Annotated in this window: 45 protein-coding genes and 1 pseudogene; 21 read left to right on the top strand and 25 right to left on the bottom strand. The window is 73.7% G+C overall.

The annotated features are described in order from the left end of the window. Positions 1–203 precede the first annotated feature (203 nt). Both ACW62_RS29850 and ACW62_RS29845 read right to left on the bottom strand, forming a co-directional pair. Complete coding sequence (locus tag ACW62_RS29850) at positions 204–1,151, bottom strand: inorganic phosphate transporter (protein ID WP_083460331.1); 948 nt, start codon at positions 1,149–1,151, stop codon at positions 204–206. A gap of 11 nt (positions 1,152–1,162) precedes the next feature. After that, positions 1,163–1,876, bottom strand: a complete 714-nt coding sequence (locus ACW62_RS29845; RefSeq protein WP_205629691.1) for a DUF47 domain-containing protein — start codon at positions 1,874–1,876, stop codon at positions 1,163–1,165. A gap of 72 nt (positions 1,877–1,948) precedes the next feature. On the opposite strand from ACW62_RS29845, the gene ACW62_RS29840 reads away from it, so the two are divergent. The 8 genes from ACW62_RS29840 (at position 1,949) to ACW62_RS29805 (ending at position 11,086) form a co-directional block, all read left to right on the top strand. Beyond that, entirely contained in the window at positions 1,949–3,556 is a 1,608-nt protein-coding gene (locus tag ACW62_RS29840) for a metallophosphoesterase family protein (protein WP_053207769.1), read from the top strand. Positions 3,557–3,659: 103 nt separating this feature from the next. Beyond that, positions 3,660–4,469: a DeoR/GlpR family DNA-binding transcription regulator gene (locus ACW62_RS29835; protein WP_053207768.1), complete on the top strand. Its 810-nt coding sequence runs from the start codon at positions 3,660–3,662 to the stop codon at positions 4,467–4,469. A 329-nt stretch (positions 4,470–4,798) separates the two neighbouring features. Further along, complete coding sequence (locus ACW62_RS29830) at positions 4,799–6,151, top strand: ABC transporter substrate-binding protein (RefSeq protein ID WP_083460330.1); 1,353 nt, start codon at positions 4,799–4,801, stop codon at positions 6,149–6,151. 18 nt (positions 6,152–6,169) lie between these two features. After that, positions 6,170–6,838: a glycerophosphodiester phosphodiesterase gene (locus tag ACW62_RS29825; protein WP_053207766.1), complete on the top strand. Its 669-nt coding sequence runs from the start codon at positions 6,170–6,172 to the stop codon at positions 6,836–6,838. Beyond that, positions 6,835–7,743, top strand: coding sequence for an inositol monophosphatase family protein (locus ACW62_RS29820; RefSeq protein ID WP_053207765.1), 909 nt, complete (start codon positions 6,835–6,837; stop codon positions 7,741–7,743). The genes ACW62_RS29825 and ACW62_RS29820 overlap by 4 nt, the downstream gene beginning before the upstream one ends. Continuing rightward, entirely contained in the window at positions 7,740–8,693 is a 954-nt protein-coding gene (locus ACW62_RS29815) for a carbohydrate ABC transporter permease (protein WP_053207764.1), read from the top strand. Before ACW62_RS29820 ends, ACW62_RS29815 begins: the two co-directional genes overlap by 4 nt. Further along, the gene (locus ACW62_RS29810) at positions 8,690–9,505 is read left to right on the top strand and encodes a carbohydrate ABC transporter permease (protein WP_053207763.1); all 816 of its coding nucleotides are present in this window, start codon (positions 8,690–8,692) and stop codon (positions 9,503–9,505) included. The genes ACW62_RS29815 and ACW62_RS29810 overlap by 4 nt, the downstream gene beginning before the upstream one ends. Before the next feature lie 24 nt (positions 9,506–9,529). After that, positions 9,530–11,086, top strand: coding sequence for a right-handed parallel beta-helix repeat-containing protein (locus tag ACW62_RS29805; RefSeq protein ID WP_053207762.1), 1,557 nt, complete (start codon positions 9,530–9,532; stop codon positions 11,084–11,086). A gap of 29 nt (positions 11,087–11,115) precedes the next feature. Here ACW62_RS29805 and ACW62_RS29800 read toward each other — a convergent pair whose 3' ends face one another. Genes ACW62_RS29800 through ACW62_RS29780 form a run of 5 tightly spaced genes read right to left on the bottom strand, consistent with a single transcriptional unit; the run spans position 11,116 to position 17,509 of the window. Then, positions 11,116–13,644, bottom strand: coding sequence for a GH116 family glycosyl hydrolase (locus ACW62_RS29800; RefSeq protein WP_053207761.1), 2,529 nt, complete (start codon positions 13,642–13,644; stop codon positions 11,116–11,118). A gap of 13 nt (positions 13,645–13,657) precedes the next feature. Then, a complete protein-coding gene (locus ACW62_RS29795) occupies positions 13,658–14,356 on the bottom strand; it encodes a hypothetical protein (RefSeq protein ID WP_157575071.1) in 699 nt (232 codons plus the stop codon). After that, the gene (locus tag ACW62_RS29790; protein WP_053207759.1) at positions 14,353–15,237 is read right to left on the bottom strand and encodes a carbohydrate ABC transporter permease; all 885 of its coding nucleotides are present in this window, start codon (positions 15,235–15,237) and stop codon (positions 14,353–14,355) included. The genes ACW62_RS29795 and ACW62_RS29790 overlap by 4 nt, the downstream gene beginning before the upstream one ends. Next, complete coding sequence (locus tag ACW62_RS29785; protein ID WP_083460329.1) at positions 15,234–16,169, bottom strand: carbohydrate ABC transporter permease; 936 nt, start codon at positions 16,167–16,169, stop codon at positions 15,234–15,236. Before ACW62_RS29785 ends, ACW62_RS29790 begins: the two co-directional genes overlap by 4 nt. Continuing rightward, positions 16,166–17,509, bottom strand: a complete 1,344-nt coding sequence (locus ACW62_RS29780; protein WP_205629690.1) for an ABC transporter substrate-binding protein — start codon at positions 17,507–17,509, stop codon at positions 16,166–16,168. Before ACW62_RS29780 ends, ACW62_RS29785 begins: the two co-directional genes overlap by 4 nt. 256 nt (positions 17,510–17,765) lie before the next feature. Between ACW62_RS29780 and ACW62_RS29775 the strand changes: the two genes are divergently transcribed. Both ACW62_RS29775 and ACW62_RS29770 read left to right on the top strand, forming a co-directional pair. Continuing rightward, on the top strand, positions 17,766–18,191 hold the full coding sequence (locus tag ACW62_RS29775) for a pyridoxamine 5'-phosphate oxidase family protein (RefSeq protein WP_053207758.1): 426 nt from the start codon (positions 17,766–17,768) through the stop codon (positions 18,189–18,191). Positions 18,192–18,284: 93 nt separating this feature from the next. Next, a complete protein-coding gene (locus ACW62_RS29770) occupies positions 18,285–19,205 on the top strand; it encodes a phosphotransferase (RefSeq protein ID WP_053207757.1) in 921 nt (306 codons plus the stop codon). 209 nt (positions 19,206–19,414) lie between these two features. On the opposite strand, the gene ACW62_RS29765 is transcribed toward ACW62_RS29770, so the two are convergent. The 10 genes from ACW62_RS29765 to ACW62_RS29720 all read right to left on the bottom strand — a co-directional run bounded on the left by ACW62_RS29765 (position 19,415) and on the right by ACW62_RS29720 (position 34,453). Continuing rightward, complete coding sequence (locus tag ACW62_RS29765) at positions 19,415–20,590, bottom strand: serine hydrolase domain-containing protein (protein ID WP_053207756.1); 1,176 nt, start codon at positions 20,588–20,590, stop codon at positions 19,415–19,417. Beyond that, on the bottom strand, positions 20,587–22,173 hold the full coding sequence (dacB, locus tag ACW62_RS29760) for a D-alanyl-D-alanine carboxypeptidase/D-alanyl-D-alanine endopeptidase (protein WP_083460328.1): 1,587 nt from the start codon (positions 22,171–22,173) through the stop codon (positions 20,587–20,589). The genes ACW62_RS29765 and dacB overlap by 4 nt, the downstream gene beginning before the upstream one ends. A 65-nt stretch (positions 22,174–22,238) precedes the next feature. Further along, positions 22,239–23,237 (bottom strand): YdcF family protein, encoded by a 999-nt coding sequence (locus tag ACW62_RS29755; RefSeq protein ID WP_053207754.1) that lies wholly within the window; start codon positions 23,235–23,237, stop codon positions 22,239–22,241. A 68-nt stretch (positions 23,238–23,305) separates the two neighbouring features. Continuing rightward, positions 23,306–24,658: a sulfatase-like hydrolase/transferase gene (locus tag ACW62_RS29750; protein ID WP_053207753.1), complete on the bottom strand. Its 1,353-nt coding sequence runs from the start codon at positions 24,656–24,658 to the stop codon at positions 23,306–23,308. Continuing rightward, positions 24,655–26,472 carry a DUF2264 domain-containing protein gene (locus ACW62_RS29745; RefSeq protein WP_053207752.1) on the bottom strand — a complete coding sequence of 606 codons (1,818 nt, stop codon included), beginning with the start codon at positions 26,470–26,472 and terminating at the stop codon, positions 24,655–24,657. Before ACW62_RS29745 ends, ACW62_RS29750 begins: the two co-directional genes overlap by 4 nt. Further along, positions 26,469–28,142 (bottom strand): alkaline phosphatase D family protein, encoded by a 1,674-nt coding sequence (locus ACW62_RS29740; RefSeq protein ID WP_053207751.1) that lies wholly within the window; start codon positions 28,140–28,142, stop codon positions 26,469–26,471. The genes ACW62_RS29745 and ACW62_RS29740 overlap by 4 nt, the downstream gene beginning before the upstream one ends. Before the next feature lie 31 nt (positions 28,143–28,173). Beyond that, a complete protein-coding gene (locus ACW62_RS29735; RefSeq protein WP_083460327.1) occupies positions 28,174–30,312 on the bottom strand; it encodes an ABC transporter ATP-binding protein in 2,139 nt (712 codons plus the stop codon). Positions 30,313–30,328: 16 nt separating this feature from the next. Continuing rightward, the gene (locus ACW62_RS29730) at positions 30,329–31,456 is read right to left on the bottom strand and encodes an ABC transporter permease (protein WP_053207750.1); all 1,128 of its coding nucleotides are present in this window, start codon (positions 31,454–31,456) and stop codon (positions 30,329–30,331) included. A gap of 9 nt (positions 31,457–31,465) precedes the next feature. Continuing rightward, entirely contained in the window at positions 31,466–32,461 is a 996-nt protein-coding gene (locus ACW62_RS29725) for an ABC transporter permease (protein WP_157575070.1), read from the bottom strand. A 9-nt stretch (positions 32,462–32,470) separates the two neighbouring features. After that, on the bottom strand, positions 32,471–34,453 hold the full coding sequence (locus tag ACW62_RS29720; RefSeq protein ID WP_053207749.1) for an ABC transporter substrate-binding protein: 1,983 nt from the start codon (positions 34,451–34,453) through the stop codon (positions 32,471–32,473). Between the two features lie 287 nt (positions 34,454–34,740). Here ACW62_RS29720 and ACW62_RS29715 point away from each other — a divergent pair, with 287 nt between their 5' ends. Then, entirely contained in the window at positions 34,741–35,835 is a 1,095-nt protein-coding gene (locus ACW62_RS29715; protein WP_053207748.1) for a LacI family DNA-binding transcriptional regulator, read from the top strand. Between the two features lie 347 nt (positions 35,836–36,182). Further along, positions 36,183–36,743, top strand: coding sequence for a DinB family protein (locus ACW62_RS29710; RefSeq protein ID WP_053207747.1), 561 nt, complete (start codon positions 36,183–36,185; stop codon positions 36,741–36,743). 1 nt (position 36,744) lies between these two features. Here the strand turns inward: ACW62_RS29710 and ACW62_RS36320 are convergent, their stop codons facing one another. After that, positions 36,745–37,047, bottom strand: a complete 303-nt coding sequence (locus tag ACW62_RS36320; protein ID WP_053207746.1) for a TraR/DksA family transcriptional regulator — start codon at positions 37,045–37,047, stop codon at positions 36,745–36,747. Positions 37,048–37,125: 78 nt separating this feature from the next. Continuing rightward, positions 37,126–37,617 (bottom strand): hypothetical protein, encoded by a 492-nt coding sequence (locus ACW62_RS35470; RefSeq protein WP_205629689.1) that lies wholly within the window; start codon positions 37,615–37,617, stop codon positions 37,126–37,128. A 98-nt stretch (positions 37,618–37,715) separates the two neighbouring features. On the opposite strand from ACW62_RS35470, the gene ACW62_RS29695 reads away from it, so the two are divergent. After that, on the top strand, positions 37,716–38,135 hold the full coding sequence (locus tag ACW62_RS29695; RefSeq protein ID WP_053207744.1) for a hypothetical protein: 420 nt from the start codon (positions 37,716–37,718) through the stop codon (positions 38,133–38,135). On the opposite strand, the gene ACW62_RS29690 is transcribed toward ACW62_RS29695, so the two are convergent. From ACW62_RS29690 to ACW62_RS29675, 4 genes are all read right to left on the bottom strand, one after another. Continuing rightward, positions 38,132–38,815 (bottom strand): response regulator, encoded by a 684-nt coding sequence (locus ACW62_RS29690; protein WP_205629688.1) that lies wholly within the window; start codon positions 38,813–38,815, stop codon positions 38,132–38,134. The genes ACW62_RS29695 and ACW62_RS29690 overlap by 4 nt on opposite strands. Further along, a complete protein-coding gene (locus ACW62_RS29685) occupies positions 38,812–39,984 on the bottom strand; it encodes a sensor histidine kinase (RefSeq protein WP_053207743.1) in 1,173 nt (390 codons plus the stop codon). The genes ACW62_RS29690 and ACW62_RS29685 overlap by 4 nt, the downstream gene beginning before the upstream one ends. Positions 39,985–40,038: 54 nt before the next feature. Then, complete coding sequence (locus tag ACW62_RS29680; RefSeq protein WP_083460326.1) at positions 40,039–42,141, bottom strand: MMPL family transporter; 2,103 nt, start codon at positions 42,139–42,141, stop codon at positions 40,039–40,041. A 108-nt stretch (positions 42,142–42,249) separates the two neighbouring features. Further along, complete coding sequence (locus tag ACW62_RS29675; RefSeq protein WP_053207742.1) at positions 42,250–43,098, bottom strand: universal stress protein; 849 nt, start codon at positions 43,096–43,098, stop codon at positions 42,250–42,252. 142 nt (positions 43,099–43,240) lie between these two features. On the opposite strand from ACW62_RS29675, the gene ACW62_RS29670 reads away from it, so the two are divergent. From ACW62_RS29670 to ACW62_RS29655, 4 genes are read left to right on the top strand one after another with little or no spacing between them, the layout of a single operon-like run. Further along, a complete protein-coding gene (locus ACW62_RS29670; RefSeq protein ID WP_053207741.1) occupies positions 43,241–44,263 on the top strand; it encodes a zinc-dependent alcohol dehydrogenase family protein in 1,023 nt (340 codons plus the stop codon). Between the two features lie 25 nt (positions 44,264–44,288). Further along, complete coding sequence (locus tag ACW62_RS29665; protein WP_053207740.1) at positions 44,289–44,939, top strand: GntR family transcriptional regulator; 651 nt, start codon at positions 44,289–44,291, stop codon at positions 44,937–44,939. Between the two features lie 2 nt (positions 44,940–44,941). Next, a complete protein-coding gene (locus tag ACW62_RS29660) occupies positions 44,942–45,964 on the top strand; it encodes a 1-aminocyclopropane-1-carboxylate deaminase (protein WP_053207739.1) in 1,023 nt (340 codons plus the stop codon). Positions 45,965–46,011: 47 nt separating this feature from the next. Then, positions 46,012–47,703, top strand: coding sequence for a bifunctional 3'-5' exonuclease/DNA polymerase (locus ACW62_RS29655; RefSeq protein ID WP_083460324.1), 1,692 nt, complete (start codon positions 46,012–46,014; stop codon positions 47,701–47,703). Here the strand turns inward: ACW62_RS29655 and ACW62_RS29650 are convergent. After that, complete coding sequence (locus tag ACW62_RS29650; protein ID WP_053207738.1) at positions 47,685–48,293, bottom strand: TIGR03086 family metal-binding protein; 609 nt, start codon at positions 48,291–48,293, stop codon at positions 47,685–47,687. The two genes, ACW62_RS29655 and ACW62_RS29650, sit on opposite strands and share 19 nt — an antisense overlap. An 84-nt stretch (positions 48,294–48,377) precedes the next feature. Here ACW62_RS29650 and ACW62_RS29645 point away from each other — a divergent pair, with 84 nt between their 5' ends. Next, on the top strand, positions 48,378–48,827 hold the full coding sequence (locus ACW62_RS29645) for a MarR family winged helix-turn-helix transcriptional regulator (RefSeq protein WP_053207771.1): 450 nt from the start codon (positions 48,378–48,380) through the stop codon (positions 48,825–48,827). Here ACW62_RS29645 and ACW62_RS29640 read toward each other — a convergent pair. Further along, complete coding sequence (locus tag ACW62_RS29640) at positions 48,799–49,419, bottom strand: LysE family translocator (RefSeq protein ID WP_053207737.1); 621 nt, start codon at positions 49,417–49,419, stop codon at positions 48,799–48,801. The two genes, ACW62_RS29645 and ACW62_RS29640, sit on opposite strands and share 29 nt — an antisense overlap. Before the next feature lie 74 nt (positions 49,420–49,493). Between ACW62_RS29640 and ACW62_RS29635 the strand changes: the two genes are divergently transcribed. The 3 genes and pseudogenes from ACW62_RS29635 to ACW62_RS29625 form a co-directional block, all read left to right on the top strand. After that, on the top strand, positions 49,494–50,447 hold the full coding sequence (locus tag ACW62_RS29635; RefSeq protein WP_083460323.1) for a LysR family transcriptional regulator: 954 nt from the start codon (positions 49,494–49,496) through the stop codon (positions 50,445–50,447). A 4-nt stretch (positions 50,448–50,451) separates the two neighbouring features. Beyond that, entirely contained in the window at positions 50,452–50,886 is a 435-nt protein-coding gene (locus tag ACW62_RS29630; protein WP_053207736.1) for a lipopolysaccharide assembly protein LapA domain-containing protein, read from the top strand. An 84-nt stretch (positions 50,887–50,970) separates the two neighbouring features. After that, positions 50,971–51,281: pseudogene (locus ACW62_RS29625) on the top strand (bacteriocin fulvocin C-related protein); the annotation flags it as partial.

The following is a 51,281-nucleotide window of genomic DNA, read 5'->3' as shown; positions in this document are numbered from 1 at the left end:
GAACACCTTCGGCATCGGACAACACCTTCCACCAGGCGTTGCTACGACCGATGGAATCCGCCCGGGCATTTCGCCCCGCAACTCCGCCGCTACTCCAAGATCAACCCCGTGCTGGCGCCGTGACGGTGAGGGGAGCGCGCCGCCGTGGTGCAGGCGGACGTCGTCGGCGCGGCCGGCGCCGTCCGTGAGCCGCAGGTCGCCGGTCAGGACGTCAGAGCGTGGACGACGAGCGCGGCGGCGCCGGCCAGGGCGAAGGCGGCCGGCAGCGTGACCGCCCAGGCGAGGCCGAGGTTGGCGACCACGCGCCAGCGCACCCGCCGGTAGCTGTCGTGGACGCCGGCGCCGAGCAGCCCGCCGGTCAGCGCCTGCGTCATGCTGACCGGCGCGCCCGCCGCGGCGCTGCCCAGCACGGCGGCGGCGGAGGCGAACTCGGCGGTGACGGCCTGCGGCGCGCGGGTGCTGATGATGCCGGTGCCGACGGTTCGGGCGACCCGCGGGAGGCCGATCACGGCGCCGATGGCGAACAGCCCGCCGACCACCGGGTACGCCCACCACTGCGGCGCCGCCTCGCCGCCGGCCGCCACGCTCGCGGCGATGAACAGGACGAACGCCTTCTGCCCGTCGTTCGCGCCGTAGGCGACGCACTGCGCGAGATACGCCGTCACGTGCGTGCGCCGGACGGTGGCCAGGTAGCGCGCGCTGCGAGCGGCCCGCCAGGCGGCGGCGCCGGCCAGCGCCAGCAGCAGCCCGGCGACGGGCGCGGCCAGGCCGATCGCGAGGACCCGCAGCACGGCCGGCCACTCGACGGCCAGCCCGGCGCCGACGCCGGCACCGGCGACGCCGCCGATGACCGCCAGCGTGAGGCTGGTCGGGAGCCCGCGCCGGGCCAGCCCGCCGGCGACGACGATCGCCACGACGAACCCGATCGCCAGCGGCGCCGGGTCGGCCGGCACGATCGAGCCGGCCAGCGTCTGCGCCACCGCGGTCGTCACCAGCAACGGGACGGCGACGACGGCGGCGACCAGCAGGCCCAGTCCGGCCGCGACCGGCATCCCCGGGATCCGCAGCCCGGGCGCCATCAGGGCGCCGCCATCGTTCGCGCCGGTCACCAGGGCGAACACCACTGCTACCGCGATCATCAGGTCGGGCACGCGGCGGCTCGTCAGTAGCCGCGCTTGAGCGCACCGTCGGTGAGGACGTCGGCCGCCTCGCTGATGCGCGCGCCCACGCCGTCGAGGCGTTTGATCAGCTCACGGTGCTTGAGCGCGTCGGGCGACATGTCGCCGTCGACGATGCGGGCGAACTCCTGCTGGTACTCGCGGCTGATGCTGCGGGCGGCCTTCTTCGCGTCGAGCGCCTTGAGCGGGACGTCGTGCGGCGCGCTCCACAGCGTGCCGACGGCCTCGTCGAGGGAGTCGACGGCGGCGACCACGTGATCGAGGAACGGACGGTAGGTCTTGCGCCGCTGGATCTGGTAGAGGTCGGCCTCGCGGAGGAACTCGCGGATGGTGTCGAGGACGTCGTCGATGGAGCGCGACAGCCGGAACAGGTCCTCCCGGTCCAGCGGCGCGACCAGCGTGCGGGACAGCCGGTCGACCAGCACCGCGCGCATCTCGTCGCCGCGGTGCTCGATGTCGGCGATGCGCTCGCGTGCCTGTGCCGGCGACACCTTCTTGTTGACCATCGCCCGGGCCAGGGCGGCGCCGTCGCGGGCGGCGTGCACCTGACCGCTCAGCGCCTCGGACATGTGCTGCCGGCCGCCGCGGAACCGGCGCGGCCAGCGCGGCCGCAACCTGGCGGCCTTCATCGTCGCGTCCACCACCTTGTCGAGGGCACCCGGGCCGGTGCTCTGCGCCCGGCGACCTGGATGTATCACGAACAGTGGTTAATCTATCATGCAAAGATGTGTTTTTAACATCAATCGTTGAGGTGAGTGAGGGGATGCGGCGTGCGCACCACCTGGGATCGGGTCCTGATCGCCGGCGACGCCGTCGCGGCCGGCACCGAGACGGCGTACCGCGCGGTGTCCGCGGCGCCCGGTGAGGCGCACGGGGTCCGCGCCGACCTCTGCGAGACGCACCCGGGCGGCATCGAGCCGGGGGAGCCGATACTGCGGCTCGGCCACCTCACCGACCTGCACCTGGCCGACACCCAGTCGCCGCTGCGGCTCGACTTCGCCATGCAGGTGGGCGAGCGCAGCCCGGGCTGGGGCGGCGCCGTCACCTACACGTTCCGCCCGCACGAGCTGCTCACGGCGCACGCGGCCGACGCGATGCTGCGCACGCTGCGCGGGCTCGGCCTCGACCTGTGCGTCGTCACCGGCGACAGCACCGACAACGCGCAGGCGAACGAGCTGGCCATGTTCCTGGCCCTGATGGACGGCGGCGACGTCGCCCCGGTCTCGGCCGGCGGCGTCTACCGCGGCCCGCAGAGCGCCGAGTGGGGCGACCCCTGGTACTGGGTGCCGGAGGTGCCCGGCGATCGTTATCAGCATCGGTGGGGATATCCCCACGTCCCAGGGTTGCCGGCCGCGGCCGCCGCGCCGTTCCGGGCGGCCGGCGCGGGCGTGCCCTGGATCGGCTGCCTGGGGAACCACGACGTGCTGGTCGGCGGCACCACGGCGGTCAGCGACGAGCTCGACGCGATCGCCGTCGGCGGCCGCAAGGCGGTGCGGCTCCCGGCCGACCTCGGCGACGAGCGCGAGCTGGAGCTGTACCTGCGCGATCCCGTGCGGCTGTTCTCCGGCCCCGGCGTGCCGGTGACCGCCGACCCCGAGCGCCGGTTGCTGCGCACGCGCGACATCGTCCGGGCCCATCTCGGCGGTGGGAGCGTGGGCACGGACGCGGGCGGTGGTGGCGCCGGCCCGGCCGGTCACGGCTACACCGACGCCAACCTGCGGGACGGCACGGCGTACTACCGGTACGACCCGTTCCCGGGCGTGCGCGTGCTGGTGCTCGACACCAACCACCGGCGCGGCATGTGGGACGGCAACGTCGACCGCGTCCAGCTGGAGTGGCTGGCCGACGAACTGCGCGGGCTGCGCGGCGATGACGACCCGCTCGTCGTCATCGCGTCGCACCACGCCACGCCGTCGCTGGGCAACGGCTACGGCGTCTGCCCCGACGACGACGCGGCGGTGGCGTTCGCCGGCGAGCTGCTGGAGGTCGCGCTCGGCTGTCCCAACGTGGTGCTGTGGCTCAACGGGCATCACCACGCGAACCGGGTGGTGGCGCACCACCGTCCGAGCGGCGGCGGCCTGTTCGAGGTGACGACGGCGTCGATGGTCGACTGGCCGACGCAGGCGCGGGTGATCGAGCTGGTCAGGCAGCCCGGCGGGATGCTGCGGATGACCTCGACCATCGTCGATCACGACGCGCCGCTGGACCCGGGCCCGCGGCCGCGGACGCCCGGCGAGCTGGCGTCGCTGCACCGCCAGCTGGCCGCCAACGACGTCTGGCGCGGGGGAGCGCGGCAGGGTCTCACCGGCACGCCGCCGGACCGCAACGTCCACCTGCTGGTCCCGCTCGGCGGGCGAGCGCGCCGAGGACCGTTGTGATGAGTTCTGATAAAAATCGCGTCGCCGGTGTTATTCTCCGGTATCGGCCGGGTGCGGGCCTGACGTTCCGCTGTCCCGGCGATGCGCGAGGAGACGAGCCCGGATGACACCTCCCGAGGCGCCGCGCGGTGCGTCGCCGAAGCGGGCGCAGGCACGAGAGGCTCGGCAGCAGCTGATCATCGACCACGTCGTCGCGAACGGCGTCGCGACGGCGGCCGAGCTGAGCACGCTCACCGGGGCGAGCCTGATGACCGTCCACCGCGACCTCGACGAGCTGGCCCGCCGGTCGCTGGTGCGCAAGTTCCACGGCGGGGTGTCGGCGCAGCCGTCGACGGCGTTCGAGAGCAGCTCCGCGTATCGCATCCGGGTCCAGGGGCGGGAGAAGGAGGCGCTGGCCAGGACCGCTCTGGAGCTGATCGAGCCGGGCATGTCGATCATGCTCGACACGTCGACGACCAACCTGTTCCTGGCCCGGCTGCTGGGCGGGCACGACCACGGCCCGCTGACCGTCGTCTCGAACTACCTGCCGATCATGCAGACGCTGCGGGCGGTCCCCGACGTGCACCTGATCGGGGTCGGCGGCGACTACAACCCCACGCACGACGCGTTCCTGGGGATGTCGGCGATCGAGACCATCCAGGCCCTCAGCGTGGACGTCGCCTTCCTCAGCACGTCCGCCATGACCGCCGACACCGCCTACCACCAGGAGCCGGACATCGTCATGGTCAAGCGGGCGATGATGGCGGCCGGCCAGCGCAAGGTGCTGCTGATGGACCGGACGAAGCTCGGGCGGACGGCCCTGCACCGGCTCGCCGCGACCGCCGAGTTCGACCGCCTGATCATCGACGGCGAGGGCGGTTCCGCCGACGAGGTGGACCGCATCCGCGAACACGTCGACGTCACGCTCGCCTGACCCTCGCCGCTTGCCGCTTGCCGCTCGTCCGCTTGCCGCTCGTCGCTCGTCCTCCGGCATGGCTGGGCCGCTGCCGGCTGGGCTGGCTGGCGCCGGTGTCGCTGCGGCCGACTCGGCTGGCCGCCTGACGCGGCCCGCTGCCGGCTGAGTCGCCCGGCTGACGCCGCTCCCTGCCTGCCGCCCGCCAGGCACGCCCCGCACGGCACCCGCCCGCCCTGCCGCACCCGCCGTCGTGGTCTCTTCGCGTTAACTCTACCGAAACTCGCGTTAATTCTGTTACGGTCCTCACACCAAATCGGGCATGACCTAACAGAGCAGCGGAGGATCACATGCAGCGCAGAGTGTTCACCGCCGCCGGCGCCGTCCTGACCGCGCTGGCGCTCACGACCGCCTGCAGCGCCGGTGACGACGGTGGCGCGGCCGGCGGCAGCGGCGGCGGCGACTTCGACGGGACCATCACGTTCTGGTACGCGATGGCCGGCCGCAACGGGGAGGCGATCACCGAGCTGGTCGATCGCTACAACGACCAGAACGACGCCGGCGTGACGGTCGAGGCGATCTACCAGGGCAACTACAACGACACGCTGACGAAGCTGCGGGCGTCGGCGCAGTCGGGCGACCTGCCGAGCATGGTGCAGGTCAACGAGCTGAGCACCCGGTTCATGTACGACTCCGGGCTGGCCACGCCGGTGCAGGAGCTGGCCGAACAGGCCGGCTACTCCTTCGACGACCTCAACGACCGGGTGGTCGGCTACTACACCGTCGACGGCGTGGTGCAGTCGATGCCGTTCAACGTGTCGGCGCCGACGCTCTACTACAACAAGGACGCGTTCGCCGCCGCCGGGCTGGACCCGGAGGCGCCGCCGCGGACGCTCGACGACGTGCGGTCGGCGGCCGAGCAGCTGCGCGGCGGTAGCACCGAGTACGGCTTCGTGTCGTCCATCGACGGCTACCTGGTCGAGCAGTACCTGGCCGTCGCCGACGCGCCGTACTGCGACGCCGGGAACGGGCGCGAGGGCCTGGCCACGACGGTCGAATGGGACGGCGACGTCACCGAGTCGATCCTCACGTGGTGGACCGGCATGGTCGACGACGGGCTGGCGATCAACATCGGGCGCGACGCCAACAACGCGTCGGCGGCGTTCCAGGCGGGCAACGCGGCCATGATGACGTTCACGTCGGCCAACCTGCGCGACATCGTCGACGGCGCGGACTTCGAGGTGGGCGTCGCGCCCTACCCGATGCCGCGGGCCGGCGACGCCGGCGGGCCGATCCTCGGCGGCGGCTCCCTGTGGGCGCTGGCCGGGCAGCCCGACGCCGCGAAGGAGGCCGTCTTCGACTTCATGGCGTTCATGATGTCGCCGGAGAGCCAGGCCATGTGGTCCACCCGCACCGGCTACGTCCCGGTCAACACCAAGGCCGCCGAACTGCCCGAGTACAGCGAGGTGCTCGACCAGTACCCGGGCCTGTCGCTGGCCGGCGAGCAGCTCTCCGCCACCCCGGACGGCCTGAACACCACCGGCTGCCTCATGGGGGTCATGCCGCAGGCGCGGGACAAGATGAACGACGCCATCGAGGCGTCGCTGCTCGGAGTGAAGGAGCCCCGGCAGGCGCTCGTCGACGGCGCGGCCGCTCTGACCTCGGTCATCGAGCAGTACAACGACTCCGTCGGTGCGAACTGACGAAAGCGAGGCCACACGTTGCTCACCCTGATCGCCCACCGCGGCACGCCCCGCGAACACCCGGAGAACACGCTCGACTCGCTGCGGCACGCGCAGACGCTCGGCGCCGACGCCGTCGAGTTCGACGTGCGGACCACCCGTGACGGCGTCCCCGTCCTGCTGCACGACACCGACCTCGTCCGCATCTGGGGCCGGCCGGACGTGCTCGCGGAGACCGACCACGCCGACGTCGCGGAAGTGCTCCCGGCGCTGGCCGACGTCGCCGCGGACATCGCCATCACGCTGATCGTCGACTGCAAGGGCGCCGGGACGGTCGCCCGCGCGGTGCCCGTCCTGCGGGCCGCCGGTGCGCTGCCGCGGTGCGTGTTCATCGGCCAGGCCGACGTGCTGCGAGAGGTGCGGGCGGAGCTGCCCGACGCGCGGCTCGCGCTCTCGTGGTCCGGCGCCAGCACGCCGCCGCCGAAGCTGCTGGCGCAGCTGCGGCCGGAGATCATGAACGTGCGCTGGGCCGACCTCGCCGAGGCCAGCCTCGACACCTATCGGGCCGCCCGGCTGACCACCTGGTGGACGTACACCATCGACGACGTCGATGCGTTGCGGCGGGCGCTGGCGCTGGGCATCACCGGCATCATCACGAACGACCTGCCGCTGATCGGCGCGGCCGCGGCGACGGCGGCGGGCCGATGACGGGGCGGGACCTCGGCGCGGTGCTGGCGGTCGCCGAGGAGGCGGCGCGGTGGGCGCAGCGGCACATCACGTCGCGGCGGCCCGGACCCGGCGACCCGGAGGAGAAGGCCGGCCCGGGCGACTGGGTGACGTCGGTGGACCGCGAGGTCGAGGAGCACATCCGGGCGGCGCTGCTGGCGGCGTTCCCCGGCGACGTGGTGATCGGCGAGGAGGCCGGCCGGTCGGTGGGCGCCGGGCAGGCCGCCGCCGGCGCCGCGGCCGCGGCGGGCCTCGCGCAGGCCGGCGACGGCGGGCTGACGTGGTACATCGACCCGATCGACGGCACGACGAACTTCGTGCACGGGTTGCCGGGGGTGTCGGTCAGCATCGCCGCGGTCGACGCCGCCGGGGTGGCCGTCGGCGTGGTGCACGACGTGTACCGGGACGAGGCGTTCAGCGCGATCCGCGGCCGGGGCGCCCGCGTCGACGGCGTCACGGTGGCGGTGGGCGACGAGGGGGAGCGGGTCGGGCTGCGCGGCGGCCTGCTGCTCACCGAGTGGTCCGGGCTGCTGCCGTGGCCCGGCATGTACGGCCTGATCACGGACCTGCAGGGGCAGTTCACCGCCACCCGCGTCCTCGGCTCCTGCGCGCTGAGCCTGGCCTCGGTCGGCGCGGGACGGGCGACCGGAGCGGTCCTCGGCGGCCGCTACAACCCGTGGGACGTGCTGGCCGGCGCGCTCATCGCGGCCGAGGCGGGCTGCGTGGTGTTCGACGCCGACGGGGTCGCGGGCGACGTCCCGATGGGCGGTCTCGGGGTGGCCCGCCCGGACGTGGCCGACGCGATCCGGACGGCGTGGCAGGACGCCCGCGCCCGCGCCGCCGCGGCCGGCCAGGTCACCACGGGCGGGGCGGGGCGGGCATCATGAGCGTCGCGGTGAAGGCGGGCCCGTCGACCGGCGGCGGGCCGGCGTCCGCCCCGGCGCCGAAGCGCCGCCGCTACGACCGGCGCGAGGTGACGGCGGCGGCCCTGCTGCTGCTCCCGTCGATGGCCATCTTCGCGGTGTTCGCCTTCTACCCGCTGGTCCGCACGTTCTGGCTGAGCGTGCACGCCAACGACCTGCTCGGGCTGCCGACGCGGTTCGTGGGGCTGGACCAGTACGTCGAGTTCTTCTCCAACTCGGAGCTGCGCCGCATCACGCTGACGACGGGGATCTTCGTGCTGCTGACGGCGCTGCCGAGCGTCGTCATCGGGGTGTTCCTGGCGTTGACGCTGCAGGCGCGCATCCGCGGCATCAACGTGTTTCGGACGCTGATGTCGACGCCGTTCGGGTTCTCGGCGGCGGCGACGGCCGTGGTGTTCGCGGTGTTCTTCAACCCGGCGGTCGGGGTCTTCAACGGCATCCTGAAGATGGTCGGCCTGGACAGCGTGAACTGGCTGACCGACCCGACGTACGCGCTGCCGAGCCTGGCGATGGTGTGCGTGTGGAGCAACGTCGGCTACACGCTGCTGGTCGCGTCGGCCGGCCTGCAGGGCATCCCCGACGAGCTGTACGAGGCGGCCCGCATCGACGGCGCGGGGCGGTGGACGGTGGTGCGCAAGATCGTGCTGCCGCTGCTGACGCCGACGATGTTCTTCCTGGTCGTGATCATGACGATCAACTCGTTGCAGACGTTCGGCGAGATCCACATCCTCACCGGCGGCGGCCCGAACGGCTCGACGACGACGCTGGTGTACGGCATCTACCAGAGCGCGTTCGCCTACGGCGGCAGCAACTACGGGCTGGCGTCGGTGCAGGCGGTGGTGCTGCTGCTGGTGGTGACGGCCGCGACGGTGGCGCAGTTCCGCGTCCTCCAGCGCAAGGTGTTCTACGGATGAGCGGCCTGCGGCGCGCCCTGACCTACGCGGGCCTGACGGCGCTGACGGCGGTCATCGTCTTCCCCCTCTACTACGCGGTGGCCGGGTCGCTGATGACCGACCGGGAGCTGACGACGTTCCCGCCGGCGCTGTTCCCCAGCGGCGTCACCCTGCAGAACTACGTGGACGTGCTCGACGCGATCCCGCTGGTGCGGCAGTACGCGAACAGCATCGGCGTGGCCCTGGTGGTCGTCGCCGGGGTGCTGGTGACGTCACTGCTGTCGGCGTACGCGTTCGTGTTCCTGCGCTTCCCGTTCAAGCGGACGCTGTTCGCGCTGTTCCTGCTGACGATCATGGTGCCGGGGGAGTCGCTGATCATCCCCAACTACCTGACCGTCTCGAACCTGGGGCTGCTGGACACGTTCCCCGCGCTGACGCTGCCGTTCCTCGCGATGGGGTTCGGGACGTTCCTGCTGCGGCAGTTCTTCGCGGCGTTCCCGCGGGAGATCTACGAGGCGGCCCGGATGGACGGCTGCACGCACCTGCGGTTCATGTTCTCGATCCTGACGCCGTTGTCGCGGCCGGCCCTGGCGGCGCTGGCCATCTACGCGTTCATCGCCACCTACAACAAGTACTTCTGGCCGCTGCTGGTGACCCGGACGCCGGAGATGCAGACGCTGCAGATCGGGCTGAGCCAGCTGCGGTCGCTGGAGGCGCGCGAGCCGGGGCTGATCCTGGCCGGCGTCACGCTCGCGATCATCCCGATGCTGATCCTCATCTACTTCTTCCAGCGCAACATCATCCGTGGCCTCACCACGGGTTCCGGCAAGTAACTCCTACTGCGAGGAGAACTCACCGTGACGACACCTCACCATCCTGCCCGCAGGAACCTGCTGCGCGTCGCCGCCGCGGGCGCGGTCTCGGCGGCCGGCCTCGCCACCGCGGCGCCGGCCTGGGGGCGGACCGCGGCGTCACCGCCGTCGCCGCCGCCCGGGTCGTCCGACCCGGTGCAGCGCGGCGACCTCGTGGTCGACGTGCGCGACCACGGCGCCGTGGGCGACGGCGTCGCCGACGACACCGCGGCGATCCAGGCGGCGCTCGACGCCGGCCGCGGCCGGACGGTGTACCTGCCGCCCGGCACGTACCCGGTCTCGACCATGCTGACGGTGTTCGGCGGCACCACCGTGCTGGCCACCGCGACCAGCGTGATCCGCCGGACGGACGGGCCGAGCATCGTCGGTAACGGCGTGCTCGGCGACATGACCGCCACCGGCGTCGACGGCGAGTCGGACATCGTCATCCAGGGCGGCGTCTGGGACGTCAACGCCTCGAACGTGGCGCTCAACGGCAACGGCTTCTCGTTCAGCCACGGCCGCAACATCCGGGTGTACGACGTCCGGGTGCGCGACGTGCAGGGCTGGCACGCCATGGAGCTGAACGCCGTCGAGACGGTCCGGGTGGTGAACTGCCGGTTCGAGGGGTTCTCCGACCCGCAGGGCAACCGGCAGTACTCCGAGGCCGTGCACATGGACTACGCCGGCGGCCCCGGCCACTTCACCCTGTTCGGCGCGCCGGACTTCTACGGCTGCAAGGACGTCGAGGTCAGCGGCTGCTACGCGGGCCCGTCGGCGGACTTCCCGTCGTACCCGCGGCTGGTCGGCTCGCACGGCGGCCCGGACGGCCACCAGCACACCGGCCTGCGCGTGGTCGGCAACTACGCCGACCAGTGCACCGAGTGGGCGGTCCGGCTCTACGACTGGCTCGACGGCGTCGTGCAGGGCAACCAGATCGTCGGCGGCGGTGGCGGCATCCAGATCGGCCCGGCCGGGGTGCAGACCGGCGGCAACGTCGTCGTCGCCGGGAACACCCTGCGCGGGCTGGCCGGGGTGCAGGAGGCGGCCGGCCGGCCACCGGACGCCGCGATCTGCGTCGGCCGGCTGAACAACGCGCGGACGCACCGGCTGACCGTCGCGGACAACGTGGTCGAGGGCGTCGCGATGGAGGGCATCTCGGTCTACCGCACCGACGGCTGCGTCGTCAGCGGGAACGTGGTCGAGGACTGCGAGGGCGCCGGCATCCGGCTGCACGACGCGCCGCGGGCGGTGGTCACGTCGAACGCGGTGGCCCGCACGGGCGCGGAGTCCATCGTCGTCGCGGACGCCAGCAACGCCGCGCTGGTGGCGCAGAACCGGGCCGACGACCCGACGGCGGCGGGCGTGCGCGTCACCGGCACCGTCGCCGAGGTGGTCGTGCGCGGCAACGTGGTGCGCGGCGACGCGGCGTACGGCATCGCGATCGGTGTGGGCGCCACCGGCACCTGGCACACCGGCAACGACCTGCGCGGCGGCTACACGACCGGCCCGGTCGACGACCAGGGCAGCGGCTCGCTGACCGACCCGGCGGGCGTCGCCTGACGAGCGCCCGGCCGAGCCGCCCGGGCGGCTCAGCCGGGCAACCGCATGACCAGCGGCGCCGACGACGCCGCGAGGTCCGTCCCCGCGGCGGACGCGACGATCTCGCCGGACGGCGCCAGCAGCTCGCAGCGTCGCACCGCCGGCGCGCCGTGCAGCAGGTCGAGCACGACGGCGGAGCCGGTCCGCGACACCCGGCCCCACGCCGTGCCCAGCGTGACCGGCCAGCTCGCGCCGTCGTCCGGCACGCGCAGCCGCAGCGTCCCGTCGACGGCGTTCCAGCGCGCGCCGGTCAGCGCGGGCAGCACCGACCAGCCGGCCATCGCGCGGACGTAGTGGTCGCCGCACTCGATCTCGTTGTACGGGTTGCGCCGCCGCCCGTCGTAGCGGCCCCAGACGCCGCGCAGCACCGCCCAGCCCTCGTCGGCCAGCCCTTCGGCCAGGCACGCGGCCGCGAGCTGGTACTCCGAGCCGGTCCACACCTCGTCGCAGTAGCGGGTCGGCACGGCCGGGCGTCCGCCGCGCGGCCACGTGCACATGAGCACGCCGATGTCGTCGCCGTCGGCGAAGACGCGGTACGGATGGTCGAAGCCGTCGAACCCGTGCCGCAGGTTGTGCCGGACGATCGAGCGCAGCGCGGTGACGACGTGCTCGCGCGGCAGGACGTGGCCGAGGTCGAGCTGGTGCGCCCACCACTGCCCGAGCAGCTGGTCGGTGAGGCAGCCGGTCTCCCACTGGAAGGTGGGGTCGTCGCCGGGCTCGAGCAGCTGCTGGTAGTACTCGCCGTTCCACAACAGCTGGTCGTAGGCGGCGGACCCGCGCTCGAACAGCTCGCGGTGCTCGCGCGCGTACTCCGGCTCGTCCACCAGCAGCGCCAGTTCCTCCAGCGCCCGCAGCGCGGCCAGCCACAGCGACCCCATGAACGGGTTGACGCCGCTCAGGTCGATGTCGTGGGTGCTGGGCTGGACGCCGCGCAGCACGCCCGACGCGGACGGGTCCCAGCGGCCGCGGACGTGCCCGGCCAGCCGGCGCAGCCGCGGCCAGTACCGTCGCAGCCAGTCGAGGTCGCCGGTCGCGCGCACCTCGCGGTAGGTCTTGAGGACGGTCCCGAGCATGCCGTCCAGCGCCGGCTCGTCCGGCCCGCCGATCGGCACGTCCCACAGCTGCGGCAGGTACGTGGGGACGATGACGCGGTGCGGGATCGCCCCGTCCGGCGCCTGCATGACGTCGAACTCGGTCTCGCGCATCGACCGCTCCAGGCCGGGGAACAGCGCGGCGACCGCCTGCGCGTACGTCCACACGTGGGTGCAGTTCAGCGGGCACGACCCGCCGGTGTCGCCGGCGTGGCCGAGGGTGGAGGCGCCGTTCACCCCCTCGAAGCCGAAGAACCGGCCGTCGGCGGCGCGGAAGCAGGACGGGCTGCGCAGGAACGCCGCCTGCGCCGCCAGGTGCTCGACGGCGTCGGCGGGCAGCGCGCTCGTGGCCAGCAGGCCGGTCCAGGCCGACGTCCGCTCGACCAGCTCGTCCCACCGCGACTCCACCGAGTGGGCGACGTCGACGGCGTCGGCGTGCGCGAGCGCGTAGTGGTTGCCGAGCCAGAACCGGGTCGGGCCCCACTCCGGCCGCGGCGGGCCGAACTGGTTGAAGTCGACGTAGCGGTTCGGGAAGTGCCAGGCGACGAGGACGCGCAGCCGCGTGGTCGCGCCCGGCTCCAGGTGGAACGGCGCGGCGATGCCGCCGTTCCAGGTCGCGCCGGGCAGGCTGGCGCCGGGCACGCCGCCCTGCGCGCCGGCCCGGCTGAGGCCGCGGCGGCGCAGGAACGCCAGGAACTCCTCCGGCCGGCGCCACTGCGTGAGCACGGCCGCGCCTGGATCATCGACGGCGAGCACCAGCTGCCCGGCGCCGGGGTGCTCGGCGGCCAGCGTGTGGTTCTCCATGACGACGCGGGTCCAGCCGCCGCCGCGCGTGACCCGGTTGGTGTTGCCGCCGTACCCGGCGCCCTGCACGCCGTCGATCGGCGACACCCCGTCGTGGCCGACGGCGTTCTGCAGCGCGGCGCCGAGCTGCCCGTGCACGGGGTACTCGCCGGTGTTGCGCAGCGTGATCGTCAGCATGACGACCGGCAGCGACGACGCGTCCTCGTCCATCGGCGCCAGCGGGTTGAGCGCCTCGAGCGTGACGTCCAGCGGCACCGCGGCGTCGGCCAGCTCGACCCGCGCCGACGGATAGGTCGCGCTGAACCCGGCGGTCTCGAAGCCGTACCGCGTCGCCAGCTCGGCCTGCCAGTCCGGTACGACGTCGTCGGTGACCAGCGGCGTCGGCGCGTGCGGGCCCGGGACCGGCCGCGCCTGCAGGACGCGCAACTCGTCCAGCGGCGGCTCCCACTGGGTGGCCCGCAGCGCCAGGAACGAGCCGGGCAGATCGCCGCGGTGGTTGCCGGTGTTGTGCAACTGCCACTGGCGCAGCCCGCCGTCGGCGCCGAGGGCCACCGTGCCGGTGCCGATGCCGCCCAGCGGCAGCGCGACGTGCCGTCCGTCGGCGTGGGGGATCGTGCGGGGCATCGATGTCCTTCCGTCAGTCCTGGGAGGTGTGGCGCGACGGCATGACGCCGAGCCCGCCGAGCGCCGTCCACGCGGCGCTGACCAGCACGACCGCGGCGACGCCCGGCACCACCAGCAGCAGCGCCTGCAGTTGCAGCGCCAGCCGGCCCAGCAGCGCCGCGGCCACCCAGCCGCCGAGCACCGGCACCGGCCGTCGGGCGGCGGCGAGCAGCGCCACGACCCAGACGTGCCGCCATGGCGCCCGCGGCCGGTCCAGGACCAGCGCCACGGCGGACGGCGCGAGCGCGACGGCGTGCGCGGCGACGACGCACCCCGCCAGCGCCGGGACCAGGGCCGCCGCCGACCCCGTCCGGCCGTACACCTCGAACGCGGCCAGCGTCAGCGCGACCGCCGCCGTGGCCGTCCACAGCACCGCGACGGCGCCGGCCCACCCGGGCACGCGCAGGTCACGAGCCCGCACCTCGCCGTCGAGCACCAGCCGCTGCGCGACGATCGCCAGCGCCACCAGGAACGGCGCCCCGGCGAACCCGGCCACCGGCGCCGCGACCAGCAGCCGCCCGCCGCTCAGCCAGCCGGCCATCACGGCGACGGCGAGCACCGGCGCCGACGCGGCCAGCACCCACGGCGCCCGCGACCACAGCGACCGGGCGCCGCGGCGCAGCCAGTCCTCCTCCACGGCGGCGGCCGCGGGCGCGAACGTCCGCATCGTCACCCCCGCAGCCCGGCCGTCGCCACCGACGCGACGAAGTTGCGCTGGAACGCCAGGAACAGAACGAGCACCGGCGCCACCACCATCGCGATGGCCGCGAACACGACCGCCGCCGGCGCGCCGCCCTGCCCGCTCTGCAACGTCACCAGCCCCAGCGGCAACGTCATCTTCTCCGGGCTGGAGATGAAGATCAGCGGGCCGAAGTAGTTGTTCCACGACGCCTGGAAACCGAGGATCGCCAGCGCCGACAGCGCCGGCCCGGACAGCGGCACCAGCATCCGGAACAGGATCCACAGGTGCCCGGCGCCGTCGATGCGGGCCGCCTCGTCCAGCTCACGCGGGATCGAGTTGAAGTACTGCCGCAGGAAGAAGATCGCGAACACGTTGATCAGCGCCGGCAGCCACAGCGACGTCAGCGTGTCGACCAGGTTCAGGTTCCGCATCAGCACGAACACCGGGATGATCGTCAGCTGCGCCGGCACCATCAGCGCGCTCAGCAGCACCACCAGCACCTGGTTGCGCCCGGTGAACGCCAGCCGCGAGAACGCGTACGCCGCCAGCACGGCGACCAGCAGCGACCCTCCGACGCTGATGACGGCCACGATCAGGCTGTTCAGCGCCATCCGCCCGAACGGCATCAGCTCCAGCACCCGCGAGTAGTTCTCCGTCGAGAACGGCGTGGGCAGCCATTTCGGCGGCAGCGTGAACGCCTCGCCCGGCTCGGTGGCGCTGGCGGCGAACAGCCAGATCAGCGGCGCGGCCATCAGCAGCCCGATCACGAGGATCAGGACGTCGAAGGCGATCGCGCCGGGACGGCGCCGCCGCCGCTTGCGCTCGCGCGGCCGGAGCAGCTCGTTGGCGTCAACGTCGACGCGCAGGCTCATCGCTCGTACACCCACTTCCGCGCGACCAGGAACTGCAGGCCGGTCACCGCCATGATCACGACGAAGACGAGGATCGCGATGGCCGACGCGTAGCCGATCTGGAAGGCCTGGAATCCGGTCTGGTACAGGAACATGACGATCGTCATCGTGGCGTCGTCGGGACCGCCCCCGGTGATGATCTGGATCGGGTCGAAGATCTGGAACGCGCCGATGAACGTGATGATCACGGCGAAGAACAGCACCGGCGACATCATCGGGACGGTCACGTGCCAGAAGACCTGCCACCGGTTGGCGCCGTCGGTGCGGGCCGCCTCGACCAGCTCCGACGGCACCGTCTGCAGGCCCGCGAGCATGATCACGAAGGTGAACCCGATGGTGTACCAGAAGTCGATGCCGATGATCGCCGCCAGCGACCACGACGGGTCGACGAACCAGTTCGGCGCGTCGATGCCGATCTTGTCGAGGTAGTACGCCACCAGCCCGAACGTCGGGTCGAGGACGTACTTCCAGAGCAGCGCGACCGCCGCCCACGACAGCAGGTACGGGAAGAACACCGCGCTGCGGGTGAAGTACGAGACGAACCGGTTCATCGGCCGGTTCACCGCCAGCGCCAGCAGCAGCGCGCCGAACACGTGCGTCACCACCGAGGCGAGCGCGAACAGGAACGTGTTCAGCAGCGCCTTGGGCAGCAGCGGGTCGGAGAACAGCTGCCGGAAGTTCGCCAGCCCGACGTACTCGCGCGGCGTCAGCAGGTCCCACGAGTGCACGCTGAGGAAGATCGCGAACGCGAACGGCCCCGCGACGAAGAGCAGGAACAGCACCAGCGCCGGGCTGAGGAACGCCCAGCCGGCCAACGTCTGACGGCGCTTGGCGCGGCGCCGCGGGGGAGCGGCGGCGCCGACACCGGCCGGTGCGGCGAGGCCGGTCGTCATAGCAGGCCGGCCAGTTCCTCGTTCGCCTGCGCGAGCGCCGCCTCCGGCGACTCGTTGCCGCTGAGCGCCTTGTCCCAGGCGTTGATCATCGCCGTCTGCACCTCGGCGCCGCGGTCCGGCGACGGCACCGGCGTCGCGTACGAGATGGCCTCCGCCAGCGCCGTCGTCCCCTCGGGCGCGTTGTCGGTGAACGCGGGGCTGTTCGCGACGGAGAGCCGGGCCGGGACGATGGTGCCGCCGATCGAGGCGTAGTACTCGCCGGCCTCCTTCGACATCATGAACTTGATGAAGGTCCAGGCGGCGTCCTTCTTCTCCGACGCCTTGGTGATCGGCCAGGCGTCCCAGCCGACCGGCGAGCCGGGCCCGGCCTGCTGCGGCATCGGCACGATGGCCATCTTGTCGACCAACTCCAGCCGGCGCATGTCGATGACCGGCCAGCGGCCGCCCGCTATCGCGGCCAGCGTGCCCTTCGTCAGCGCCTCGCCGGCGTCGAACGCGCCGCCCGGCTCGGGCGCGTAGCCGTTGGCGATGAGATCGCGGCAGAACTGCAGCGACTCGATCGACTGGGGCGTGTCGAACGTCGGGGTGGCCCAGTCCTCGTCCAGCGGCGAGCCGCCGTTGGTGAGCATCCACGGCATGATCGCGGTGAACGGGTCGGAGCCGATCGGCAGGATGTACACCCCGGCCGCCTTCAGCTGCTCGGCCGCGACCAGGAAGTCGTCCCACGTCCAGCCGGGTGCGGGCGGGGTGGCGCCGGCGGCGGCCCAGGTCTCGGTGTTGTACCAGAAGCAGACCGTGTTGTAGCCGCCCGGGATGTAGTACGTCTTGCCGTCGTGCGACGCGTACTTCGTGTTCCACTCGACCAGGTTCGGGTCGATGTCGGCGAAGTAGTCGTCGACGACGTCCTTGTCGCGCTCCAGGTACGGCTCGAGCGGTTCGAGCAGGTCCTTCGACGCGAAGATCCGCTGCCCCTCGGTGGCGATCTGGATGATGTCCGGCACCTGCCCGCCCGCGATCCGCGTCGCCACCGTGTTGGAGAAGTCGCCCCAGGTGTCCGCGGCGATGCCCTGCGCCTTCAGCTTGATGTCCGGCTCGACCTTGTTGAACTCGGCGAACAGCTGCTTGAACGCCTCCTGCTGGTTGGCGTCGCCGCGGTACACGAACGTCAGCGTGTCACTCCCGCCGCCGCCTCCGCCTCCGCCGCTGGTGGAGCCGGGGCTCTCGCAGCCGGTGGCCGAGCCGAGCACCGGGACCGCCGCCGCGGCGCCCATGAGCTGCAGCAGCCGGCGACGCGTCAGGGGTCCGGCACCGACGGCCGGATGGTCTGGGGTGAAGGGCACCGGATCCTCCTTGATCGACGCCTCGGAAATCGATTTCTACGGGACGATAGAGGTCAACCGATCACGCGTCAATAGCCGCCGTCCCGGAGTCGACCGTGATCATCAACCTTTCCGGTCGGCACGGCAGCTCAAAAGGTTGATGATCATGGCTGGTGCTAGTGTGCGGTGGAAGGCAATCGATTTCCTCGCTGCGGCGGACGCCCGCCCCCTCTGGCGGCCTTGCCAGGCGCGGCGGGATCATGGTCGCGTGGACCCCATGGGCGATGCCGATTCCGCGGGACTCGAGCGGCTGGACCGGAGCACGTGCTACGCACTGCTCGCCGGCGTGCCGATCGGGCGCATCGTGTTCACCGAGGGTGCACTGCCGGCGATCCAGCCGGTGAACTTCGTCCTCGACGGCGACGACGTGATCATCCGGACCGGGATGGGCTCGAAGCTGGCCGCCGCCACCCGGTCCGCCGTCGTCGCGTTCGAGGCCGACCAGTACGACGAGGACGCGTTGGCCGGGTGGTCGGTGGTGCTGATCGGGCGGGCCGAGGCGGTCTCCGACGAGACCGAGCGACGTGAACTGGCGACGCTGGGGCTGACGCCGTGGGCGCCGGGCGAGCGGCCGCACTACATCCGCATCGTTCCCGAGATCGTCCGCGGCCGCCGCCTGCCGCCGCAGCGCACGCGCGGCTGATCCGGTCCGCGGCTCCGCACGGCACTCCCCGGGCGCGGGCCTGAAACTCCTGTGAAGCGGACATGAAGACGTGCCGTGGCACCGTCGCCGCGCATGGGGATGAACGACCTGCCGGGCTGGATGCCGGAGTTCTGCCGCGACCGGCTGGGCAGTGAGCCGGTTGAGCTGCTGTTCGAGTTTCGGCGCATCTCGGTGGTGTTCGGTCTGCGCCTGGCCGGCGGCGCGGAGGTAGTGATCAAGGCGCGCACGGCCGGCCCGCGGATCGCGGCGTGCGTCGCGGCGCAGGCGGCGCTGGCCGACGCCGGGTTCCCCTGCCCACGGCCGCTCACCGGGGCGATCGAGATCGGCTGGCTGGTGGTGCACGCCGAGGAGCACCAGCCCGGCGGCGACCTGCTGCGCGGTGAGTCGCCCGAGGCCGCGGTCCGCTGCGCCGAGGTGTACGCCGCGCTGATGGCCGGGCTGCGCCGCATCGACGTCGAGCCGCCACTGCCGAACCCGCGGTGGGCCCGGTGGGACCACACCGACAGCGGGGTGTGGCCGGACATCGGCTACTTCGACAAGCGCGACCAGCGCTCCATCCCCGGGTACGTCCTCGACACCGCGATCCGGGTCCGCCGCCGGCTGCTCGCGTCGGGGCTGCCGCCGGTGCTGGGTCATGCCGACTTCGCGGCGCAGAACCTGCGCTGGCGGGGTCCCGACCTCTGGGTGGTGCACGACTGGGACAGCCTGGCGTGGCAGCCGGAGGCGGCGCTCGCCGGCGCGGCCAGCGGGGCGTTCGCCAGCGCCGGCCCGCCGACCCTGGCTCCGGTCGACAGTTCGGCCGCCTTCCTCGACACCTACCAGCGCCGCCGCGGCCGCGTCTTCACCGCCGAGGAGCTCGAGGTCGCCTGGGCGGCCAGTCTCTGGACGGCGGCGCACAACGCCCGCTGGGAGACCATGCACGGCAGCGTCCCGCTGTCCGGCATCGCGCTGCTGGATCAGGGTGCCGAGCGGTTGCGCCGGGCGAACGCCTAGCGGCGTCGCTCCCGGGTCCGTGGCCTACTGCGCGACGCGCCGCCGCCGCCGATGATCAGGTGACGTATCGCTCAGATTCGCCGCGCCTTCGTCACCTGATCGTTTTGTGTCCGCATCGTGGAGATGATCAGGTGACACAACGCGCGAACGCCGGGCGGTTTCGTCACCTGATCGTTCTCGACGGCTGCTCTCGCTGCTCGGCGAGCCGGTCAGGCCGTCATCAGCTCGCGGGCGAGGCCGACGATCGGGTCGATGTCGTCGTGGTGGTTGCTGAGGACGACGCTCACCCAGCCGAGCTCCGGGACGACGTCCAGGTTGGTGGTGCGGCCGGGGCCGCTGCCGGAGTGGCCGTGGATGCGCCGGCCGCGCAGGATCGAGCAGCTGTGGCCGTAGCCGTAGAAGCCGTGGTCGCGCGGCGGTCCGGGCCGGTCCGGAGACGGCGGCGGGGCGACCACCTTCGGGCTGGTGATCAGGTGCGCGTAGGCCGGCTCGAGCAGCACGTCGTCGTCGGTGAGGGCGGTGGCGAAGCGCACCAGGTCGGCGACGGTGGAGGTGGCGCCCTCGTCCGGGCCGCCGATGTAGCGGAATCGGTCGGATGCGGTGACGTCGTCGAAGCCGCCGTCGCGCGGCTCGTAGAGCCGGGCCCAGCGCTCGTCCGCGCGCAGCTGCCGCACCGTGGGGAATGCGGTGTCGCGCAGCTTCGCGGGCCGGAAGACGTGCTCGGCGACGTAGTCGTGGTAGGTCGTGCCGGCGACCGCGGCGACGACGGCGCCGAGCAGGAAGAAGCCGTCGTTGCTGTACCGGTGCCGGCTGCCGGGCGGGAAGTCCGGCGCCGGCAGCGACCGGAGCAGCTCCATCCGCGCGTCCCACGTCTCCTCGATGCCGGACGGCGCCGGCGGCGGCTCCTCGCCCGGGCCCTGCAGCGGCGGCCGCCCGAACCCGGACGTGTGCGTGAGCAGGTGGTGGACGGTGACGGTGCCGGCGACGGCCGGGTCCAGCCCGTCGACGTAGGCGCCGACGGGCTCGTCCAGGCGCAGCTCGTCCCGCTGCACCAGCTGGGCGACGGCGACCGCGGTGAACTGCTTCGTCATCGACGCGAGGTCGAACCGGGTGGCCGCCTGGTTCGGGCGGTCCGAGTCCCGGTTCGCCAGGCCGTACGACCGCGTCAGCACGGCGCGTCCGCGGTGCGCCAGCCGGACGGTGCCGGAGAACCGCCCGTCCGCGGCCCGCTCGGCGACGAAGCGGTCGAAGCGGCCACCGGGCCGCAGGGCCCCCGGAACGGAGTCGCCGGCGCCGGTGGCGGTGGTGGCCCCGACGACGGCGGCGGTGGCAGCACCGGCGGCGCCCAGCACCGACCGGCGCGAGAGCAGCGGATGCCCGGTCATCGCGTCTCCGCCCCGAGCAGCAGGTACGCCGCCGCGACGATGTCGCCGATTGCCTGGCCGGCCAGTTTCTGGACCTCCATCGCGTCGGCGGCCGGCACGGTGTGCTCCACGAAGACGCCGAACAGCAGCGAGTCGCCGTCCGGGCGCTCGATGAAGCCGGCCAGCGCCTTGGCGAGGTCCTGATCCGTGTCCGGGCCACCGCCGCGGGTCGAGGTGCCGGTCTTCGCGAACACGTGGCCGGCCGCGGGCGAGTCGGCGGAGACGTCGGTGAGGGTGCCGTCGCGGCCCAGGATCGCCAGCGACGGGCGGAACTCGGGCAGCCAGCGCTGCCGGCTCAGGAACGAGAGGAAGTCGACGAAGAAGGCCGGGGTGTAGTCGTTGTCGGCGCTGCCGGGCGGGTCGGTGTCCAGGCCGGCTCGCCGGAACAGCCGCTGCCGCAGCCGTGCGTACCCGGCGAGCGGATCGTCGCGGTCGTGGCCGGCGATGGCGCCGATCACGTACTGCCAGCCGGTCGCGTGCACGTTCGAGCTGGGCTTGAGCATCACCTTGACCACCTCGGACAGCGTTGGCGACACGTGCTCGGCGACCCGCTTCGGCCGGGTGTAGTGCTCGGGCGCCGGCGTGGCCGGACCGGACGCCGGGCGCGCCCGCGCCTCGACGCCGGCCGCGCGCAGCGCGTGGGCGAAGGCCAGTTCGCCGAACCGGGCCGGGCCGGGGACGGCGTAGTTCCAGTGGAAGTCCGGCGCGCCGGCCGGGACGTCGCCGGTGAGCGTGACGGTGCGGGTGCCGTCGGCGTTCTCGACGTCGCCGGTGTAGCGCAGCGGCCGGCCGGGCGGCCCGCCGGCCGCGACGGTGACGACCTCGTTGACGATCGACACGTAGCCGACGTCCGGTGACGTCGTCAGCCGCGCCGGTGCGCCCGGCTCGCCGCCGGGCGTGATGGTCACGTCGATCACGTTGTCGTTGAGCGTCAGCGGCGACACCGTCATCGCGACGCCGCCCGCGGACTCGGTCGTCTCGGCGTACAGCGACGCGTCCACGACGACGTGCCCGTCGACCCGGGTGATGCCGGCCGCGGCGACGTCGGCCGCCAGCGTCCGGAACACCGCCAGCGGATCGCCCGGGCCCGGTGGGCGGCCCGGGTAGGTGTGGTCCGGCTCCGGCGCCCGGACCGACCCGTCGGGCTGGATCCGCCCGCCCAGCACCAGGTCGCCGCCGGCCACGAGGACGAGGTCGCCGTGCAGCACGCCGTCCTCGACCGGGCCGGTCCGGTACACCGGCGTGCGGAAGCGATGGTCCGGCCCCAGCGTCGAGTACGCGGTGGCGGCGATGAAGATCTTCGACGACGACCCGGCGCCGAACAGCTCGTCCGGCCGCAGTGCGTAGACGGGGTCCGCGCCCGGCCGCGCGATGACCGCGCCCCAGCGCGCCCCGGCGAACTCCGGCCGGCCGATGATGTCGCGCACCGCGGCCGCGAACTCGTCCTCTCCGCCGGTGGCCGCGGCGGCGGGCCGGGCCACCGCCGGCGCCACCAGCGCCGTCGTCATCACTGCGAGCACGGTCCGCCGGGTTGGTGTCGTCATGCGATCACGATGCGCGGCGTCGATGAGACGGACTTAGGACCCGGTTAAGAACAACCTGAAAGGCGTCAGCTCGCGAGGTAGAGCAGCACGGGGCCGGCGGCGATCAGCGCGAGCATCGTGCCGTGCAGCAGCTTGTGGTCGGCCAGCAGCGCCACGAACTCGCGCAGGAACGCGTTGGGGACGTAGTAGCGGGCCGTCTTCGCGCCGGCCACCTGCGCCGGCAGCCGCAGCTGCCGGGACTGGATGGCGGCGCGCAGGGCGTGGTAGCTGCTGGTGACGACGAGCAGCCGGCCGTCGTCGCCGCGCGCGGCCAGCAGCCGGTGGCTGAGGACGAGGTTCTCGCGGGTCGACCGGGACCGGTCCTCCTCGACCACCACCTCGGCGGGGACGCCGTGCTCGCGCAGGTACCCGCCCATCGCGTGCGCCTCGGCGACCGGCTCGTCCGGCCCCTGCCCGCCGGACGCGACGACGAGCGGGGCGTGGCCCGCGGCCACCTCGCGGTGGTACAGCTCGACGGCCCGGTCCAGGCGGGCGGCCAGCAGCGGCGGCACCGTCCCGCGGGGCACGGCGGAGCCGAGCACGACGATCGCGGCGCTGCCGAGCGCCGGCCGGAGCCGCGAGTACGCCAGCGCGTACAGCGTCACCAGCGTGAACAGGAACCCGATGTAGCCGGCCACACCGAGCAGCGACAGCATGAGCGCCGGGAGCACCGTCGGCTCCGGCTCGCGGGCCGCGATCAGGAAGCCCGCGGGGACCACCACCACGACGGCGAGGACGGCGATTCCGGCCAGCAGCGACATCGCGTTGCCGAGCCGGAACCGTTCGCGGCGCAGCACGCCGACGCCGTTGACGATCAGCAGCACCGCCAGCCCGACGACGAGCAGCGGCGATACCGCGATGAGGACGACCAGCACCCACGGCGCCAGCTCGTCGAGCAGCGCGAGCAGCACGAACCCGGCGCCGAACAGCAGCAGGAGTCCGTTGCTCAGCCGTCGCGGCTCGCGGCGGAAGCGCCAGGCGAAGACGGCGAGCAGGGCGCCGCCGATCACGAGCTGCGACGTCATGCGCGCACCCTAACCGGGCGGCGGGGGCCGCCGCGGCCGCTTCGAGCGACCCGCCGCCCGGCCTGGCGTCAGCCCGGCCCGAACCCCAGCTCGTCGCGGCGCAGCCGGAACGCGGCCAGCGCCGGCGCGTGCCGCGGGTCCGCGACGACGTCGCGCCGCTCGCCAGGGTCGGCCCCGAGGTCGAACAGCACCTCGGGCCCTGCGTCGCCGTACCACTGGTACTTGAGCGCGCCCCGCTTGATCATCAGCCGGGTGCCGTCGAACTGGGAGACCGCCTCGTCGTCCCAGCCGGACGGGTCGCCGGACAGCAGCGGCGCCAGGCTCCGGCTGTCCAGGCCCTTGGGCACCGGCACCCCGGTGAGCTCGCAGAGCGTGGCGTAGAGGTCGCAGAGGCTGACGTTCCGGGTGACGGCGGACGGGGCGAACCGCCGCGGCCAGCGGACGAACAGCGGCACCCGCGCGCTGCCCTCGTAGAACCGCTGCTTCTCCCACACGCCGTGCTCGCCGAGCATCTCGCCGTGGTCGCTGGTGAACACGACGATCCAGTCGTCGAGGTCCTGGCCGGCCAGCCGCAGCCCGTCCAGCACCTGCCCGAACAGCCCGTCGGCGGCCTCGATCATCGCGTAGTAGGCGGCCACCGCGCGTTGCTGCTCGCGCCGCGTGACCTCGATCCCGGCGCGGACGACGTGCCGCCGGCCGCCGAGCACGGGATGCTCGGACAGCTCCTGGTGCTCGTACAGCGGCACCCGGGTGAGGTAGTGCTCGAACAGTTCCCGGTGCGGGGTGAGGTACGGGTAGTGCGGCTGGTGCAGGCTCACCTTGAGCAGCAGCGGCACCTCCGGGATCGCGCGGTCGTAGTAGCTGTCGACGAAGTGCTCGTGGACGTACTGCAGTGCCCCGGCGACGGCGTACTCGTCGCGGGCCACGTACGGCGACCGCCCGATGCCGGCCCGCTTGACCTCGGTGACCTGCGACCACTTGTGCGTGGCCGGCGTCGGCAGGTCGCGGTAGGAGTCCTCGTCGCGGCCGGCGAGGTGGTGCGGCGCGACGCCGCTCTCCATCCCGATCAGGTGCGTCCAGCCCTGCGCCTGGTCGGTGCCGACGTGGTGCAGCTTGCCGGCCGCGACCGTGCGGTAGCCGTGCAGCGCGAGCTGGCGGGCGAAGGTGAGGTGGCCGGGTTCGAGGTCGTCGCCGAACCGCTCGACGCCGCAGTGCCGGGGGAGCTGACCGGCCATCATCGCCTGCCGCCCGGGGACGCAGATCGGCGCCGGCGTGTAGGCGTTGCCGAACACGACGGCGTCGCGGGCCAGCTCGTCCAGCACCGGTGTGCGGACCACCGGGTCGCCGGCGAACCCCGCGACGTCGAAGCGGTGCTCGTCGGTCATCAGGAACAGGATGTTGGGGCGGCGGGGGGCCGTCACGACGTGATCACCTCCGGGAGGTCGACCTCGATCGGCAGCACGGCGCGCAGCCGGTCCAGGGTAGGCGGACGGGTCCAGGATGCCGCCCAGGCGTCCGGCCGGGTGGTGCCGAGCACGGCGCACACCAGCCAGTGCTCGCCCGGCTCGTGCCGCCCACGCAGCGTCGGCAGCGCCGCCCGCGGCTCCAGCAGGTTGGTGTTCGGGCCGGTCAGGACGGTGACACCGGCCCTGCCGCCGAGTAGGTCGCGCAGGCCGCTGGCGCCGCCGGGGCCGGACGCCGCGGCCGTGCCGGGACCGTCCGGCACGGCCTGCGGCGCGTCGTCGTCGCGGCCGACCGCCCAGCCGCCCTCCGCGCTGAACAGCGGCCGCGAGGTGCTGAGCCGGTGCACCCGCACGTGCCAGGGCGGCCACGGCAGCAGCCAGGTGTCGACCTCGACGTCCGGCCACGGCGTCCAGCGCGACCACACGACGCCGTCGCCGACGCGGGTCTCTTCCGGGTCGGAGCGGGCCCGCCAGTGCACGTCGTCGTCGCTGAGCGCGAGCATGGAGTCGGCGGCGCGCTCGGCCAGCCCGGGGCCGCCGCCCGGCACGCTGAAACCGAACGCCGTCGAGTAGGCGAACTTGGCGTACTTCTCGCCGCCGTGCCGGAACCGCGCACCGGGCTGCCCGGCGGCCAGCGTGAAGACGTGCCCGTCCGAGCGGTAGTGCACCATGCCGGGCGTCGGCTGGGTCGTGATGGCGTCCAGTTCCGGCAGCGGCGCCTCCGCGGCCCGCCAGAACGGGTAGTCGCCGGGCAGCGCGAGCGGCAGGAACGCCTTCATCGCCCAGTACGGCGACCCGGGCGAGTTGTAGCCCTCGGCCATGATGAGGTTCGGCCGGCCGTACCCGATGGTCAGGACCCCGGCGTTGTCGGCGATCGGCCGGCCGGCCCACCAGCGCAGGCCGCGCAGCAGCAGGCCCTTGACCACGCCCCACGGCAACGCCTCCACGTCCGCGTACGCGAGCGCGCCCCAGAACGCGTGCTGGGCGAACCGGTAGGTGAGGCTGCGCCCGTACGGCACGGCGGCGCCGTCGTCGGCGAACCAGTGCACGTGGTGCTGCGCGAACCGGGCCGCGCGCTCGCGGAAGCGGTCCGCGCGGGCGGGGTCGCGGTGGCCGGCCAGCCGCGCGTACAGCAGGCCGTAGTAGTGCATGGCCCACGGGACGTAGTAGTCGCACCGGCCGGTCGGCCCGTCCTGGTACCAGCCGTCGCGCAGGTAGAACGTCTCGAGCCGGTCCAGGGCGGCGGCCTCGGCGTCCGGGTCGTACCCGGGCGCGCCCACCCGCTCCAGCCCGACGTTGACGAGGACGCGGAAGAACAGCCAGTTGTTGTCGACCACGTCGACCCGGTTGATCTCCGACAGCCAGTGGGCCAGCCCGGCCCGCGCCAGCTGCGGCAGCGGGGTCCAGACCTGCTCCGGGACCAGCGCGAGCGCGACGCCGATCGCGGCCATCTCGACCAGCCGCTGGTCGCGGTCGCCGGGCGGGCGCCAGTACTCCGGATGGGCCGGGTCGGCGCCGGCGGCCAGGCCGGCGCGGATCGGCGCCCAGTCCACCTCGCCGCCGCCGGCGGCCAGCGGCGCGAGCCCCCAGAGCGGCCGGGCGAACCCCTCCAGCTCGGCCGCGACGTCGGGGAACATGGCGGCGGTGTGGCCGAGGCGGGCCCGCGCCCGGCCGGGGCTGAGCCGGGCGGCGACGGGGGCCCACAGGTCCCGCACCGCCCGCTGCAGGTCGTCCCGGCCGGACAGCGGATTGCCGTCGAGCGGAGAGGTCACACCCCCTCCTGCTCGTCGCCGGACTCCCACGCGATCAGCTCGTCGATGGCCGCGCGCCGTTCGGCCTCGGTGAGCTCGCGGGCCGACGCCGCGGCGGGCGGCCCGTCGTAGATCTGGCGCAGCCCGCGCACGCCGTCGTCGATGACGAACGACGCCCGCCGGAACACCTCGGCGCCCGGGACCGTGACGTCGCGGACGCACTGGTAGTCGGCCTGCAGCTGGTCAGGCGTCACGGTGACCGTGATGTAGCCGCGCAGGTTGGTGTAGAAGCGCAGGTGCGGGTTGTCGGCGAAGGTGGGGTGCACGCCGGGGACGTGGTCGCGGCCGGTGCCGCCGGACGAGATGGACGTCGCGATCAGCTCCGACCCCACCAGCGGGGCGCCGGCGGTGTCGTAGTCCAGCTTCAGGTCCGAGGCCCAGTGCGCGTGGATGTCGCCGGACAGCACCACCGGGTTGCGCACGCCGGCGTCGACCCACGCTTGCGTCACCCGCTGCTGGGAGCCGACGTAGCCGTCCCACGCGTCCATCTTCAGCATCAGCACGCCGTTCTGGTCCACCCATCGCCGGACGAACGCGCCCTGCTGGGCGACGAAGTCCCAGCGGGTCTGCGACTGGCCGAACCCGTCGGCCAGCCACGCCTCCTGCGGGAAGCCGAGCATCGTGCGGGCCGGGTCGAACGCCTCGGGGCAGGTGGAGAAGTCGGCGCCGCCGCAGGCGTACGGGTCGCGGAACTGCCGGGTGTCGAGGACGTGGAACGTGGCCAGCCCGCCCCACGTGGCCCGCCGGTAGACCTGGATGTCGTCGCCGACGGGCGCGGAGAACGGGCGCAGCGGCATCGACTCGTAGTACGCCTGGAACGCCAGCGCCCGCCGCCGGAGGAAGTCCTCGACCGTCTGGTCGTCGCTGGGCCTGCCGCCGGCCCAGTTGTTGTCCACCTCGTGGTCGTCGAACACGACCAGCCAGGGCGCCCGGGCATGCGCGGCCTGCAGGGCGGGGTCGGTCTTGTACTGCGCGTAGCGGATCCGGTAGTCGGCCAGCGTGAAGATCTCCCGCGGCGGCTGGTGCGGCCGGCCGACCGTGCCCACGCCGGGGCCCTCGTAGATGTAGTCGCCGACGAACACCACCAGGTCGATGTCCTGCTGCGCGAGGTGCTCGTACGCCGTGTAGTGGCCGGCGGCGTAGTTCTGGCAGCAGGCCAGCGCGAACTTGAGCCGGCTGCCGCCGGGCGCCACGGGGGTGGTCCGGGTTCGGCCCACGGCGCTGGTGTCGGCGCCGACGTGGAACCGGTAGAAGAACTCGCGGTCCGGGGCCAGCCCGGTCACCTCGGTGTGGACGGAGTGCCCCAGCTCCGGTGTCGCGGGGGTGGTGCCGGCGGCGACGACGTTGGCGAACGCCGGGTCCGTCGCCACCTGCCACTGCACCTGCACGACCTGCGCGGGCATGCCGCCGCTGCCGTCGGCGGCGAGCGGGTCGGGCGCCAGCCGGGTCCACAGGACGACGCCGTCCGGGGCCGGCTCGCCGGAGGCGACCCCGAGCGTGAACGGGTTGACGGTGAAACGCGGCTTCGCCCAGACGGCGTGGGCGGAGTTGCCGGCTGCTGCCCAGGCGAGCCAGGCGCCGGTGGCGCCCGCCGCTCCGAGTAACCGGCGTCGGGTGAGGGATTCGGCCATGTGCGGTACCTCCTCTACCGGGTCGCCGGCCTCAGCTCGGCGACGAGATCGGGTTGCGTACGCCGCGCAGCTCCAGAGCCTCGGCGTGGTGACAGGCGACGTCGTGGTCGGGCGCGATGCCGCGCAGTTGCGGGACCTCGGTGCCGCAGCGCTCGGCCTGCACGTGCGGGCACCGGGTGTGGAACGCGCAGCCGGGCGGGGGAGCGGCCGGGTCGGGCAGCTCGTCGGGCAGCTGCGCCGCCCGGTCGCCGCGGCGGTGCGGGTCGGCGACCGGCACCGCCGAGAGCAGCGCCTCGGTGTACGGGTGCCGTGGCGTGTCGAACAGCCGGTCCGTGGTGGTGGTCTCGACGATCCGGCCGAGGTACATCACCGCCACGCGGTCGCACAGGTGCTCCACGACGGACAGGTCGTGGCTGATGAACAGGTAGGTGAGGTCGTACTCGTCGCGCAGGTCGGCGAGCAGGTTGAGGATCTGTGCGCGCACCGAGACGTCGAGCGCCGACACCGCCTCGTCGGCGACCACCAGCCGCGGCCGGGTGATCAGCGCCCGCGCGATGTTCACCCGCTGCCGCTGGCCGCCGGAGAACGCGTGCGGGTAGCGGCGCATGTACTCCGGGCGCAGCCCGACGCGGACCAGCATGTCGGCCACCCGCTGCTCGGTCTCGGAACCGATCCGGTCGCGGCGCAGCGCCGGGTTGCGGAACGGCTCTGCCAGCAGCTGCAGCAGCGTCATGCGCGGGTTCAGCGCGCTGAACGGGTCCTGGAAGATCATCCGGACCTGGCCGCGGTACGCGCGCAGCGCGGAGTCGGGCAGCGCGGCCAGGTCGACCGTGCCCTTGTCGTCGTGGTACCTGATCTGCCCGGACGTCGGCGCGAGCGCCCGCACGACCGCCCGGCCCAGCGTGGTCTTGCCGCACCCGGACTCGCCGACCAGGCCCAGCGTCTCGCCCGGCGCGATGGTGAGGCTCACGCCGTCGACGGCCCGGACGTGCCCGACGGTCCGGTTGAGCAGGCCGCGCTTCACCGGGTAGTGCACGGTGAGGTCGCGCACCTCGAGGACCGGCGCCGCCTCCTCGCGCGGGACCGGCGCCGGGGGAGTGACGGCGATCGTGGGCGCGACGGGGATGACCGGCAGCGTCCGCCCCTCCGGCCGGACCGCGTCGTCGTACCAGTGGCAGCGCGCCGCCGGTCCGCCGTCCACGGCGTGCAGCTCGGGCGGCAGCTCCTGGCAGGCGTCGCCGACCGGCGCGTGGCAGCGCGGGTGGAACGAGCAGCCGGCCGGGCGCAGCAGCGGGTGCGGGACGATCCCCTCGATGGCGGCCAGCCGCGACGTCCGCCCGCCCCGGCTGCCCAGCCGCGGGACCGACGCGATCAGCGCCTGCGTGTAGGGGTGGCGCGGGTGGTCGAACACGTCGGTGACGGAGCCCTCCTCGACCACCTGGCCGAGGTACATGACGGCGACGTCGTCGGCGATCTCCGCGACCACGCCGAGGTCGTGCGTGATGAACAGCATCGCCATGCCGGTGTCGGCCTGCAGCTCCGCCAGCAGGTCGAGGATGCGGGCCTGCGTCGTGACGTCCAGGGCGGTGGTCGGCTCGTCCGCGATCAGCAGCGACGGCTCGCAGGCCAGCGCCATCGCGATCATGACCCGCTGGCACATCCCGCCGGAGAGCTGGAACGAGTAGGCGTGCATCCGCTGCTCCGGCCGCGGGATGCCGACCCGGCCGAGCAGGCGCACCGCCTTGTCGGTGGCGTCGCGGCGCGACAGCGGCAGGTGCAGCTGGATGGCCTCGACCAGCTGCTCGCCGACGGTGTACATCGGCGAGATCGCGGCCATCGGCTCCTGGAAGATCATCGAGATGTCGGCGCCGCGCATCGCCCGCATCCGCTCGCCGCGCGGGTCCAGCGCGGCGAGGTCGGCCGGCTCCGCCGCGTCCGGGTCGCCGTGCCACCAGACGTGGCCCGCCGTGATCCGTCCCGGCGGGTCGACCAGTTGCAGGATGGACCGCGCGGTGATCGACTTCCCGCACCCCGACTCGCCGACGAGGCAGGTCGTGCGGCCGCGGGCGAGGCTCAGGTCCACCCCGTCGACCGCCCGGACGACGCCGTCGTCGGTCCCGAAGTGGGTCTTCAGCCCTTGCACGTCCAGCAGGACATCGGATCGGCTCACGGTCGCTCCTCGGCGGTCAGGACTGGTAGGGGTCGGCGGCGTCGCGCAAGCCGTCGCCGAGGAAGTTGATGGCCAGGACGGCGGTGACGACGGCCAGGCCGGGCAGCAGCAGCCACGGCGCCGTCTCCAGCGCCCGCACGTCGACGTCGCTGAGCAGGACGCCCCAGCTGACCGTTGGCGGGCGCAGCCCCAGGCCCAGGAACGACAGTGACGTCTCGGCCAGGATCATCGCCGGGATGGACAGCGTCATCGCCGCGATCAGGTGGCTGGAGAACGACGGCAGCAGGTGCCGGCCGATGATCCGCCGCCGGCTGATGCCGTCGAGGTAGGCCGCCGTCACGAAGTCCTCGCCGCGCAGCGCCAGGAACCGGCCGCGCACGACGCGGGCGAGGTCGGTCCAGTTGATGATCGACAGGATCACCGTGATGGCCAGGTAGCGCTGCAGCGGTCCCCAGTCCCGTGGCAGCGCCGCCGCCAGGCCCAGCCACAGCGGGATGGCCGGCACCGACATGAAGAACTCGACCACCCGCTGGATGACGGCGTCGACCTTGCCGCCGAAGTAGCCCGAGGCGCCGCCGAGGACCACGCCGAGGGCGAACGCCATCGCCAGCCCGACCAGGCCGATCGACATCGAGATCCGGGTGCCGTGCAGGATCCGCGACAGCTGGTCGTGGCCGGTCCGGCTGGCGCCGAGCAGGTACATCGGCGGACCGTCCGGGTCGTCCGGGCCGAGCAGGTGGATGTCGGTGCTGATCAGGCCGAACAGCTTGTACTCAGGCCCGCGGGCGAAGAGCCGGACCGGGATCTTCTCGTCCGGGTTCTCGCGGAACGTCTGCGCCAGCGTCTCCGGGTCGCGGGTCTGCTCGTAGCCGTTGACGTACAGGCCCCAGTCCCAGCCGTCGGAGGTGTCGACGACGTGCAGTTGCTGCGGCGGCGCGTAGGCGTAGTCGGCGTTGATGTCGCCGGGGTCGTAGGGCGACAGGAAGTCGGCGAACACGGCCACCAGGTAGAGCAGGCAGGTGATCACGAGCCCGGCCATCGCCAGCTTGTGCCGGCGCAGCGCCCGCCACACCAGGGTGCGCTGCGACGCGACGGCGAGCTCGGCGTCGGGGGTCGCGGGGTCCACGTCGGTTGGTCGGCTCACGGCGTCCTCTCAGGCCATCCCGTGCCGGATCCGCGGATCCAGCCAGGCCAGCAGCAGGTCGGAGATCAGGGTGCCGATCACCGTCATGACGCTGACCAGCAGGATGATCGAGCCGGCCAGGTACATGTCCTGGCTCTGCAGCGACGACAGCAGCAGCGGCCCGGTGGTCTCCAGCGACAGCACCGACGAGACGATCACCTCGCCGCCGATCAGCACCGGCAGCACCCAGCCGATCGTCGACACGAACGGGTTCAGCGCCACCCGCATCGGGTACCGCAGCAGCAGCCGGCGCTCCGGCATGCCGCGCGCCCGGGCCGCCGTCACGTACGGCTTGCGCAGCTCGTCGAGCAGGTTGGCGCGCAGGATCCGGATCAGGCCGGCCGTGCCGGCGGTGCCGAGCACGACCATCGGCACCCACAGGTGCCCCGCCAGGTCCAGCACCTTCCCCAGGTTCCAGGCGGCGTCCCTGTACTCCGGTGAGAACAGCCCGCCGACGGAGTCCTGCCCGAACACGTTCAGGCCCATCCACATCAGCGCCAGCGCGAGCAGGAAGTTCGGGATCGCCAGGCCGAGGAAGCCGATGGTGGTGGCGACGTAGTCGGTGATCGAGTACTGCCGGATCGCCGAGTACAGGCCGATCGGGAACGCGATGATCCAGGTGAAGACCACGGTCGCGGCCATGAACACGATGGTCAGCGGCAGCCGGTCGGAGATCATCTCCGCGACCGGCCGGTTCCACTCGAAGGAGCGGCCGAAGTCGCCGTCGGACACGATGCCCCAGATCCAGGTGAGGTACTGGGCCGGCAGCGGCTCGTCCAGCCCATACCGCGCCCGCAGCGCCGCCACCTCGGCCGGGTCGACCTGCTCGCCCTGCGCACTGAGGTTCGTGACGTAGGTGGTCAGGAAGTCGCCGGGAGGCAGCTGGATGATCGTGAACGTCACGATCGAGATCAGCACCAGCGTCGGGATCATCAGAGCGACGCGGCGCGCGACGAAGGTCAGCACCCGCGACCCCTACTCGATGAAGTACTGGCAGGGGCTGGACCCGCCAGGCGTGGCGTAGTCGAACGACTCGGGCATCTCCTCCGGCACGTTGTGGAAGTCGTTGCGGACGATGCCGTAGCCGGTCGGCACCCGCAGCGTGCCGATGACGTAGAACTGGTCGCGGGCGATCTCGAGGATCCGGCCGAACAGCTCGTCCCGCTGGTCCGGGTCCGGCGTGCGGGCCAGCTCCCAGAACAGCTCGCACTGCTGCCGGGTCGGCTCCGGCGGCTCCTCGCCCTGCGCGCCGTTGGACTGGTACCACTGCGCCCACGCCGGCGCGAACGCCTGCTCGAAGCGCATCGTCGGCAGGTAGAAGAACGGCCGGCGGGTCTCGTCGCCCAGCCCGCCCGGCCCGACCCACACCCCGGCGTCGTGCTGGTTGGCCTCGGTGCGCTCCTTGAACAGGGTCCGGTCCTCGGGCCGGGTGCGCGCGTTGATGCCGACCTCGGCCCAGTAGCCGACGACGAGGTTCATCGCGTCCAGCCAGTACGGCACCACGCCCGGCTCGGCGACCTCCACCTCGATGGCCAGCGGGCTGCCGTCCGGGGCGAGCCGGAAGCCGGAGCCGTCGCGCTGGGTCAGGCCGGCGCGGTCCAGCGCCTCGTTGGCGAGGTCGACGTCGAACTCCAGGTACTGGGTGGCCAGCTCCTCGTCGAAGAAGCGCGAGTCGGGCGACGGCGCGGCCTGCCACGGCTCGCCCTCGTCCTGGAAGGTCGCGGTGTTCAACTCCGCGCGGTCGATGGCGTGCGACAGCCCGATGCGGAAGTCCTTGTTGGTGAAGACCTCCCGCTTCACCGGGTCCTGGTGGGTCAGGTTGAGGAAGATCACCATCTCGTTCATCAGGCTGCTGCTCAGCGTCATGAACTCGTAGCCGCCCTCTTCGCGGCCCTCGGCGAGGACCGGCTTGTTGGCCAGGCTGGTGACGTGGCGCGTGTGGAAGGCGAACTCGCCGTTCGTCGCCTTCAGCAGGATGACCTCGGCGTCGGAGACCACCTCGAAGGAAAGGCTGTCGAGGTAGGGCAGCTGGCGGCCGTCCGGGTCGGTCTTCCAGTAGTACGGGTTGCGCTCGGCCGTCACCGTCGTGGCGTCGCCCAGCGCGTTCGTCAGCATCCAGGCGTTCAGTGTCGGCTTCTCGGCGTTCTGGTAGGTCTCCGAGCGGGCCAGCATCAGCTCCGTCCACGAGGCGAAGCCGGCCGAGGCCGCCACCGCGTCGACCCCCTCGGTGTAGGCGGCGTGGAACTGCTGCAGGTAGTGCCGGGGCAGGGTGACCAGCATGTCGCCGCTGTTGATGAGGGCGAGCTGTTCGAGGAACAGCCCGTTCGGCTCGGCGAAGGTGAACCGCACCGACTGGTCGTCGACCCGGGTCAGCGTGGCCGGCTGCCCGCCGTTGCTCAGGAACGACGGGGACGCGGGGGACAGTTCCTTGTTCATCAGGAAGTCCGTGAACGCGAAGACGAGGTCGTCGGCGGTGAACGGGGCGCCGTCTGACCACTTCATCCCGGCCCGCAGCGTGATGAGGAACTCGTGCCCGTCGTCGGACTGCTCGACCGACTCGGCGATGTTCGGTATGGCCTCGGTCCACTCCGGGTTCCACCGCATCAGCGGGTCGTAGCCGAGCGTGCGCTGCAGCCAGGCCTCGTCCTCGGGGCCGAGCAGCGCGCTGGTCCAGGTGCCGCCGTAGACGCCCGGCCGGTCCACCGGTTCGATGACGGAGGGGTTCGCCGGGAGCCGTTCGCTCAGCGGCGGCAGCTCGCCGGCCTCGACCCGGGCGGCCAGCTGCGGCGACTCCCGCAGGTCGGTGCCGGGTGCCTCGGACGGGCCGTCGCCGCCGCCTGCGGGGTCGGTGTCGAGCAACGAACAGCTCGACAGCGCCACGAGCCCGGCGGAGGCGCCACCGGCGATCAGCAGGCGACGGCGGGTGATGGGTCTGGTCGTCCACGAACGGTCGTTCATGGCGCCTCCTCGCTGAGGTCCTGGACGAATGACGCACCAAGCTATAGCGCTTCCACAAACGTGTCAACGATTCGGTCGACGGCCGTTGCAGGGGGTGCAACACGCGCGGACCGCGCGAATCATGTCGTCCGCCGCGTGACCCGATCTTCAGGCCGTCTAGCTGGGCTATCGCCGTCAGGATTGCCGGGCGTCGTCGCGCTCGGTACCATGACAACTCTTGCGCAAGCGCTTTCTATCCTGGCTCCATGCTTGGATGAGGTCCGCAGACACGAGGGAGCGAAGGACCGATGACTGACGACCTGACGGCCGCACCCGGCCGCGCCACCCTCCGTGACGTCGCGGCCCGTGCCGGGGTCTCGATGTCGACGGTCTCGCGGGTCCTGGCCGGCGGGTACCCGACCGCGGCCAGCACGAAGGACAAGGTCCTGCGCGCGGTCGAGGAGCTCGACTACGTCGCCAACGCGCACGCGCGGGCGCTGGCCGGTGGCGCCTCGAAGACCGTCGCGATCCTGGTCGGCTCGGTGGCCATCGAGTTCCAGGCCTACATCGCCCAGGGCGTGGAGGAGCAGGCCACCGACGACAAGCACCTCTGCCTCGTCTGCTCCACCGGCGGCGACCCCGAGCGGGAGCTGGCCTACATCCAGCTGATGCGCGAGCAGGGCGCCCGTGCCGTCGTGCTGGTCGGCACCGTGGTCGCCGACGACGCCTACCACGCGCGGATGCGCCAGTTCGCCCAGGCGCTCGACGCCGCCGGCTCCCGGCTCGCGCTGGTCGGCCGGCCGCCGCTGGCCCGCGACGTCCCGGCCGTGGTCGTCGAGTTCGACAACGAGGGCGGCGCGTACGCGGCCACCAGCCACCTGCTGACGCAGGGGCACGAGCGCATCCTCTACCTCGGCAAGCAGCCGGGCCAGACCACCGCCGAGGGCCGGCTGGCCGGGCACCTGCGCGCGCTGGCCGACTTCGGCGTCGAGTCCGACGAGTCGCTGATCGTCGCCGGCGAGTTCGGCCGGCAGCCCGGCTACCAGATGATGACGGCGCGGCTGGAGGCCGGGCCGGTCGACTTCACCGCCATCTTCGCCGGCGACGACCCCGCGGCGGCCGGCGCCATCCAGGCGCTGCGCGAGCACGGCCTGCGGGTCCCCGACGACGTGTCGATGGTCGGCTACGACGACCTCGCCGTGGCCGCCGACCTCGGGCTGACCACCGTCCACATCCCGCACGAGGAGCTGGGCCGCACCGCCGTGCGGCTGGCGCTGCACCAGGCCGACGCTCGCGGCGAGGGCCCCGGGCTGGTGCACCGGAAGCTGGCCACGCAGCTCATCGTGCGCGACTCGGTCCGGCCCAACCTCGGCCCCGGCGGGCGCCGGCCGGTGCGCTCCTGACCGTCAGTTACTCCACGCGTTGGGGTCCGTTTGACCCGCGGTCCCGCGGCCCTATCAGGGGGACGGGGGCAGTCTGGGCACACGGCGAGAGTCGAGGGCGGCCAAACGGTGCGGCGTCAGGAACGGCTAACGGTGCGCCGGGGCGGCCACATCACGCGCGGCGGGTGCACCTCACCCGCGCCAGCACCGTATGGCCGCCGCCGACCACCCTCATCCGGCGCCACGGCGGGTGAGGTGCTCCGAACACGAGTGGAGCCGACGGCGCCGCATCGCCCACGCATCAACCGCATCACTCGGCGTGGCGAAATTCGGTTGCGCGGCCGGGCGCCGCGCACCATCGTCTGAGGATGAGCGACGCACCGGAACGGTGGACCCGAGCGACCGTGTACGCCGATATGTGGGTCGACCCGGCGGACGACCCGCGCGACTCCGAGGGGGTCAGCCCGGACGGTGAGCTGGCGACGCTGCGCGACTACCTCCGCAGCTACCGGCTGACGCTGCGGATGAAGTGCGACGGGCTCGACGCGGAGCAGCTGGCCCGCCGCTCGGTGCCACCGTCGACGATGTCGCTGCTCGGCCTCGTGCGGCACCTGGCCGAGGTCGAGCGCGACTGGCGCAACTGGGTCCGGCCCGACGACCCGGCGCCGAAGCTCTACGGGCCGCGCGACTCCGACTTCGACGGCGCCGTCGGCGACCAGGCGGTCGTCGACGGCGCGTTCGCCGATCTCGCCCGCGAGCAGGCCGCCACCGACGAGGTCCTGACGGGGTACGCCGACCTCGGCATGCGGGTCGGCCGCGACGGCATCGCCGTCCGCGAGCTGTGGGTGCACCGCGTCGAGGAGTACGCCCGCCACTGCGGCCACGCCGACCTGCTGCGCGAGTGCATCGACGGCCGGGTGGGTCAGTAGGTCAGCGGCTCGCGCAGCCGACGCACAGCCGCGTCCACGGGCGCAGCTCCAGCCGCTCGACGGGTATGGCGGCGGCGCAGCGCTCGCAGGCGCCGAAGGTGCCGCGGGCCAGCCGGTTCTGGGCCGCCTCGACGTCGTTGAGGATGCGGGCGACGCTCGCGCGGTGGGCGGCGGCGGGGGAGTCGCCGGCGGACTCGGCGAGCTCGTCCAGCTGGCGCTGCCGGCTGGCGGCGGCCTCGGTGAGGGTGTCCTCGATGCGGGCGCGGGCGTCGCGGTCGATCGCGGGGAAGGTGGGCGTGGTCATGCTGCTGCTCCTGGAGGGTGCGCGCCGCGGGCGCGCTGAGGGCTCACGCGCCGCCGGCGCGTGAGCTGAGTGACGGGGTCAGCGGCAGCGGGGCGGGGCGCGGTCGACGCTGCGGCGCAGGACGTCGAGGCCGCGGACACCGCGGGCGGTCAGGGCCAGTTGGAGCGCCAGCAACGCCGGACCGGCGATGACGTGGGCAGGCTCAGACGTCGCCGTCTGCGCTGCCGCCCATCCCGTCATCATGGCCGCACCATAGCAACGAAGCCCGCGTTGGTCGAGGTCACGACTCCCCGACGAGGAGGGCGGCGGGGGCGCGGCGATGCCCAGGCCGAGCACGCGGTCGCGGTCGACGCCGGCCTCGCTGATCACCGCGTCGGCGGTCGCCGCGATCAGCGCCGTCACCTCGGGCGGGTTCGTCGCCTGCGGCGTGCGCTCCTGGCGGCGCAGCCGTACCTGGCCGTCGATGTGCACGCCGACCGAGAACGCGCCGTCGCGGTCGACGACGAGGGGGATGCTGGGCCGGCCGCGGCACGACCTCGCCGCCGCCGAGCCGGACCGGTTCCGGTCCATGGAGGCCGAGCTGCTGGCCTGGGCGGACGGCAACGCGCGAGCCCGTTGACCGGCCCGCCGTCCGGGTCCACAGTGGATCCGGGCGGAGGGGGAACCTCATGACCGACCACGACCCGTACCACGGGCTGCCGATCGTCAAGGCCATGCGGGAGCAGGGCTTCGAGACGGTGTACCTGTCGCCGGACCTGCTGCACGGTCACGGCTCGGCGACGCACGCCACGGTGCTGCTCGGCGGCATGCCGATCGGGACGGCCGAGCTCTCCGGCGGCGAGTGGGAGTTCACGCCCGGCGACCCGAACCTGCCGTACGTCACCACGCGTCCGGTCCGGCGCGGGCCGGAGACGCGGGTGCCGGAGCCGGCGGTCGCGTTCTACGCCACGTGCACCGCGTTCCAGCACGCCGACGGCAACACGAGCGGAGTCTGGTACGGCCCGTTGCGCGACACCTACGAGGAGGCGCGGAACGACGCCGGCGCGCACGAGCACGCGGAGGCGTACGTCGGCCAGACCCGAACCTAGGAAGCGGTCACCAGGCCGGTCTCGTAGGCGGTGACGACGAGCTGGGCGCGGTCGCGGGCGCCCAGCTTGAAGAACAGCCGGGAGACGTGCGTCTTGGCGGTCAGCGGCGAGAGCACCAGGTGCTCGGCGATCTCGTGGTTGGACAGGCCGCGCCCGACCAGCGCGAGGATCTCCCGCTCCCGCGGGGTGAGACCGGCCAGCCGGCCGTCGTCGAGCGAGGGCGACGGCGGCGCCTCGGCGGGCGCGGCGGCCACGTACGCCTCGATCAGCCGCTTGGTGACCCGCGGCGCCAGCAGCGCCTGGCCGTCGTGCACCAGCCGGACCGCCTCGACCAGCGCCTCCGGCTCGACGTCCTTGAGCAGGAACCCGGCGGCGCCGGCCCGCAGCGCGCCGAACACGTACTCGTCCAGCTCGAACGTCGTCAGCACGATCACCCGGACCCCGGACAGCCGCGCGTCGGCGGTGATGCGCCCGGTGGCCTCCAGCCCGTCGACGTGCGGCATGCGGACGTCCATCAGCGCGACGTCGGGGACCGTCTCGACCGCCAGCCGGACCGCCTCGGCGCCGTCGACGGCCTCGCCGACCACCTCGATGCCGGGCTCGGCGTCCAGCAGCGCCCGGAAGCCCGCGCGCACCAGCGTCTGGTCGTCGACCAGCAGCACCCGGATCGCGGCGGTCACGGCGCGCCCACCGGCAGCGACGCCGCGACCCGCCAGCCGCCGCCGGCCCGCGGCCCGGCCTCGAGCGACCCGCCGACGGCGGCGGCGCGCTCGCGCATGCCGCGCAGGCCGTTGCCGGAGCCGGCGTGGCCGTCCGGCGCGGGGCCGCGGCCGCGGTCGTTCTCGACCTCGATCAGCAGCAGGTCGTCGTGGTGGGCGACCCGCACCCGGGCGGTGGTCGGCCCGACGTGGCGCAACACGTTGGTCAAAGCCTCCTGGACGATGCGGTAGCCGGTGGCGTCGATGGCGGCCGGCAGCGCGCCGATCGCGGGGTCGAGGTCGACGTCGAGGTCGACGTCGAGGTCGACGCCGGCCGAGCCGAGGCCGTCGCGCAGGTCCTCGATGCCGGCGAGGCCCTGGGTCGGCCGGACCGGCGCGACGACGGCCTCGGCGCCCTCCTCGCGGAGCAGGCCGAGGATGGAGCGCAGGTCGTCCAGCGACGCGCCGCTGACCCGCTTGATCTCGCGCAGCGTCGAGCGGGCCTGCTCCGGGTCGCGGTCCAGCAGGTGCGCCCCGACGCCGGCCTGCACGTTGATGGCGACCATCGCGTGCGCGACGACGTCGTGGACGTCGCGGGCGATGCGCAGCCGCTCCTCACCGACCCGGCGCAGCGCCTCCTCCTCGCGGGTCCGCTCGGCCGACTCGGCGCGGTCGACCAGCGCCTCGGTGTAGGCGCGGCGGTCGTGCGCGGCGACCCCGAGCGCGAGCGGGATGGCGACGTAGCCGAGGTTCTGCGCGGTGCTCCAGCTGAGGTACTCGTGCGGGCTGTAGAGCTGCAGCATCAGCACGACCAGCGGCAGCGACGCGGCCCCGGCGACCAGGGCGGCACGGCGGCCGCGGGCCGCGGCCAGCGTGTAGCCGCAGATGATCGCCGGGCCGACGACGGCGACGTACACGTGCGCGAACGACAGCACGGCGAAGATCAGCAGCATCGCCGCCACGAACGCGACGACCGGCGCCCGGCGGCGCAGCAGGATCGGCAGCGACGCCAGCACGGCCACGGCCACCCCGGCGGCGGTGAGCTCCACGTCCGGTGACCACACCATGTCGGCGCAGATGAGCGCCGCGCACAGCACGGCCGCGAGCGCGTCGACGACGCGCTCGCGGACGGTGCCGGCCAGCAGGCTCATGGACGTCACGGTAGACGGACGGCGACCGGCCCGTCGTCCTCCCGGGGGAGTACGTCAGCTCTCCGTGACGCCGATCCGGTCGTGCACCCGGCGCAGCCACATCGGGGCCCACCAGTTCCACTTGCCCATCAGGCCCATCAGGGCCGGGACCAGCAGCGAGCGGACGACGAACGCGTCGACGAGGACGCCGATCGCGGTCGCGATGCCGATCTGCTGGATGAAGGAGATCTCGCTGCTGCTGAACGCGCCGATCGCGACGGCCAGCAGCAGCGCGGCCGCGGTGACGACGGCGCCGGTGCGGCCCAGGCCGACGGCGACGGCCTCGCGCTCCGGCTCGCCGGACTCGCGCGCCTCCTTGATCCGGCCGAGCAGGAACACCCCGTAGTCGGTGGAGAGCGCGAAGACGACCGCGGCGGCGATGAGGAAGTTGGTCGGCTCGATGCCGCCGTTGGGCGTGTAGCCGAGCAGCCCGGTGAGCCGGCCGTCCTGGTAGATCCAGGTGAGCGCGCCCAGCGCCACCCCGACGGTGAGCGCGTTCATCACGACCGCCTTCACCGGCAGCACGACCGACCCGGTCATCAGCCACAGCACCACCATCGTCAGCAGCACCAGCAGCGTGACGGCCAGCGGGAGGCTGTCCGCGATGGCGTCCTGCTGGTCGATGAAGTCGGCGGCCGGCCCGGCGACCAGCGCGTCGACACCGCCGTCGGCGGCCAGCTCGCGGACCTCCGTCACGACGGCGCGGGCGTCCTCGCCGGCCGGGTCGCCGGTGACGTCGAGGTCGACCTGCCACACGCCGCCGCCGAGGTCGACGGCCTCGGCCGGCGCGACGACGCCGGGCAGCCCGGACGCCTGCCGGGCCAGCTCGGCGGCGCCGTCGCCCTCGACGGCGATGGTGACGGGGGTGGTGCCGGTGCCGCCGTACTCGTTCTCGACGGTGTCGGACACGACGCGGGCGCTCTGCCCGGGCGGCACGATGGTGCCGTCGACCGGCGTCCACGCGGTGCGCAGGGCGGGCGCGGCCAGCACGAGCATCACGGCGGCGGTCGCGACGGCGATCAGCCCGGGGCGGCGCATGACGGCGTGCGAGACGCGGTACCAGCGGCCTTCGGCGGCGTCGCTCTTCCGGCGGCGGGCCAGCTTCGCGCCCCAGAGGCCGAAGATCATCGGGCTGACCACCAGCGCCGCGGCCGCCGCCACGACCGCGACGACGGCGCCGGACAGGCCCATCGAGCGCAGGAAGCCCATCGGGAACACCAGCAGCGTCGCCAGCGCGACGGCCACCGTCGCCGCCGAGAACACCACCGTGCGCCCGGCCGTCCGCATCGTCGTCAGCACCGCGCCGAGGGTCGGGCCCTGCCGGTCCAGTTCCTCGCGGTAGCGGGTGAGCAGGAACAGCGTGTAGTCGATCGCCAGGCCCAGCCCGAGGCCGATGATGAGGTTCAGGGCGAACACGCTGACGCCGTACACCTGGTTGATCCCGGTCAGCGCGAGGAACGTGCCGAGCACCGTGGTGACGCCGACCGCGAGCGGCAGCACCGCGGCGCGGCCGCCGAAGATCAGCAGCGACAGCAGGATCAGCACCGGGAATGCGAACGTCTCGGCGCGGGCGAGATCCTGGCCGATCTGCTCGCCCAGCTGCACACCGACGACCGCGCCGCCGCCGACCGTGACACCGTCGTCGTCAGCGAACGCGTCGAGCGCCGCCTCGGCCGTGGCCGCCTCGTCCGCGTCCGCCGCCAGCGTGCCGACGACCAGCGCCGACGTCCCGTCCGGCGCCGCGCCCGCGACGTCGGCCCGCGCGACGCCGTCGATGCCGGCCAGGGTGTCCGCCGCCGCCTCGACGGCCGCGTCACCACTGCCCGGCGGCGTCTCCACCAGCAGCACCACGCCCGGCGACGGTTGCAGCCCGGTGGCCGCCTCGATCCGCTCGACGGCGCGCACCGAGTCGGCGTCGCCCGGCGTGAACCCGCCGTCGGACCGCAGCGCCCCGGCGACCGGCCCGCCGACGGCGCCGGCGACGGCCACGAACAGGAACAGCGCCACCAGCGCGCGGCGCGGGTGGTCGTGCAGCGCCCGGAGCAGCCGCCGCAACGGCCCCTCTCCGGACGCGTCGGCGGTGGGGGACGGGGTGCCGGTCGGCTGGGTGAGCTTCATGCCACCGACCTTCGCGGCCGCGGGCACCCGGCCGCGTCCGGCCGGGGGCGTAACCGCGCGCGCCGCTACTCCCGCGGGCGTACACCGCCCGGCGCACGCCGTAGGGGCTCAGCCGTGGATGACGGCGACCGGTCGGGCGGCCTGGTGCAGCACGGCCCGGCTGGTCGAGCCGAGCAGCATGCTGCGGACGTCGCCGCGGCCGCGCGAGCCGACGACGACCAGGGAGGCGTCGGCGGCCGCCTCGACGATGACCTCGGCCGGGTAGCCGGGCGCGACGACGACCGAGACGTCGGCGGTGGAACCGGTGGCGGTGCGGGCCCGCTCCACCGCGGCGATCACCAGCTCCTCGGTCTCCTGCTGCTCCGGCGCCGTCGTGTGACCGCGCATCCGGAACGCCCCGACGGCGACGACGCGGGCGGCGCGCAGGCCGGCCTCCGTCAGCGCGAACCGCAGCGCCGCGTCGCCGAGGGCCGAGCCGTCGACGCCGACCACGATGGAGCCGTCACCGGCGCCCTCGTGCGGCGGGACCACGACCGCCGGGCAGGTCGCGTGCGCCGCGACCCGTCCGCTCACCGAGCCCAGCACCAGCGCGCCGATGGTGCCCAGTCCGCGGCTGCCGGCCACGACCAGCCCCGCGTCCCTCGCGACGTCGAGCAGCGCCTGGGCCGGCGGCCGCAGTACGAGGAAGGTGTCGACGTCGAGGTCCGGCGCCGCGTCCTTCGCCCGCTGCCGGGCCGCGTCGAGGACCTCGGTCGCGTACGCGCGCAGCTCGTCGGACGGCGGCAGCACGGCGGCGCCGCCGAACGGCGCGGCCGCGATCGGCATCCACAGCCCGTAGACGGCGTACAGTGGGGCGCCGCGCAGCGTCGCCTCGGCGACCGCCCAGTCGAGGGCGATGCCGCTGTCGGGGGATCCGTCGACGCCGACGACGATGGGCTTGCTCTGCTCGGTTGTCATGTCTCCAGCGTCCTCCCGCGGCCGTCGTCGTGCCAGGGGCTGACGGCCGAGTGGCCCGGGACCTTCGTCCCGCCGCCGGGCCGGGCGTGGGACGGTGGGTGGGACGGTGCCGGCGTACCGGCGGAGACGAGGAGACCCACCCATGCGCGGAGCAGTTCTGTACGCACCCGGCGACGTGCGCGTCGAGGAGCGCGCCGGCCCGGTCATCGAGCGGCCGTCCGACGCGGTGATCCGAGTCGTCGCGTCCTGCGTGTGCGGCTCGGACCTGTGGACCTACCGCGGCGTCAGCCGCCCGTCCCGGCCGGTGCCGATGGGGCACGAGTACGTCGGCGTCGTCGAGGAGATCGGGGCCGATGTCCGCACCGTCGCCGCCGGCGACACCGTCGTCGGGTCGTTCATCGCGTCGGACAACACCTGCGAGATCTGCCGCGCCGGGTACCAGGCCCGCTGCGTCGACGCGGTCCCGATCGGCTCGCTCGGCGCGCAGGCCGAGTACCTGCGGATCCCGCTGGCCGACGGCACTCTGGTGGCGACGCCGGGGCCGCCGGACGACGACCTGCTGCCGTCGCTGCTGGCGGCCTCGGACGTGCTGGGCACCGGGTGGTTCGGGGCGGTCGCGGCGCAGGCGGGCCCGGGCCGCACCATCGCCGTCGTGGGGGACGGCGCCGTCGGCCTGCTCGGCGTGCTGGCCGCGCGGCGGCTCGGCGCGGAGCGGATCATCGCGATGAGCCGGCACGCGCCCCGTCAGGCCCTGGCCCGCGAGTTCGGCGCGACGGACGTCGTGGCGGAGCGCGGTGACGACGGCGTCGCGCGGGTGAAGGAGCTGACCGGCGGGCTCGGCGCGCACGGCGTCATCGAGGCGGTCGGCACGCAGGAGTCGATGATGCAGGCGATCCGGTCCACCCGCGCCGGCGGCCACGTCGGCTTCGTCGGCGTCTCGCACGGTGTCGAGCTGCCCGGCCGCGAGCTGTTCTTCGCCCAGGTGCACCTGCTCGGCGGCCCGGCGCCGGTGCGCCGGTTCCTGCCGGAGCTGATCGACCTGGTCTGGTCGCGGCGGATCGACCCCGGCCGGGTCTTCGACCGGGTGCTCCCGCTGGACGACGCCGCCGAGGCGTACCGGGCGATGGACGAGCGGACGGCGATCAAGGTGCTCTTGCGCCCCTAACGCCCTTTGGTGTGCAATATATTGCATGCCCGTTCCGCACGGAGAACCCGCGATCGGCCGCCGGCTGCTGCGCGACGACGTCTACGGACGGCTGCGCGAGGCGATCGTCGGCGGCGTGCTGGCGCCCGGCGAGCAGCTGCGCGACGCCGAGCTGGCGGCCTGGCTCGGGGTCAGCCGGACGCCGGTGCGCGAGGCGCTGCTGCGGCTGGCCGAGGCCGGGCTGGTGGTCGCGAAGCCGGGCCGCTCGACGGTGGTGAGCCCGCTGGACGTGCGCGACCTGCGCGACGCGCGGGACGTGGTCGCCGCGCTGCACGAGGTCGCCGTCCGCGCCGCCGTCGCCGGCCTCACCGCGGCCGACCTCGACGCCATGAGCGCCGCCAACGACCGGTTTCGCGCGGCGGTCCGTAGCGGCGACGTCGAGGCCGCGCTGCGCGCCGACGACGAGCTGCACGCCGTCCCCGTCGCCGTCGCCGCGAACCGCGCGCTGGCCGCCGTCCTGGAGACGTACACGCCGGTGCTGCGCCGGGCCGAGCGGCTGCGCTTCTCCACCCTGGCCGGGCGCGCGTCCGTCGCCCGACACGACGAACTGATCGGACTGTGCGCCGCCGGCGACGCGGAGCGGGCGGCGGCCGTCGCCTTCGACACCTGGCACAGCCTGCCGACCACCGAGGAGTGACCATGGCGCTGAGCGACTTCCCCCGCCACCCGCTGACCTTCGGGCCCAGTCCGGTGCACCCGTTGCCGCGGCTGACGGCGCACCTCGGCGGCGCCGCCGTCTGGGCCAAGCGCGAGGACTGCAACTCCGGCCTCGCCTACGGCGGCAACAAGACCCGCAAGCTGGAGTACATCGTCCCCGACGCGCTGGCCCAGGGCGCCGACACGCTGGTGTCCATCGGCGGCTACCAGTCCAACCACACCCGCCAGGTGGCCGCCGTCGCCGCGTCGCTCGGCCTGACGGCGGTGCTCGTCCAGGAGAGCTGGGTCGACTGGCCCGACGCGCTGAACGACCGCGTCGGCAACATCATGCTCAGCCGCATCATGGGCGCCGAGGTGCGGCTCGACCCGGCCGGCTTCGGCATCGGGTTCAAGGAGTCGTGGACCCGCGCGATCGAGGACGTGACGGCGCGCGGCGGCCGGCCGTACCCGATCCCGGCCGGCGCGTCGGACCACCGGCTCGGCGGGCTCGGGTTCGCCAACTGGGCGTACGAGGTCGAGGCGCAGGAGCGCGAGCTGGGCGTCTTCTTCGACACCATCGTGGTCTGCGCGGTCACCGGCTCCACCCAGGCCGGCATGATCGCCGGGTTCGCCGCGTTGGAGGAGGCCGGCGGGCGGCCGCGCCGGGTCGTCGGCATCGACGCCAGCGCCACGCTCGACCAGACCCGCGACCAGGTGGCCCGCATCGCCCGCGCCACCGCCGAGCTGATCGGCGTGGGCCGGCCGCTGCGCGACGACGAGATCACCGTCCTGCCCGGCTGGGCCGGCGACCGGTACGGCGTGCCGGTGGAGTCGACGCTGGACGCGATACGGCTCACCGGGCGGCTCGAGGGCGTCATCCTCGACCCCGTCTACGAGGGGAAGTCGATGGCCGGGCTGGTCGACCTCGTCACCGGCGGCGACATCCCGGGCGACGCGACCGTCCTCTACGCCCACCTCGGCGGCCAGCCGGCGCTGAACGCGTACAGCGCGCTGTTCCGCGAGTAGTCGGAGTTGACGCGGCCGTTGTCGGTGCCGGGCGGCAGGATGAGCGTGTGCAGCCTGTCGTGATTCCGTCGCCCGACGGCTCGGTGCGCGTCGACGGCCGGCGGGTCGCGCTGGGCGAACTGCCGTCCGTCGTCGCGTCGGCCGGCGCCGCCGCGCGCTGGACCTGGGACGACACGAACCGGTGGTATCCCGGGCTGCTGGCCGCGGGGGTCCGGGTCGACCGCTCCCACGACCTGCGGCTGGCGCACCGCATCCTGCGGGGATCGGCGCTGGCGGCGTGGCCCGGGCCCGCCGACGCGCCGCCCGGGCCGTGGGACACCCTGCCGGCCGCGTCGCTGACGTCCGCCGACGCGCCGGCCGTGCTGTTCGCCGCGCCCGGCCCGTCGTCGGGGCCGGCGGAAGGGCCCGACCCGGTCGCCGAGCTGGCGCTGCAGGACGCCGTCCTCGCCGGATCGGCGGCGGCCGGGCGACTGCGGCTGCTGCTGGCGGCCGAGTCGGCGGGCGCGCTGGCCGCCGTCGAGATGTACCACGCCGGGCTGCCCTGGCTGGCCGACGTCCACGACGCCGTCCTCACCGAGACGCTCGGGCCGCGGCCGCGGCTGGGGGAGCGGCCGGCCCGGCTGGAGGAGCTGGCGCACGAGATCCGGGCCGCGCTGGGCGCGCCGGCCGGCCTCAACCCCGACTCCCCGCGCGACCTGCTGCGGGCCATCGAGCGGGTCGGTGTGGGCGCGCGGACGCTGCGCAAGTGGGAGCTGGAGCAGCTCGACCACCCCGTCGTCGAGCCGCTGCTGGAGTACAAGTCGCTGTACCGCCTGCTGACGGCGAACGGCTGGGCCTGGCTCGAGGCGTGGGTGCGCGACGGCCGGTTCCGCAGCGAGTACGTCGTCGGCGGCGTCGTCACCGGCCGGTGGGCGTCCAGCGGCGGCGGCGCGCTGCAGCTGCCCAAGAGCGTCCGCCGGGCCGTCGTCGCCGACCCCGGCTGGACCTTCGTCGTCGCCGACGCCGCGCAGCTCGAGCCGCGCGTGCTGGCCGCCATGGCCGGCGACGAGGTCATGGCGGCGGCCGGTCGCGGTCCCGACGGCCGGGGCGCGGACATGTACGCGGGCATCGTCGCGTCCGGCGCCGTGCCGACCCGCGAGCTGGCCAAGGTCGGCATGCTCGGCGCCATGTACGGCGGCACCACCGGGTCCAGCGGGCAGGTGCTGCCGCGGCTGGCGAAGACGTTCCCGCGCTCGCTGGCGTTCGTCGACGAGGCGGCGCGGGCGGGCGAGCGCGGCGAGATCGTCACGACCCACCTCGGCCGGTCGTCGCCGCTGCCGGGCGCCACCTGGCACGAGGCGCAGTCCGGCGCCTACCAGGACGACGCCGGCGACGACGACGTCGCCAAGGCCCGGGCGTCCGCCCGCTCCTGGGGCCGGTTCACCCGCAACTTCGTCGTCCAGGGGACGGCGGCGGAGTGGGCGCTGTGCTGGATCGCCTCCATCCGGCGGCGGCTGTGGGCGCTCGGACCGGCCGACCTCCCCGACGGCCTGGTGCCGGCCCCGTTCGCCGGCCGCCCCCACCTCGTCTTCTTCGTGCACGACGAGATCGTGGTGCACACCCCGGCCGGGCTCGCCGACGCGGTGGCGGCCGAGGTCCAGGCCGCGGCCGCCGAGGCCGGCCGCCTCCTCTTCGGCGACTTCCCGGTCCAGTTCCCCCTCAGCGTCGCCGTCGCCCGCACCTACGCCGACGCGAAGTGAGGCTCGAATGGAGACGTCCAGGCGGGGGAGCGGCCGAGGTGGGCGACCAGCTGGTCGAGCCGCGACCCGCCCTTCCAGGGCACCACCGGCCCGAACGCCGCGCCCGGCGCCAGCCGCGCCGGCCCGGCCGGGACGACCGCGGCCACGGCGTGCGCGGCGTCGAGGACGTCGTCGTCGAGCTCGAGGCCGGCGCCGAGCGTCTTCGCGACGTCCCAGGCGTGCACCACGTAGTCGACCAGGTGGAAGCCGATGGCCTGCTCGGCGGGGAACGGCTCGGGGCGGAACTCGGGCAGCGGGAACGCGCGCTCCGGCACGCCGTCGGCGGCGAACGCGGCGATGACGTGCTCGGCGGAGTCGAGGTAGGCGTGGACGGGGTCGGCGCCGAGCGACAACAGCTTCCAGGTGGCGGGGTCGCCGTCGCCGCGCGAGGCGGCCGCGAACCCGTAGTGCTGCGTCGTCATGTGCGCCAGCAGGCCGTACAGCGTCCAGCCGAGGCACGGGGTGGGCTTGGAGAGGTCGGCGGCGGACGCCGTGGAGACCAGCTCGGCGCTGGCCCGGACCGCCCGGGCGTCGAGGTCGATGATGTGCATGCGTTGATCGTAGGCTATTGCTTATGATTGCGCCATTGGTATTTTCGGGAGGTGCAGTCCGACGACCGCCGCGATCTCGCCGCCATGATGTACCCCGTGGTGCGGGCGCTGCTCGCGGTCGAGCAGCCGGTGCTCGACGCGCACGGCGTCGCGATGTGGGGCTACTCCGTGCTGACCGCGCTCGACCGCACGCCCATCCGCACCCAGGCCGCGCTGGCCGAGGCCATCGGGGCCGACAAGACCCGCATCATCGGCACGCTGGACGACCTGCAGGACGCCGGGCTGATCACCCGCACCCCCGACCCCGACGACCGCCGGGCCCGGCTGCTCGCCATCACCGCCGAGGGGCGCCGGGTGCGACGGGCGATCACCGCCGGCATCCGGTCGCGCGAGGAGCGGCTGCTGTCCAGGCTGCCGGCCACCGACCGCCGCGGGTTCGTCCGGGCCCTGACGGAGTTGTCGGCGCTGCCGCCCGGCGACCTGGCGGACCTGGCCGAGGCCCCCGTCAGTGGTTCGCCGCCGTCGCCAGCCTGATCGCCACGGCGGCCAGCAACACGCCGGTCACCTGCTCGATCCGCGCCCTCACGGCCGGACGGCGCAGCCAGCGGCCCAGCCGGTCGACGGCGGCGATGTAGAGGCCGAACCAGGCGAGGTAGAGCAGCGCGAACACCGCCGAGAGCAGCAGCGCCTCCGCGCGCGCCGAGCCCGCGTCGGCGGACAGGAACTGCGGCAGGAACGTGACGAAGAAGAGCGCGACCTTGGGGTTGAGCGCGTTCGACAGGAAGCCCTGACGCAGGCACGCCGATCGCAGCGCCGGCGCCAGGTCGCCGGCCGGCTCGGGCGAGCGCCGCGACCGCGCCGCCGAGCGCAGCAGCTGCACGGCCAGCCACAGCAGGTACGCCGCGCCGGCGATCTTCAGCACGGTGAACGCGGTGGCCGACGCCAGCAGCAGCGCCGACAGGCCCACCGCGGCGGCGGTCGCGTGCACCGCCAGGCCGAGCACGCCGCCGACCATCGTCAGCACCCCACCGACGCGGCCGCCGACGAGTGCGTTGCGGGTGATGAGGGCCTGGTCGGGGCCCGGCATCATGATCAGCACGAGTGCGGCGAGGGCGAACGTCGTCATGTGGAAAGCGTGCCCGGCCAGCACGGATAGGTCCAATGCCGATTTCCGCGCTGACCCATGAGTAGGCTCTATGAATGGTCAGCTTGGTGCAGCTTCGCGTTCTCGACGCGGTCCACCGGCACGGCTCGGTCACCGCTGCGGCGCGCGAACTGCACTACACGCAGCCGTCGCTGAGCCACCACCTCGCCCGGCTCGAGACCGAGACCGGCGCGCGGCTGCTGCAGCGGGTCGGCCGCGGCATCCGGCTGACGGAGGCCGGCCGGTTGCTGGCCGAGCGCGCGGCGGAGATCATCGGCCGGGTCGACTCCGCGGCGGCGGAGCTGTCGACGCTGGTCGGGCTGCGGGCGGGGCGGGTCCGGCTGGCCGGGTTCGGCTCGGTCATGAGCGCGCTGGTGCCGCGCGCGGCCGCCGTCCTCGCCGAGCGGCACCCGGGCCTGGAGCTGGGGCTGACCGACACCCATCCCGGCGACGCGCTGCGGCTGCTGCGGGGCGGGCAGGTCGACGTCGCGGTGATCTTCCGCTTCGACGAGACCGCGCCCGAGGAGGACGGCGTCCGGCTGCGGCACCTGCTCGACGACCCGCTGTACCTGCTCACCGGCGGTGCTGGCGGCACCCTGGCCGACCACCGCGACGCGGCGTGGATCGGCGGCTGCGAGCGGTGCCGCGCCCACCTCGTCGAACTGTGTGAGCAGGCCGGCTTCACCCCGCGGCTGACCTCGACCACCGACGACATGGTCGTCATGCAGAGCCTGGTCGCCGCCGGCCTGGGCGTCACGACGATCCCCGGGCTGGCCCTGAGCGCCCACCGCGACCCCGCCGTCACCGTCACCCGGCTCGACGTCCCGCCACGCCGGGTCGTCGCCGCCACCTACGGCGACCCGCCCGACCCGCCCGCCACTACGGCGCTGCTGGCTGCGCTGGACGAGGCGGCCGCGCTCATCGCCCGTACCGATCGAGCGAAACGGGTGCTGGGTGGGGAGCGGCTGACTAGTGTGACGAGTGTCACCGATGTGACCACGGGGAGGTGATCGCATGACGACGCCCGATGACGACCGCCCGGCCGGCACGGCGCCGCCCGCGGACGGCGAGCCGCCGAACGGCGGCGCGGCAAACGGCGGCGAGCCGCCGAACGGTGAGCCGCCCAGCGGCGACGTGCCGAACGGCGAGACGCCGAACGGCGAGACGCGCACTCGCGAGGGCCGGCACGGCAAGCGCACCGGGGAGCTGCCGCACTCGCGCACCGGCGCGGTCTGGGTCGGCATCTGCGTCACCGTGCTGATGCTCGGCCTGCTGATCGTGTTCATCGCGCAGAACACCGAGACCGTCGACGTCACGTTCCTCTGGATGGACGGCACCGTGCCGCTCTCCGTCGCGCTGCTGATCGCGGCCGCGGGTGCCGGGCTGCTGGCGACGATCGTCGGCACCATCCGCATCGCGCAGCTGCGCCGCCTCAACCGCCGGAGTTGACCGGCGGCGACGCCGTTCCGACGCCGGGATGAAGGCGTCGCCGGTCCACGCTGGGCGTCCGCCCCTTGCCACCAGGAGGACGCCATGACCGAACGCTGGATTCTCGCTTTCGACGCCTCATGCGGTACCTGCCGGGAGATCTCGGCCGCCGTCGCCCGGGCCGCCGGAGACCGGCTCGAGGTGTTGCCGCTGCGCCATCCCGGCGTCGAGGACTGGCGGCGCCGTGCGGGCGACCCGGAGTGGGCGCCGACGCTGCTGCGTGTCGATGGTGACGCGGTGCGCGCGTGGACCGGCGCCCGGCTGGCCGTCCCGCTGGCCCGCCGGCTAGGCCCGCGTACGTCGGCGGGGGTGCTGCGGGCGCTGGGCCGGCTGCGCCGGGAGGCGGCCGGTCATCC

Source organism: Jiangella muralis (assembly GCF_001270745.1).
Classification (GTDB): Bacteria; Actinomycetota; Actinomycetes; order Jiangellales; family Jiangellaceae; genus Jiangella; species Jiangella muralis.
This window is presented reverse-complemented; position numbering and strand designations above follow the sequence as displayed.

Coding starts and splice junctions, on each gene's coding strand:
- ACW62_RS29835 (WP_053207768.1), top strand. CDS start 3,660: ATGACACCTCCCGAGGCGCCGCGCGGTGCGTCGCCGAAGCGGGCGCAG.
- ACW62_RS29830 (WP_083460330.1), top strand. CDS start 4,799: ATGCAGCGCAGAGTGTTCACCGCCGCCGGCGCCGTCCTGACCGCGCTG.
- ACW62_RS29820 (WP_053207765.1), top strand. CDS start 6,835: ATGACGGGGCGGGACCTCGGCGCGGTGCTGGCGGTCGCCGAGGAGGCG.
- ACW62_RS29815 (WP_053207764.1), top strand. CDS start 7,740: ATGAGCGTCGCGGTGAAGGCGGGCCCGTCGACCGGCGGCGGGCCGGCG.
- ACW62_RS29810 (WP_053207763.1), top strand. CDS start 8,690: ATGAGCGGCCTGCGGCGCGCCCTGACCTACGCGGGCCTGACGGCGCTG.
- ACW62_RS29800 (WP_053207761.1), bottom strand. CDS start 13,644: ATGCCCCGCACGATCCCCCACGCCGACGGACGGCACGTCGCGCTGCCG.
- ACW62_RS29790 (WP_053207759.1), bottom strand. CDS start 15,237: ATGAGCCTGCGCGTCGACGTTGACGCCAACGAGCTGCTCCGGCCGCGC.
- ACW62_RS29785 (WP_083460329.1), bottom strand. CDS start 16,169: ATGACGACCGGCCTCGCCGCACCGGCCGGTGTCGGCGCCGCCGCTCCC.
- ACW62_RS29775 (WP_053207758.1), top strand. CDS start 17,766: ATGGGCGATGCCGATTCCGCGGGACTCGAGCGGCTGGACCGGAGCACG.
- ACW62_RS29770 (WP_053207757.1), top strand. CDS start 18,285: ATGGGGATGAACGACCTGCCGGGCTGGATGCCGGAGTTCTGCCGCGAC.
- ACW62_RS29765 (WP_053207756.1), bottom strand. CDS start 20,590: ATGACCGGGCATCCGCTGCTCTCGCGCCGGTCGGTGCTGGGCGCCGCC.
- dacB (WP_083460328.1), bottom strand. CDS start 22,173: ATGACGACACCAACCCGGCGGACCGTGCTCGCAGTGATGACGACGGCG.
- ACW62_RS29755 (WP_053207754.1), bottom strand. CDS start 23,237: ATGACGTCGCAGCTCGTGATCGGCGGCGCCCTGCTCGCCGTCTTCGCC.
- ACW62_RS29740 (WP_053207751.1), bottom strand. CDS start 28,142: ATGGCCGAATCCCTCACCCGACGCCGGTTACTCGGAGCGGCGGGCGCC.
- ACW62_RS29720 (WP_053207749.1), bottom strand. CDS start 34,453: ATGAACGACCGTTCGTGGACGACCAGACCCATCACCCGCCGTCGCCTG.
- ACW62_RS29715 (WP_053207748.1), top strand. CDS start 34,741: ATGACTGACGACCTGACGGCCGCACCCGGCCGCGCCACCCTCCGTGAC.
- ACW62_RS29710 (WP_053207747.1), top strand. CDS start 36,183: ATGAGCGACGCACCGGAACGGTGGACCCGAGCGACCGTGTACGCCGAT.
- ACW62_RS36320 (WP_053207746.1), bottom strand. CDS start 37,047: ATGACCACGCCCACCTTCCCCGCGATCGACCGCGACGCCCGCGCCCGC.
- ACW62_RS35470 (WP_205629689.1), bottom strand. CDS start 37,617: ATGGACCGGAACCGGTCCGGCTCGGCGGCGGCGAGGTCGTGCCGCGGC.
- ACW62_RS29695 (WP_053207744.1), top strand. CDS start 37,716: ATGACCGACCACGACCCGTACCACGGGCTGCCGATCGTCAAGGCCATG.
- ACW62_RS29685 (WP_053207743.1), bottom strand. CDS start 39,984: ATGAGCCTGCTGGCCGGCACCGTCCGCGAGCGCGTCGTCGACGCGCTC.
- ACW62_RS29680 (WP_083460326.1), bottom strand. CDS start 42,141: ATGAAGCTCACCCAGCCGACCGGCACCCCGTCCCCCACCGCCGACGCG.
- ACW62_RS29675 (WP_053207742.1), bottom strand. CDS start 43,098: ATGACAACCGAGCAGAGCAAGCCCATCGTCGTCGGCGTCGACGGATCC.
- ACW62_RS29670 (WP_053207741.1), top strand. CDS start 43,241: ATGCGCGGAGCAGTTCTGTACGCACCCGGCGACGTGCGCGTCGAGGAG.
- ACW62_RS29665 (WP_053207740.1), top strand. CDS start 44,289: ATGCCCGTTCCGCACGGAGAACCCGCGATCGGCCGCCGGCTGCTGCGC.
- ACW62_RS29660 (WP_053207739.1), top strand. CDS start 44,942: ATGGCGCTGAGCGACTTCCCCCGCCACCCGCTGACCTTCGGGCCCAGT.
- ACW62_RS29650 (WP_053207738.1), bottom strand. CDS start 48,293: ATGCACATCATCGACCTCGACGCCCGGGCGGTCCGGGCCAGCGCCGAG.
- ACW62_RS29645 (WP_053207771.1), top strand. CDS start 48,378: ATGATGTACCCCGTGGTGCGGGCGCTGCTCGCGGTCGAGCAGCCGGTG.
- ACW62_RS29640 (WP_053207737.1), bottom strand. CDS start 49,419: ATGACGACGTTCGCCCTCGCCGCACTCGTGCTGATCATGATGCCGGGC.
- ACW62_RS29635 (WP_083460323.1), top strand. CDS start 49,494: ATGGTCAGCTTGGTGCAGCTTCGCGTTCTCGACGCGGTCCACCGGCAC.
- ACW62_RS29630 (WP_053207736.1), top strand. CDS start 50,452: ATGACGACGCCCGATGACGACCGCCCGGCCGGCACGGCGCCGCCCGCG.